The organism is Bacillus sp. D386, assembly GCF_006346415.1.
Map to the genome: position 1 here is coordinate 461,373 of NZ_VEMV01000002.1, position 57,671 is coordinate 519,043.

The 57,671-nt window shown below is 39.1% G+C and carries 54 protein-coding genes and 1 other annotated feature (2 of these 55 cut by a window edge); of the genes, 2 read left to right on the plus strand and 52 right to left on the minus strand.

The features are described 5' to 3' along the window. From priA to FHY45_RS07265, 7 genes are all read right to left on the minus strand, one after another. Positions 1 to 519: the beginning of a primosomal protein N' gene (priA, locus tag FHY45_RS07235; protein ID WP_139891272.1), read on the minus strand. It extends 1,896 nt beyond the left edge of the window; only the first 519 of its 2,415 coding nucleotides appear in the window; its start codon is at positions 517 to 519; its stop codon lies off the left edge, out of view. Continuing rightward, positions 516 to 1,730: a bifunctional phosphopantothenoylcysteine decarboxylase/phosphopantothenate--cysteine ligase CoaBC gene (gene coaBC / locus FHY45_RS07240; protein ID WP_139891273.1), complete on the minus strand. Its 1,215-nt coding sequence runs from the start codon at positions 1,728 to 1,730 to the stop codon at positions 516 to 518. Before coaBC ends, priA begins: the two co-directional genes overlap by 4 nt. A gap of 178 nt (positions 1,731 to 1,908) precedes the next feature. Beyond that, positions 1,909 to 2,127 (minus strand): DNA-directed RNA polymerase subunit omega, encoded by a 219-nt coding sequence (gene rpoZ, locus FHY45_RS07245; RefSeq protein ID WP_066100606.1) that lies wholly within the window; start codon positions 2,125 to 2,127, stop codon positions 1,909 to 1,911. A 1-nt stretch (position 2,128) separates the two neighbouring features. Further along, on the minus strand, positions 2,129 to 2,746 hold the full coding sequence (gmk, locus tag FHY45_RS07250) for a guanylate kinase (RefSeq protein WP_066102291.1): 618 nt from the start codon (positions 2,744 to 2,746) through the stop codon (positions 2,129 to 2,131). Between the two features lie 9 nt (positions 2,747 to 2,755). Beyond that, on the minus strand, positions 2,756 to 3,019 hold the full coding sequence (gene remA, locus FHY45_RS07255; RefSeq protein ID WP_066100607.1) for an extracellular matrix/biofilm regulator RemA: 264 nt from the start codon (positions 3,017 to 3,019) through the stop codon (positions 2,756 to 2,758). Between the two features lie 59 nt (positions 3,020 to 3,078). Beyond that, positions 3,079 to 3,954, minus strand: coding sequence for a YicC/YloC family endoribonuclease (locus FHY45_RS07260; RefSeq protein ID WP_139891274.1), 876 nt, complete (start codon positions 3,952 to 3,954; stop codon positions 3,079 to 3,081). A 94-nt stretch (positions 3,955 to 4,048) separates the two neighbouring features. After that, on the minus strand, positions 4,049 to 6,718 hold the full coding sequence (locus tag FHY45_RS07265; RefSeq protein WP_139891275.1) for a calcium-translocating P-type ATPase, SERCA-type: 2,670 nt from the start codon (positions 6,716 to 6,718) through the stop codon (positions 4,049 to 4,051). 136 nt (positions 6,719 to 6,854) lie between these two features. Here FHY45_RS07265 and FHY45_RS07270 point away from each other — a divergent pair, with 136 nt between their 5' ends. After that, positions 6,855 to 8,558 carry an Rqc2 family fibronectin-binding protein gene (locus FHY45_RS07270; protein ID WP_139891276.1) on the plus strand — a complete coding sequence of 568 codons (1,704 nt, stop codon included), beginning with the start codon at positions 6,855 to 6,857 and terminating at the stop codon, positions 8,556 to 8,558. Between the two features lie 347 nt (positions 8,559 to 8,905). Here the strand turns inward: FHY45_RS07270 and FHY45_RS07275 are convergent, their stop codons facing one another. The 41 genes from FHY45_RS07275 to FHY45_RS07475 all read right to left on the minus strand — a co-directional run bounded on the left by FHY45_RS07275 (position 8,906) and on the right by FHY45_RS07475 (position 54,753). After that, on the minus strand, positions 8,906 to 9,652 hold the full coding sequence (locus FHY45_RS07275) for an SDR family NAD(P)-dependent oxidoreductase (RefSeq protein ID WP_139891277.1): 747 nt from the start codon (positions 9,650 to 9,652) through the stop codon (positions 8,906 to 8,908). Between the two features lie 138 nt (positions 9,653 to 9,790). Continuing rightward, positions 9,791 to 10,627 carry an Fpg/Nei family DNA glycosylase gene (locus tag FHY45_RS07280; protein WP_139891278.1) on the minus strand — a complete coding sequence of 279 codons (837 nt, stop codon included), beginning with the start codon at positions 10,625 to 10,627 and terminating at the stop codon, positions 9,791 to 9,793. A 258-nt stretch (positions 10,628 to 10,885) separates the two neighbouring features. Next, positions 10,886 to 11,515, minus strand: a complete 630-nt coding sequence (gene pyrE / locus FHY45_RS07285; protein ID WP_139891279.1) for an orotate phosphoribosyltransferase — start codon at positions 11,513 to 11,515, stop codon at positions 10,886 to 10,888. Continuing rightward, a complete protein-coding gene (gene pyrF, locus FHY45_RS07290) occupies positions 11,512 to 12,225 on the minus strand; it encodes an orotidine-5'-phosphate decarboxylase (RefSeq protein ID WP_139891280.1) in 714 nt (237 codons plus the stop codon). Before pyrF ends, pyrE begins: the two co-directional genes overlap by 4 nt. Next, positions 12,197 to 13,141: a dihydroorotate dehydrogenase gene (locus tag FHY45_RS07295; RefSeq protein ID WP_139891281.1), complete on the minus strand. Its 945-nt coding sequence runs from the start codon at positions 13,139 to 13,141 to the stop codon at positions 12,197 to 12,199. The genes pyrF and FHY45_RS07295 overlap by 29 nt, the downstream gene beginning before the upstream one ends. Next, the gene (locus FHY45_RS07300) at positions 13,138 to 13,899 is read right to left on the minus strand and encodes a dihydroorotate dehydrogenase electron transfer subunit (protein WP_139891282.1); all 762 of its coding nucleotides are present in this window, start codon (positions 13,897 to 13,899) and stop codon (positions 13,138 to 13,140) included. The genes FHY45_RS07295 and FHY45_RS07300 overlap by 4 nt, the downstream gene beginning before the upstream one ends. Beyond that, positions 13,896 to 17,108 (minus strand): carbamoyl-phosphate synthase large subunit, encoded by a 3,213-nt coding sequence (gene carB / locus FHY45_RS07305; protein WP_139891283.1) that lies wholly within the window; start codon positions 17,106 to 17,108, stop codon positions 13,896 to 13,898. Before carB ends, FHY45_RS07300 begins: the two co-directional genes overlap by 4 nt. Next, positions 17,105 to 18,193, minus strand: a complete 1,089-nt coding sequence (locus FHY45_RS07310; protein ID WP_139891284.1) for a carbamoyl phosphate synthase small subunit — start codon at positions 18,191 to 18,193, stop codon at positions 17,105 to 17,107. The genes carB and FHY45_RS07310 overlap by 4 nt, the downstream gene beginning before the upstream one ends. Beyond that, the gene (locus FHY45_RS07315) at positions 18,190 to 19,476 is read right to left on the minus strand and encodes a dihydroorotase (protein WP_139891285.1); all 1,287 of its coding nucleotides are present in this window, start codon (positions 19,474 to 19,476) and stop codon (positions 18,190 to 18,192) included. Before FHY45_RS07315 ends, FHY45_RS07310 begins: the two co-directional genes overlap by 4 nt. Then, entirely contained in the window at positions 19,439 to 20,377 is a 939-nt protein-coding gene (locus tag FHY45_RS07320) for an aspartate carbamoyltransferase catalytic subunit (RefSeq protein ID WP_139891286.1), read from the minus strand. Before FHY45_RS07320 ends, FHY45_RS07315 begins: the two co-directional genes overlap by 38 nt. 149 nt (positions 20,378 to 20,526) lie before the next feature. After that, positions 20,527 to 21,831, minus strand: a complete 1,305-nt coding sequence (gene uraA / locus FHY45_RS07325) for a uracil permease (protein ID WP_139891287.1) — start codon at positions 21,829 to 21,831, stop codon at positions 20,527 to 20,529. A gap of 114 nt (positions 21,832 to 21,945) precedes the next feature. Then, positions 21,946 to 22,485: a bifunctional pyr operon transcriptional regulator/uracil phosphoribosyltransferase PyrR gene (pyrR, locus tag FHY45_RS07330; RefSeq protein WP_066100653.1), complete on the minus strand. Its 540-nt coding sequence runs from the start codon at positions 22,483 to 22,485 to the stop codon at positions 21,946 to 21,948. Positions 22,486 to 22,668: 183 nt separating this feature from the next. Continuing rightward, positions 22,669 to 23,583, minus strand: a complete 915-nt coding sequence (locus tag FHY45_RS07335) for an RluA family pseudouridine synthase (protein ID WP_066100655.1) — start codon at positions 23,581 to 23,583, stop codon at positions 22,669 to 22,671. After that, positions 23,576 to 24,049, minus strand: a complete 474-nt coding sequence (gene lspA, locus FHY45_RS07340) for a signal peptidase II (protein ID WP_066100658.1) — start codon at positions 24,047 to 24,049, stop codon at positions 23,576 to 23,578. The genes FHY45_RS07335 and lspA overlap by 8 nt, the downstream gene beginning before the upstream one ends. Positions 24,050 to 24,327: 278 nt before the next feature. Then, positions 24,328 to 27,102, minus strand: a complete 2,775-nt coding sequence (gene ileS, locus FHY45_RS07345) for an isoleucine--tRNA ligase (protein ID WP_139891288.1) — start codon at positions 27,100 to 27,102, stop codon at positions 24,328 to 24,330. Positions 27,103 to 27,159: 57 nt separating this feature from the next. After that, positions 27,160 to 27,394 (minus strand) — a binding site (T-box leader). Between the two features lie 59 nt (positions 27,395 to 27,453). Beyond that, positions 27,454 to 27,966 carry a DivIVA domain-containing protein gene (locus tag FHY45_RS07350; protein WP_139891289.1) on the minus strand — a complete coding sequence of 171 codons (513 nt, stop codon included), beginning with the start codon at positions 27,964 to 27,966 and terminating at the stop codon, positions 27,454 to 27,456. An 86-nt stretch (positions 27,967 to 28,052) separates the two neighbouring features. Beyond that, positions 28,053 to 28,826, minus strand: coding sequence for a YlmH family RNA-binding protein (locus FHY45_RS07355; RefSeq protein ID WP_139891290.1), 774 nt, complete (start codon positions 28,824 to 28,826; stop codon positions 28,053 to 28,055). 59 nt (positions 28,827 to 28,885) lie between these two features. After that, on the minus strand, positions 28,886 to 29,146 hold the full coding sequence (locus FHY45_RS07360) for a YggT family protein (protein ID WP_139891291.1): 261 nt from the start codon (positions 29,144 to 29,146) through the stop codon (positions 28,886 to 28,888). Positions 29,147 to 29,153: 7 nt separating this feature from the next. Then, on the minus strand, positions 29,154 to 29,597 hold the full coding sequence (locus FHY45_RS07365) for a cell division protein SepF (RefSeq protein WP_066100673.1): 444 nt from the start codon (positions 29,595 to 29,597) through the stop codon (positions 29,154 to 29,156). Positions 29,598 to 29,613: 16 nt separating this feature from the next. Further along, positions 29,614 to 30,288 carry a YggS family pyridoxal phosphate-dependent enzyme gene (locus FHY45_RS07370; protein ID WP_139891292.1) on the minus strand — a complete coding sequence of 225 codons (675 nt, stop codon included), beginning with the start codon at positions 30,286 to 30,288 and terminating at the stop codon, positions 29,614 to 29,616. 4 nt (positions 30,289 to 30,292) lie between these two features. Continuing rightward, the gene (pgeF, locus tag FHY45_RS07375; RefSeq protein WP_139891293.1) at positions 30,293 to 31,141 is read right to left on the minus strand and encodes a peptidoglycan editing factor PgeF; all 849 of its coding nucleotides are present in this window, start codon (positions 31,139 to 31,141) and stop codon (positions 30,293 to 30,295) included. Positions 31,142 to 31,171: 30 nt separating this feature from the next. Then, positions 31,172 to 31,423 (minus strand): YlmC/YmxH family sporulation protein, encoded by a 252-nt coding sequence (locus FHY45_RS07380; protein WP_139891294.1) that lies wholly within the window; start codon positions 31,421 to 31,423, stop codon positions 31,172 to 31,174. A 320-nt stretch (positions 31,424 to 31,743) separates the two neighbouring features. Further along, positions 31,744 to 32,520 carry an RNA polymerase sporulation sigma factor SigG gene (gene sigG / locus FHY45_RS07385; protein WP_066100680.1) on the minus strand — a complete coding sequence of 259 codons (777 nt, stop codon included), beginning with the start codon at positions 32,518 to 32,520 and terminating at the stop codon, positions 31,744 to 31,746. A 153-nt stretch (positions 32,521 to 32,673) separates the two neighbouring features. Then, a complete protein-coding gene (gene sigE, locus FHY45_RS07390; protein WP_066100683.1) occupies positions 32,674 to 33,393 on the minus strand; it encodes an RNA polymerase sporulation sigma factor SigE in 720 nt (239 codons plus the stop codon). A gap of 67 nt (positions 33,394 to 33,460) precedes the next feature. Further along, positions 33,461 to 34,390, minus strand: a complete 930-nt coding sequence (gene spoIIGA / locus FHY45_RS07395; RefSeq protein ID WP_180349913.1) for a sigma-E processing peptidase SpoIIGA — start codon at positions 34,388 to 34,390, stop codon at positions 33,461 to 33,463. A gap of 356 nt (positions 34,391 to 34,746) precedes the next feature. Beyond that, a complete protein-coding gene (gene ftsZ, locus FHY45_RS07400) occupies positions 34,747 to 35,898 on the minus strand; it encodes a cell division protein FtsZ (RefSeq protein WP_066100689.1) in 1,152 nt (383 codons plus the stop codon). A 37-nt stretch (positions 35,899 to 35,935) separates the two neighbouring features. Next, positions 35,936 to 37,225, minus strand: a complete 1,290-nt coding sequence (gene ftsA, locus FHY45_RS07405; RefSeq protein WP_139891296.1) for a cell division protein FtsA — start codon at positions 37,223 to 37,225, stop codon at positions 35,936 to 35,938. Positions 37,226 to 37,669: 444 nt separating this feature from the next. Next, a complete protein-coding gene (locus tag FHY45_RS07410) occupies positions 37,670 to 38,416 on the minus strand; it encodes a cell division protein FtsQ/DivIB (protein ID WP_257468950.1) in 747 nt (248 codons plus the stop codon). Between the two features lie 472 nt (positions 38,417 to 38,888). Then, positions 38,889 to 39,977 (minus strand): undecaprenyldiphospho-muramoylpentapeptide beta-N-acetylglucosaminyltransferase, encoded by a 1,089-nt coding sequence (murG, locus tag FHY45_RS07415; protein WP_139891298.1) that lies wholly within the window; start codon positions 39,975 to 39,977, stop codon positions 38,889 to 38,891. A 182-nt stretch (positions 39,978 to 40,159) separates the two neighbouring features. Then, entirely contained in the window at positions 40,160 to 41,260 is a 1,101-nt protein-coding gene (gene spoVE / locus FHY45_RS07420) for a stage V sporulation protein E (RefSeq protein WP_066102297.1), read from the minus strand. Positions 41,261 to 41,400: 140 nt separating this feature from the next. Further along, positions 41,401 to 42,753 carry a UDP-N-acetylmuramoyl-L-alanine--D-glutamate ligase gene (murD, locus tag FHY45_RS07425; protein ID WP_139891299.1) on the minus strand — a complete coding sequence of 451 codons (1,353 nt, stop codon included), beginning with the start codon at positions 42,751 to 42,753 and terminating at the stop codon, positions 41,401 to 41,403. Position 42,754: 1 nt separating this feature from the next. Then, positions 42,755 to 43,729 carry a phospho-N-acetylmuramoyl-pentapeptide-transferase gene (gene mraY, locus FHY45_RS07430; RefSeq protein ID WP_066100706.1) on the minus strand — a complete coding sequence of 325 codons (975 nt, stop codon included), beginning with the start codon at positions 43,727 to 43,729 and terminating at the stop codon, positions 42,755 to 42,757. Between the two features lie 4 nt (positions 43,730 to 43,733). Next, on the minus strand, positions 43,734 to 45,224 hold the full coding sequence (locus FHY45_RS07435) for a UDP-N-acetylmuramoyl-L-alanyl-D-glutamate--2,6-diaminopimelate ligase (RefSeq protein ID WP_139891300.1): 1,491 nt from the start codon (positions 45,222 to 45,224) through the stop codon (positions 43,734 to 43,736). A 216-nt stretch (positions 45,225 to 45,440) separates the two neighbouring features. Beyond that, a complete protein-coding gene (locus FHY45_RS07440) occupies positions 45,441 to 47,369 on the minus strand; it encodes a stage V sporulation protein D (protein WP_066100713.1) in 1,929 nt (642 codons plus the stop codon). Between the two features lie 124 nt (positions 47,370 to 47,493). Then, on the minus strand, positions 47,494 to 49,698 hold the full coding sequence (locus tag FHY45_RS07445) for a penicillin-binding protein (protein WP_139891301.1): 2,205 nt from the start codon (positions 49,696 to 49,698) through the stop codon (positions 47,494 to 47,496). Beyond that, positions 49,698 to 50,048, minus strand: a complete 351-nt coding sequence (gene ftsL / locus FHY45_RS07450; RefSeq protein WP_066100720.1) for a cell division protein FtsL — start codon at positions 50,046 to 50,048, stop codon at positions 49,698 to 49,700. The genes FHY45_RS07445 and ftsL overlap by 1 nt, the downstream gene beginning before the upstream one ends. A gap of 38 nt (positions 50,049 to 50,086) precedes the next feature. Next, positions 50,087 to 51,019, minus strand: a complete 933-nt coding sequence (gene rsmH, locus FHY45_RS07455; RefSeq protein ID WP_066102300.1) for a 16S rRNA (cytosine(1402)-N(4))-methyltransferase RsmH — start codon at positions 51,017 to 51,019, stop codon at positions 50,087 to 50,089. Between the two features lie 31 nt (positions 51,020 to 51,050). Continuing rightward, positions 51,051 to 51,482, minus strand: a complete 432-nt coding sequence (mraZ, locus tag FHY45_RS07460) for a division/cell wall cluster transcriptional repressor MraZ (protein WP_066102303.1) — start codon at positions 51,480 to 51,482, stop codon at positions 51,051 to 51,053. Between the two features lie 275 nt (positions 51,483 to 51,757). Then, positions 51,758 to 53,383, minus strand: coding sequence for a bacillithiol biosynthesis cysteine-adding enzyme BshC (bshC, locus tag FHY45_RS07465; protein WP_175354214.1), 1,626 nt, complete (start codon positions 53,381 to 53,383; stop codon positions 51,758 to 51,760). 80 nt (positions 53,384 to 53,463) lie between these two features. Further along, a complete protein-coding gene (locus FHY45_RS07470; RefSeq protein ID WP_077247941.1) occupies positions 53,464 to 53,853 on the minus strand; it encodes a DUF3397 domain-containing protein in 390 nt (129 codons plus the stop codon). After that, the gene (locus FHY45_RS07475) at positions 53,854 to 54,753 is read right to left on the minus strand and encodes a 2-dehydropantoate 2-reductase (RefSeq protein WP_139891302.1); all 900 of its coding nucleotides are present in this window, start codon (positions 54,751 to 54,753) and stop codon (positions 53,854 to 53,856) included. Between the two features lie 417 nt (positions 54,754 to 55,170). Between FHY45_RS07475 and FHY45_RS07480 the strand changes: the two genes are divergently transcribed. Beyond that, complete coding sequence (locus FHY45_RS07480) at positions 55,171 to 55,632, plus strand: N-acetyltransferase (protein WP_139891303.1); 462 nt, start codon at positions 55,171 to 55,173, stop codon at positions 55,630 to 55,632. A 94-nt stretch (positions 55,633 to 55,726) separates the two neighbouring features. Here FHY45_RS07480 and FHY45_RS21115 read toward each other — a convergent pair whose 3' ends face one another. From FHY45_RS21115 to FHY45_RS07500, 4 genes are all read right to left on the minus strand, one after another. After that, positions 55,727 to 56,281: an RsfA family transcriptional regulator gene (locus FHY45_RS21115; RefSeq protein WP_139891304.1), complete on the minus strand. Its 555-nt coding sequence runs from the start codon at positions 56,279 to 56,281 to the stop codon at positions 55,727 to 55,729. Between the two features lie 97 nt (positions 56,282 to 56,378). Next, the gene (locus FHY45_RS07490) at positions 56,379 to 57,137 is read right to left on the minus strand and encodes an enoyl-CoA hydratase/isomerase family protein (protein WP_139891305.1); all 759 of its coding nucleotides are present in this window, start codon (positions 57,135 to 57,137) and stop codon (positions 56,379 to 56,381) included. Positions 57,138 to 57,196: 59 nt separating this feature from the next. Then, entirely contained in the window at positions 57,197 to 57,370 is a 174-nt protein-coding gene (gene rpmF, locus FHY45_RS07495; RefSeq protein ID WP_066100735.1) for a 50S ribosomal protein L32, read from the minus strand. 52 nt (positions 57,371 to 57,422) lie between these two features. Next, positions 57,423 to 57,671, minus strand: partial view of a YceD family protein gene (locus FHY45_RS07500; protein ID WP_066100738.1) — the 3' portion only. It continues 285 nt past the right edge of the window; only the last 249 of its 534 coding nucleotides appear in the window; the start codon falls outside the window, past its right edge; it ends in the stop codon at positions 57,423 to 57,425.

The window sequence follows — 57,671 nt, forward strand, 5'->3', positions numbered from 1 at the left end:
TATTTTTGTTTTATCAGATACCTGAACAGTAATTTCAAGATTTCCATTGTCAATTTCAGTCTTTATACAGGACAAAAGCTCGTCATTTTGAATCTTAATCCAGCTGACGGCTTCCGCTTTACTGAACAAATACTGGATTTGTTTTGGGAGATCATTTGTCTGCTTACCTGGAGCAAGCCGGATTTGTTTTTCATACTTTGCTTTCAATGCTGCCGGAAGCATTGCCTGGAATGCTGATATTTTAAAACACATCGTCTCATCCGCGAGCCAATGTCCTACATCCAACAATTCGTTATTTAGCGCTGGTTCAATATCCAATAAACTGCTGATTGATTTTAAGCCCTTTACTTCTGTATGCTCCTTTAGTCTTACGACGAAGCCAAGCAATTTCCTTGGGCCAAAAGGAACTGTCACTCGCATTCCCTCACGAATAATGCCGGCCCATTTTTCCGGGATTTTATAATCGAATGGACGGTCCGTTTGCTGGGCCGGTACATCTACGATTACTTCTGCTATCATAAAGAGTGATCCTCATTTACTTGAAGGGATTCTATTTCTTTCAATATTTCTTTGGCAACTTCAGCTTTACTTAGTAAAGGAAGTTCTCTGAAACTGCCATCCTTTTTATATAAGGTAACAATATTGGTATCCGTTCCGAACCCGGCACCTTCATGGGTCACATTATTAGCGACAATCATATCAGCATTTTTCTTAACCAGCTTTTTCTTTGCATACTCATCCAAATCATTCGTTTCAGCTGCAAAGCCTATCAAGATTTGGTTTGTTTTTCTCTTACCAACCTCTCGGAGAATATCCTTTGTACGAGTCAGTTCAAGCGTACTGTCGCCTGCTTGTTTCTTCACCTTTTGATTCTCATAAACAGCTGGTTTATAATCAGCTACAGCAGCTGTACCAATAATAATATGCTGCTCATCCATTACATCCATTACCGCTTCATACATTTCGGAAGCACTTTCTACTTTAATTACTTTGACACCTGCAGGAGCGTCCAATGACACCGGGCCTGACACCAATGTAACCTCAGCTCCCATGCTTCTTGCCACCTCCGCTAAAGCATATCCCATTTTACCGCTCGAAAAATTGGATATATAACGTACCGGGTCGATTCGTTCACGGGTTGGACCAGCTGTAATCAGGACTTTTCTGCCACTTAATGATTTCTTTTCTTCAGCAAAATAATCTTCTAAATTATCAACAATTGTTTCGGGTTCCTCCAGCCTTCCCTTTCCAACATACCCACAGGCTAAATAGCCTTCTGAAGGCTCCATAAATAAATAGCCATCTTCTCGTAGCTGCGCCATATTTCGCTGCACAGCTTTATGGTGATACATATGGACATTCATAGCCGGAGCAATCATAACAGGCGCCGTTGCTGCCAGCAAGGTAGTTGAAATCATATCATCGGCAATTCCATTTGCCAATTTCCCTATAATATTGGCTGTAGCAGGTGCAACCAGAATGACATCCGCCCAGTCAGCAAGCTCAATATGTGCGATTTTACCAGGGATTTTCTCGTCGAATGTATCTATATAAACATCGTTTTTGGATAAAGCCTGAAAAGTTAGCGGCATCACGAATTTAGTTGCTGATTCACTCATTATTACCTTTACTTGTGCACCCGCCTGAACAAGTTTGCTTGTTAAGGCGGCCGATTTGTATACAGCAATACCTCCTGTTACACAAACAAGTATCTTCTTATTATCAAGCATCTAATCACTCCATAACTGGTATTCTTGAGAATTCCTTTATATACATCTTTTATATCATATATTATCTATTAAATTTGCACTAATATGTTTTACTATAATTCGAAAACATATCATCAGCCAGCAAAAAAAAACAACCTTATTATCAATCGTAAGGTTGTTTTTTCGAAAGCATTGCCTATTAAAAGTCTTGACGACCTTCAGTTACCACTCGATACGTTAAGTCACCAGAATGGATTTCCTCAAGCGCTTTTCCAACATATTTATGAGATACCGGCTTTGCAATTTTTGTGCTTTCTCCAGATTCCTGCATATAACGTGCACGTTTAGCTGCAACGGATACCAAAGAATATTTAGAATCAATTTTTGTTAATAGTGAGTCAATAGATGGGTATAACATATTATTTATCATCCTCCAATAATTTTTTGTATCTTTTTTCTACTCGTTCACGGCGTAGATGTTCAGCCACCACGATTGCATTGATGCGCTCGCACGCATGCTCTACACGATCATTTTCAACTACATAATCGTAAAGATTCATCATTTCGATTTCTTCCCGAGCCGCTTTCATTCGGTTACGGATTAACTCATCTGTTTCCGTGCCTCTTGTTACGATTCGATTTTCAAGCTCCTTAAGGCTTGGCGGAGCAAGGAAAATAAATAAACCGTCAGGAAACTTCTCACGAACCTGACGCGCTCCTTGTACTTCTATTTCAAGAAATACATCCTTGCCCTCATTTAACGTTTGGCGAACGTATTCAATTGGTGTTCCATAATAATTTCCCACATATTCAGCATGCTCCAAAAGTTCATCATTGGCAATCATATCTTCAAATTGTTCCTTTGATTTAAAGAAATAATCCACCCCATCAACTTCTCCCTCACGAGGTTTTCTGGAAGTTGCTGAAATTGAATATTGAAAATCAACATCCGGCTGAGAAAAAATCGCCTTTCTGACTGTACCTTTCCCCACTCCAGATGGACCTGATAAAACTATTAATAACCCTTTTTCCTCCAAAACAATCACCTATCCTTCCAACACGCTCTCATCACGGTCATGTAACCTCGCAGCCACGGTCTCCGGCTGTACCGCTGAAAGAACCACATGGTCACTATCGGTTATAATCACTGCGCGTGTTCTTCTTCCATATGTAGCATCTATAAGCGAACCCTTGTCCCTGGCATCCTGAATAATCCTTTTAATAGGTGCAGATTCAGGACTTACAATGGTAACAATGCGATTAGCAGAAACTATATTCCCAAATCCAATATTAATCAACTTTATGGACATTGAAGCAGCCTCCATCCCTCTTACCTAGTGTATGCTTGTATGTACTGTCATAAACTGTATTATTCTACATTTTGAACCTGTTCCTTCATTTTCTCAAGAATTGTTTTCATCTCGACAACTTTTCTTGCAATTATTGCATCGTTTGCTTTAGAGCCGATTGTATTTGTTTCCCGATTCATCTCCTGGATGAGAAAATCAAGCTTTCTGCCAATCGGACCGCTTGCCTCCAATGATTCTAGAAATTGTGCAATATGGCTTTTCAACCTTGAAACTTCTTCATGTATATCTGCTTTATCTGTAAATAAAGCTATTTCTGTTAACAGCCTGTTTGGATCAAAGATATCTCCAACTGCTTCTTCAAGCTTTTGTTTGAGCCGGCTGCTATATTGCTTAACAACTTCCGGTGCACGCTCCCTGACATCCTCAACCTCTGCATCAAATTTTTTAATATGCTCAGTTAAATCGCTCTTTAGGAACTCACCTTCTGTTTCCCGCATATTTGACAAGCGAGAAGCAGCTTTTTCTACCGTACCAAGCAGCATTTTCTCAAGATCGGCATTAACTTCTTCCTTCTCATCAATAGAGATAATATGTTCGAGATGAAGCAAATCAGTCATCTCCGGTTCTGCAAACGCACTGTACTTATTATTGAATTCAGTAGATATATTCATGAATTGGTCAATTAAATCCCAATTAGGTGTCATCGTTCTTTTAACGGTTCCTTCACCCTGAAGGCTGATAAATACTTCTATTCTACCTCTATGCAGCTTTTGCTGAATAATCTTTTTAATCCTGTCTTCATACATGAGCAGTTGACGAGGTGATCGGATACTGCATTCAAAAAAACGATGATTCACACTTTTCATCTCAATGGTTATGGATAAAGAATCGTTTTCTGTCTTCGCTCTTCCATACCCTGTCATGCTTAAAATCATCCGGCCCCAGCTCCAATCAGTAACATTATACACGCTAATATAAAATAAAAAGGTAATAGAGCTCACTCTACTACCTTAAAAATTATATCACAATTTATTTAGATTTACTTACATAAAATGTACCCGCCAATAAAAAAGTTGGAATAGACGCCATTCCGACAATTAATAGCCAATCACGAGGGGCAATCGGCACCGTATGGAAAACGGTTTGTAAAGGTGGATAGTACAAGGCAATCAGCATAAGAATTAAAGAAGATACGACTGCCCATACAAGATACATATTGCCAAATGGGTTTCTTGAAAAGATTGATTTTTCACTTCTGCAGTCAAATACATGGATTAATTGTGCAAGAACCAAAGTTACAAAGGCTACGGTCTGAGCATATTGTAAATTATCAGGGTTTGATTTATATACAGTTATAAACGCAAGCAATGTGGCGATACCAATCAAGAATCCTCTTGATATGATTTTCCACCCCAATCCCCTAGCGAATACGCCTTCTTTTGGATGACGCGGACCCCGCTTCATCACATTTTCTTCAGGTTGATCGAGTCCCAGTGCCATAGCCGGCAATCCATCGGTAACCAGGTTTACCCATAAAATCTGGATTGGCAATAAAGGCAAGGGCAATCCCATGACCATCGCAAATAGCATAACTAAAATCTCTCCTACATTTGATGCTAATAAATAGCGTACGAATTTACGAATATTTTCGTAAATATTTCTGCCTTCTCTTATGGCCGATTTTATGGTTGCAAAATTATCGTCCAATAAAATTAAAGAAGATGTTTCTTTGGCCACATCTGTACCGGATATACCCATCGCTATTCCAATATCTGCAGCCTTTATAGCAGGTGCATCATTCACTCCGTCTCCTGTCATAGCCACTATATGTCCTACTCGTTGAAAGGCACTGACTATTTTTAATTTATGCTCTGGTGAAACACGGGCAAAAACAGTCGTCTCATCAACGATATTTTCCAAATCATCCACAGACATCGCATCTAAATCTTTACCGGTCAGCACACGGTCTCCTTCGCAGAATATCTCCAATTGTTTACCGATAGCCTTTGCTGTTATTAAGTGATCGCCGGTTATCATCACCGTTTTAATACCGGCATCGCGACATTCCAGCACCGCTTTCCTTACTTCTGGACGCGGTGGATCCATCATTCCTTCAAGGCCAAGGAATATCAATTCATTTTCAGCATCCGTTTGGTCAAGAATTGCTTGATTGGCTGGTACACTTTTGTAGGCAACCGCAATTGTCCTTAATGCTTGTTCAGCCATATGTTCAGTTGTATTCCCTATGGACTCACGAAGTTGCTCATCCATATGCTTCACTCTTCCATTGGACATAACCGTTGTACATTTCCCAAGTAAAACATCAGGTGCCCCTTTAGTAATGACAAATTGCCTTCCGTTATGATCCTTTACCAATACACTCATTAATTTACGTTCTGATTCAAAAGGAAACTCCTTTAAAATCTTATACTTTTCGAATAAAAGCTGGCGGTCAATTCCCTTCTTCATAGCGGCAACAAGCATAGCTCCTTCAGTCGGATCCCCATCTATATAATACTTTTTCTTTTTAAGCTTAAGCTCAGAGTTGTTACAGAGGATACCATAGGTTAGCAATTGCTTCAGCTCTGTATCATCCTGATGACCGCTCACACATTCAAACTTACCGGTTGGATCAAACCCCTTCCCAGACACTGACCACTGCTGCCCTGAAACCCAAACCTTAGTCACCATCATCTTATTCTCAGTCATCGTCCCTGTTTTATCAGAACAAATGACTGATGCACAGCCCAATGTTTCTACAGCAGGCAGTTTCCTTACGATTGCTTTCTGTCGAATCATTCGCTGGACTCCCAGGGATAAGGCTACCGTAACAATAGCCGGTAAACCTTCCGGAATAGCAGCCACGGCTAAAGATACTCCCGCAAGAACCATGGTGTATAAGTTATTTCCTTGTAAAACACCAATTCCTACAACCAATAAAGTCAGCAGTAATGCAACAACAATGAGTATCTTTCCCAGTTGTTCCAGGCGAAGCTGCAAAGGCGTCTGTTGCGTATTGGCATTTTGCAGCAGATCTGCAATTTGGCCCATTGCCGTTTTCATTCCTGTCGCAACAACTATACCCTCACCTGACCCACGTGTTACCATCGTTCCCATAAATGCCATATTAACCTGATCGCCGATTCCGTCTTGCCCATCTCTTTTTGGTTCTTCCGTTTTAGCAACAGGGAGCGATTCACCTGTCAATGCAGATTCTTCTATTTCAAGATTATACTGCTGGAAAATCCTCACATCTGCACCAATACGGTCGCCACTTGAAAACTTTACTATATCTCCCGGAACACATTCTTTAGCCGGAATTTTCGACCATAACCCATCACGTAATACAATCATTTGAGGTGCAGCCATTTCCTTTAAAGCCGACAGCGATTTTTCTGCTTTCCTTTCCTGAAAGAACCCTAATAAACCATTAATCAATACGATCATGATAATGGCAATTGCATCAATATACTCTCCCAGCAAACCTGAAACGAGAGTAGCCGCAAGCAGGATAAGGACCATAAAATCTTTAAACTGCTGAAAAAACAGAATTAAAGCAGATTGCTTTTCTCCTTCTGCTAATTCATTTTCTCCGTATTGGTTTAACCTTTTTTTTGCTTCCTGATGACTTAACCCTTTTTTTGTATGTACTCCAAAAGCGGATTGTAGCTTTTCTTTGTCCATTTCTGCAAGTTTCATGTGACGGATACAACCTCCTTAACAATCCGAATAACTTTCTTTGATACATGTTTATTCAGAGTTGTCCTAAAAAATGCTATACTTGTTTGAATGGAGATTTATAATTCGAATACTTACTAAAGAAGGTGTCACATATATGTCCTTTGACGGTTTTTTTACAAGAGCAATGACCGAAGAATTATCAGAGACGTTAACTGGTGGACGAATAACAAAAATTCATCAGCCCTATAGAAATGAATTACTGCTAGTCATTCGCGCAGGCAGAACCAATCATAAGCTTCTGTTGTCTGCACATCCCAGCTATGCTCGTGTACAACTAACAGAAGAAAACACGGATAACCCTTCAGAAGCACCCATGTTTTGCATGCTGCTTCGTAAACATTTGGAAGGCTATTTTATAGAGAAAATCGAACAGCCTGAATTGGAAAGAATCATTAAATTTGAGATTAGAGGGCGCAATGAAATCGGCGACATAACTCAAAAATTATTAATCATAGAGATAATGGGCAAACACAGCAATATTATTCTTGTTGATAAAGAAAGAAATATGATTATAGACTGTATCAAGCATGTACCGTCTGCTTTAAACAGCTACAGGACATTATTGCCAGGTCATTCCTACGTTTTGCCGCCAGCTCAGAATAAAATCAATCCGCTATCAGATATAGATAAAGGCTTGACACATATTGATTATTTTGCTGGCAAAATTGATAAACAATTGGTCACACAGTTTGCTGGTATCTCTCCTCTTCTTGCGAAAGAAATAACCTACAGGGCTGGACTTGTAAACAGGGAGACCGTTCCAGAGAGCTTCAATACAATAATGGAGCAATTAAAATCACATAATTATCAGCCAACATTGGTTACAGGAGATAAGGAAGCTTTTTACCTCATCCCACTTCAGCATTTGAAAGGTGATAAGAAGGAATTTCCTTCGCTAAGCTTATTGTTAGATCGCTTTTATTATCAAAAAGCGGATCGGGATCGTGTCAAGCAGCAAGCGCATGACCTGGAGAGAATTCTCTCAAATGAAAAAGAAAAAAATGAAAAGAAACTAATAAAATTAGAAGAGACTCTGCAGGATTCAGAGAAGGCAGAAATATTCAAGAAATACGGGGAACTGATAACTGGTCATATTTACGCTTTGAACAAAGGAATGAAGAGTGCTGAAGTAATTGATTATTATGATGAAAATCAACCTACTCTTTTGATTGAGCTCGATGTCCGAAAAACCCCTTCTGAAAATGCTCAATGGTATTTTTCTAAATACCAAAAGGCAAAGAACGCCAAATCCTTTGTAATCGATCAAATCGAAAAAACAAATGACGAAATTCAATATCTCGATAATTTAATCCACCAAATGAACACTGCCTCACCAAGAGATTTGCAGGAAATCCGTGAAGAGCTTGAAGAAGGCGGATATGTGAAAAAAAGATATACCAAAAAGCAAGGTAAGAAAAAAGATTTAAAACCTGTCCTTGATTCCTATTTGTCCAGTGATGGCATGGAAATTTTGGTAGGTAAAAACAATAAGCAGAATGAATATTTAACCAATCGCTTAGCGGCTAAAAATCAGCTTTGGTTCCATACGAAGGATATTCCGGGATCCCATGTTGTCATCCGCGATGCAAACCCTACCGAACAAACGATAAAAGAAGCCGCCATTCTGGCTGCCTATTTCAGTAAAGCCAGGCAGTCGAGCCAAGTTCCGGTAGACTCTACACTAATCAGGCATGTCAAAAAACCAGCTGGAGCAAAACCAGGCTTTGTAACCTATGATAATCAAACAACCTACTATGTTACCCCGGATGAAGAAGTGGTTTTATCCTTAAAAGCATAGATAAACGCAGCGGTTTTAATTTTCCGCTGCGTTTTTATTATATTATTATTCTTTTGTTATTACTCTAAATAGGAAATAAGATACTTCATCATTGCTGAGTGTCCAGGGCGTTCGTATCCCAACAAAAAAATCAGTTCCCGCTCGCTGCATATTACGAACAGTATCAAAGTATATCCACAGTTATATTAACCTGTTTTGTTATCTTCTTAAATTTCCTCCTTATACACACTTGCTAAAGTGGGGGGAGAAAAAGACTGCCAATAAAAAAATATCAGGGATCTTCCCTGATATTTTTTTGAGCCTCTGAAGACGGCCAGTCGGTTGATTTTCACCTGTCCCCGATTGAGCTATCTAGCTAATAGTCCCCCATCCACGACATATTCCGCTCCCGTTATATAGGAGGCGTCGTCAGAGGCTAAAAACAAGACTGGTTTAGAGATTTCTTGTGGGTCTGATAATCGTCCTATCGGAGATGTAGCATACATATCCAGTTGTTCTTGCGTATAGGTTTCTTTTAGCAGTGGGGTTAATACACCCCCTGGACATATCACATTGATTCGAATATTCTTGTCGGCGTATTCTACGGCTGCTGCTTTCGTCAACCCGTTAACCGCATGTTTGGCTGCCGTATACGCCACATTGGGGGTCCCATTGACATGTCTTAATCCTGCGGTAGATGAAATATTCACAATTGAGCCTCCCCCCGCCTCAATCATATGCGGAATTAACGCTTTCATCCCATAGAATGTTCCATGTTGGTCTATACTTATGATTTTGAGGTAGTCTTCATCTGCCAAATCGGTCAGCAAAGACACAGGACCAGCATATCCAGCATTATTCACCAAAACCGTAACAGGGCCAAAGGCTTCAACCGCTTGGTTTATGACATGTTTCCAATCGTCTGGATTGGTAACATCGTGTTTCACAAATAGTGTGTTCTCCCCGAGCTCTTTCGATAACGTCCTTCCTTCCGCTTCGAGTATATCCGTAATCACTACTTTAGCTCCTTCTTTGACAAACTCTCTAACGTGTTCAGAACCCATTCCTCGTGATGCACCCGTGATAATTGCCACTTTTCCATCCAGTCTCCCCATAATCTTTCCTCCTTTTTATTCACATTCACACTCACACCCTTACCCAATTTTTGGTATTTCCAAGCATTTTTAAGTGGGATTGTCTAACTAAAACGGATGTTCCCTGGATGAATACGATCAAGAAAAAGACAGAATATTTCATTCCGTCTTTGATAACCGCTGACACGCAGGGCAAATGTATGAAGTGGTGCTTCCTGTTTTGATTGATTGAATGGTCTCCCCGCATCTAGGGCAAGGTTCCCCTTTTTTATACGCAATTTGAAAATCACTCGTCAAGTACTCACCGTTATGTCCGTAAAAATCCTTTTCAAGAGAAAAACTCCCCTTGGATAAAGAATGGTGCAATTGTTTCTGCATATTGTTATAGAGGTTTTTGACCTCTTCTTCCGATAGGTCGGATACTTTCTTCTGAGGATGGATTCCGCTTTCAAACAAGATATCGTGAATATACATATTGCCGATTCCGCCGACGTTTTTTTGATTCAACAAGAAGGATTTAATTCCCGCTTTTTTCCCGTTAACCAACTGTCTGAAATAGTCATAGGTAAATTCCTTATCGAATGGGGTGAAGGCAATAGCTTTGATTATTTTTTCTTCTTTGATTTCTTGATCATTGGCGATATACACTTTTCCAAACCACCAAAATCGGATGGAAAACCCTGTCCCATCTTGAAATTGGATGAGGAATTGATATTTTTCCTGAACGGGATTGGATGAAATAGGTTCAAAATAAAGCAAATCCCCTCCCATCCCGAGCGAAATTAACATGTTTTCTCCATTCGATAGGGAAACGATGATCCATTTCCCTTTATTTTGAACCGCTTTAACCGTTGATCCTATTACTCGTGATGAAAATACCAACCCCGAAACATTGCAGCACTTTTCCTGCTTTATTTCCACCCGTTCGATTTGTTTGCCCGAGAGAGAGTCATTCATCTGGGTACTTAATTGATAGATTTCGGGTAACTCTGCCATTCTCCATTCCCCCTTTTATGCAAATTTACCTCATCGGAGACTATTCCGAAGAACCGAACGAACAAAAAGGCTGAATATAACCACTCAGTCTTTTTCATTATGATATTTCTTGTTGGCAGCTTGCTGCATACTCTTTCTCTAATTCTAGCAATCGGTCAATCAGATTATATATTTATCAACATCTAAGTTTAACAGACACAAATAAAAAGAGATAAAATCCAACTATTTCAGATTTTATCCCACTGATTCTTTATGTTTTTAGTTAACCCAGCTCTCATCATAAGGGTTTTGCTTCCATTTGCGGAGCTTATTCAGCTCCTCCTTTGTCACGTACTGATGTTCTTCCGCAACTTCGATAAGAGTTGAATAATCGCTTAAGGAGTAGTATGGAACCTCGCTATCAGCAAATGCAATTCTTGCTTTATCCATTTCATATGTAAAGATTGATACAACCCCTAGTACATCACAACCGACTTCACGTAATGCCTTGGCACATGTGATCGAACTTCCTCCTGTTGAAATCAAATCCTCCACGATGACTACTTTATCATTCTTTTCCGCTTTCCCTTCAATTTGATTTCCTTTTCCATGCCCTTTTGAACTGGAACGAACATAAATCATCGGCAAATCTAGCTGTTCACTTACCCAGGCAGCATGCGGAATGCCTGCTGTAGCTGTTCCTGCAATAATCTCAGCTTCAGGAAATTTTTCTTTTATTAATTGAGCTAGGCCTCTCGCTACATCCCGCCGTACCTCCGGGTAAGACATCGTTAATCGATTATCACAATAAATCGGGGATTTGATACCTGATGACCAAGTAAATGGATTGCTTGGCTGTAAGGCTACAGCTTGAATAGATAATAAATGCTCTGCTATTTTTCTTTTCATATCGGTCTCTCCCATTCTTCAACTATCTTATAATAGGCCTCTATTGGATTCTCTGCCGTTGTAATACTTCTTCCCACAACGATAAAATCACTGCCCTGCCTACTAGCCATAAACGGTGTAGCCACCCTTTGTTGGTCTCCTGCTGCATCACTGGCCAGACGAATTCCCGGAGTAACTGTTACGAAATTTCGACCAACCTGATTTTTAATTTGCTGTACTTCATGTACGGAGCAAACTACTCCATCAAGACCTGATTCTTTTGCTAATTGACTATAATGAATGACACTTTCAGCCAGGGTTGTCTGAATGAATTGCTCTCTTTGCATCTGCTCTTCACTTGTGCTTGTCAATTGCGTAACCGCTATACATAGCGGTCTTTTTTCTCCAGGAGGGGTACCCTTTTCAAGACCATCAAGCGCATATTCCATCATCTTTCTTCCGCCTGCTGCATGAACATTAACCATATCGACTCCCAGTCTTGCCACTGTCTCCATTGCTTTTCCAACCGTATTAGGAATATCGTGCAATTTCAAGTCCAAAAAAATGTCATGTCCCAATCCTTTAATTGCAGTGATGATAGAAGGACCTTCTCCGTAATAAAGCTCCATACCTACTTTAACAGCCAATTTTTCCTCATTAAATTTATGTAAAAATCGCAAGGTTAGCTCTCTATTAGGAAAATCAAGTGCGATGACCGGTGTATTCCGCATTCCTATTCCAGCTCCTTCCAACACATTCTGATATATGATCAAACCCGAGTGATAAAATTAGGTCTGGCAGAGCGTCAATAATCTCAGGCATAACAAACGGATTAATAAAATTGGCTGTTCCAACCGCAACCGCACTCGCACCTGCATAAAGGAATTCAATAACATCCTCTGCTGTTTCAATGCCGCCCATGCCAATGATAGGAATCGAAACCTGCGAGCTAACATCATGAATCATTCGAATCGCAACCGGTTTAATGGCCGGCCCTGATAAACCGCCTGTCCGATTAGCTAAAATCGGCTGGGCTGTTTTGAGATCAATACGCATTCCTATTAGTGTATTAATCATCGTCAGTCCATCAGCACCACCATCTTCAACTGCCTTCGCAATGGATACTATATCGCTGACATTCGGAGACAATTTAACATAGACTGGCACTGAAGATACTTCTTTTACCGCTTTAGTTAATTCTTTAGCCACAGACGGATCGGTACCAAATTGAATACCTCCGCATTTTACATTCGGACAGGAAATATTCAGTTCAAGAGCATGCACATTCGGAGCTGTACTGATCCGTTTCGCCGTCTCCACGTAATCCTCCATCATGGTTCCTGCCACATTAGCAATAATCGGTACATCGTACGTATCAAGCCATGGAAGCTCCTCATTCATCACATGCTCCAAGCCAGGGTTTTGAAGTCCAATGGCATTTAGCATCCCTGCATTTGTTTCCGCAACCCTTGGGGTCGGATTTCCAATACGCGGTTCAAGTGTCGTTGATTTAATGATGACGGCACCCAGCTTATCGAGATCATAAAACTGACTGTATTCCATGCCAAAGCCGAAACAACCAGACGCCGGCATAATCGGATTTTTCAACGCTAATCCAGGCAGCTGCATGCTTAATGGATTATTCATATGACGACCTCCTCTGAACGAAATACCGGGCCATCGATACATATCTTCCGGTATCCATTTCCCGGGGTACGGCACACACAGGCAAAGCACGCACCTATTCCGCAGCCCATTCTCTCTTCAAGCGAAATAAACACCTTTTTCCCTTTATATTTATCCTTAACGGCCTTTAGCATTGGTGTTGGCCCACATGTATAGACCACATCAATGTCCATTGGAACTGAAGCATTTGTTACATAGCCTTTTATTCCGTAAGTCCCGTCTTCAGTTGTGATAATGGTCTCCCCAAGCTCAGCAAATTCGTTTTCATAAAAAATATCTGCTGCGGTACGGAGGCCCAAAATATGAATCACAGATACACCTTTAGCCGTTAAATCTCTTGATAGCTGCAATAAAGGTGGTATTCCAATTCCTCCGCCTATCAAAAGCGCTTTTCCTCCCGGGTTCACATCCTCAACCGTAAACCCGTTGCCAAGCGGCCCAAGCACATCGACTTTTTCCCCTGTTTTTTTTTCAGAAAGAATCCTGGTTCCTTTCCCTTCCGCTCTGTAAACGATTGTAAAACGAGATTGCTCAGGGTCAATTTTACATATACTGATTGGCCTGCGCAGCAAAGGATCTATTCCGTTCGATACTTTGATATGTACAAATTGCCCAGGCATTGCCATGGAGGAGACAAGTGTCCCCTCCATAGTCATTTCAAATATATTCGGTGCAATCATTCGATGGCTGACGACGGTCATCATCTCTTTTTGAATCATAAACTGATTGCCTCCTTGGCCGTTTGCATATGGTTCATTTTAGTTGTCGAAAACGTTAGCGATTCCAGTACTGTTAAAATTGCATTGGCCGTATCCAAGGAAGTCATACAAGGAATCCCATTTTCAACCGATTCACGGCGAATTCTAAAACCATCACGTTCAGGCTGTTTTCCTTTGGTTAACGTATTAATCACCAGCTGTGCTTTTCCATTATGAATCATATCCAATAAATTCGGCTCTTCACTGCCAATTTTGCCAACAATTTGGCATGGAATATTCGCTTGATCTAACGCTTGAGCCGTACCCTCGGTAGCGATGATTTGATAACCAATTTCATTGAAACGTTCTGCAAGTAAAACGGCTTCTTCTTTGTCCTTATCCGCAACAGTCAAGAGGACAGTTCCATATTGCTTAATTTGAATTCCTGAAGCAATCAACCCTTTATACAAAGCCTTTTGCAATGTATCGTCTTTTCCCAGTACTTCACCCGTTGATTTCATTTCTGGTCCGAGCGTAATTTCAACCTGGCGAAGCTTTGCAAATGAAAATACTGGTACTTTTACGAACACACCCGCCTTTTCAGGGACAAGGCCATTTTCAAGACCATAATCCTTAAGCTTTTGTCCCAAAATGACCTTAGTGGCCAAATTCGCCATTGGAACATTAGTGATTTTGCTTAAGAACGGTACCGTCCTGCTTGAACGGGGATTAACTTCAATTACAAACACTTCATTATTAGAGACTACATATTGGATATTAAACAGACCAATTATATTCAAACCCTTTGCTAGTTTAATCGTATAATCTATAATTTTTTCTTTCGTATTTTCTGACAGATTCTGTGGAGGGTAGACTGCTATAGAATCACCAGAATGGACTCCAGCACGTTCAATATGCTCCATGATACCCGGAATAACAACTGTTTCACCATCAGAAATTGCATCTACTTCAATTTCTTTCCCTGTTAAATAACGATCGATTAATACAGGATGCTTCGGATTTATCTTCACGGCATTTTTCATATAATGAAGCAAATCCTCCTGATCATCCACGATCTCCATTGCCCTTCCACCAAGAACATAGGACGGTCTTACCAAAATAGGGTATCCAATCTCATCAGCCACTTCGACTGCTTCCTCCACTGACAAGGCTGTTTTCCCTTTAGGCTGCGGGATATTCAATTCTGTTAAGGCTTGCTCAAACATATCGCGATTTTCAGATCGATCCACATCCTCTAAAGACGTACCCAGTATCTTAACTCCTCTTTCTACAAGGGCTGAGGCAAGATTAATGGCTGTCTGACCGCCAAATTGTACAATAACCCCTTCTGGTTTTTCTAAATCAATGACATTCATCACATCTTCAATCGTTAAGGGCTCAAAATATAGTTTGTCTGAAATGCTAAAATCTGTTGAGACCGTTTCCGGATTGCTGTTTATAATAATCGCTTCATAGCCGGCTTCTTTAATCGCCCAGACAGAATGAACAGTTGCGTAATCAAACTCAACTCCCTGCCCGATTCGAATGGGTCCGGAACCAAGTACAACGACACTCCTCTTTGGCGTTACGATTGATTCATTCTCATCCTCATAAGTGGAGTAAAAATATGGTGTTTCAGATTCAAACTCCGCAGCACAGGTATCGACCATTTTAAATACCGGTTTGATTTGATTGTCCATGCGCCACTGATACACTTCCAATTCAGAGCTTTTCCAAAGCTTTGCTAAGATATAATCAGAGAAACCAAGTTTTTTGGCTATTAATGTATATCTCGGATGGAAGGGGGCTTCTAACAGTTTAGCTTCCATCTCAACAATCTTTGCAAATTTATGCAGAAAGAATAAATCAATCCGAGACCATTCATGGATTAACTGAATCGTTAATCCGCGCTTTAACCCTTCAGCAATATAAAATAGTCGTTCGTCTGTTGCTATTTTAATTTGTTTTTCTATCTCTTCATCTGTGATCATCTCAGCCTTAGGCAGTTCAAAGTGCAAGATTCCAACCTCTAGGGAGCGAATTGCTTTTAATAGAGATTCCTCGAACGTTCTGCCGATTGCCATAACCTCACCAGTTGCTTTCATTTGCGTTCCGAGGGTTCTGTTCCCTTCCTCAAATTTATCAAAAGGCCAGCGTGGTATTTTGGTTACGACATAATCAAGTGCCGGTTCAAAGCTCGCATAAGTTTTTCCAGTTACGGGATTGATCATCTCATCGAGTGTCAAACCAACTGCAATTTTAGCTGCAAGCTTTGCGATAGGATAACCGGTTGCTTTAGAAGCAAGGGCAGACGAACGGCTCACCCTTGGGTTAACCTCGATAATGTAGTAATTGAAGCTATCTGGATCAAGAGCAAGCTGAACATTGCAGCCTCCTTCTATTTTTAAAGAACGTATAATTTTCAACGACGCATTGCGCAATAATTGGTATTCCCGGTCACTCAATGTTTGGCTCGGTGCCACTACAATCGAATCTCCCGTATGTATTCCGACAGGATCGATATTTTCCATGTTACAAACTACGATTGCATTATCATTCGAATCTCTCATGACCTCATATTCAATTTCCTTGAACCCTGCAATGCTTTTTTCCAGCAAGCATTGGGTGACAGGACTGCTCTTGAGACCACCGGCTACAATCTCGCGTAATTCCTCTTCGTTTGAACAGATTCCGCCGCCTGTCCCTCCAAGTGTATAAGCCGGTCGTACAATTACAGGGTATCCTACAGTCTGAATAAAAGCCTCGGCTTCTTCCAGATTATGAATGATCGCACTGTCAGGAACCGGTTCACTCAATTCGTTCATTAAGCTTCGGAATAGATCACGGTCCTCAGCCTGCTCAATTGCCGATAGCTTTGTTCCCAGAATTTCAACACCGCATTCCTCGAGCACTCCAGATTTGGACAGTTCTACAGCCAGATTTAATCCAGTCTGCCCTCCAAGAGTCGGCAATAGAGCATCAGGGCGTTCTTTACGGATAATTTTACTGACAAACTCTAACGTTAATGGCTCAATATAAACCGCATCTGCAATTTCCGTGTCTGTCATAATTGTAGCCGGGTTGGAATTAACCAAGACAACACGATACCCTTCTTCTTTTAATGCCAGACAAGCTTGTGTACCCGCATAATCAAATTCTGCTGCCTGGCCGATTACAATCGGTCCGGATCCAATAACCAGGATGGATTTAATATCTGTACGTTTACTCATTTTACTGCCTCCTTCAGTTTGGATCTCTCAATCATGCTAATGAATTGATCAAATAAATAATTTGCGTCCTCCGGGCCAGGCGATGATTCCGGGTGATATTGGACGGTGAAAGCATCGTAGTATTTATGTCTTAATCCCTCAATCGTTCCGTCATTTAATGCAATATGCGTAACTTCCAAGTCTGTTTGTTCAATAGAGTCATATTTCACTGTGTATCCATGGTTTTGCGAGGTCAGTGCAATTTTGCCTGTTTTTAAATCTTTAACTGGGTGATTGGAACCGCGATGCCCAAATTTCATTTTTTCAGTTTCTGCATTACATGCTAGAGCAAACAACTGGTGCCCAAGACAAATGCCGAACATTGGCACTTTTCCGATAATTTTTCTTATCATTTCAATCGCTTCCGGTACATTTTCAGGGTCTCCCGGTCCATTTGTCAGCATGATACCATCTGGACGAAGTGTCATAATTTCTTCAAAGGTAGTATTATAAGGCACAACGATTACATCACAGCCTCGATTGTTTAATTCTCTTAATATTCCATGCTTCATTCCAAAATCTACTACAACTACCCGATAACCGCGTCCTGGACTCGGATATGCTTTTTTTGTAGATACCTTTTGAACCTGATTACGAGGCAGCACAGTTGCTTTCACTTGATGGAGCATCGTTTCAGCATCTTTAGTTATTGAACAAATCACACCTTTTACTGTACCTCTTTCACGAATCATTCTTGTCAACTTCCGAGTATCAATCCCTGCAATGCCAGGGATATTCTTTATTTTCATATATTCATCAAGAGAAAAATCACTTCTCCAATTCGAAGGAAAATCAGCCACTTCTTTTACAATTAGGCCACTTAGGCTCGGAGCGATTGACTCAAAATCATCCCTATTGATTCCATAGTTACCGATTAAAGGATAAGTCATCGTAATAATTTGACCGCAATAAGAAGGGTCAGATAAAATCTCCTGATAACCGGTCATCCCCGTATTAAATACAACCTCACCAATTTTATCGCTTTCTCCTCCAAATGCTTCGCCAATAAAAATTGTTCCATCTTCTAAAATCAATTGTCTCTTCATTCAGTTAGACTTCCTTTCTGCCAAACTACTTTTCCTTCCACAATCGTCATGACCGGCCATCCTTGACAGCTCAGGCCAGCAAATGGCGTGTTTTTTCCTTTGGAAAGGAAGGTATCAGGATTAATCACTTGTTCTTCTTCTAAATCAAGCAGGACGAGATCCGCAGGCATCCCTATTTCTATTTTTCCGTAGTTAAGTTCAAATGCTTGCGCTGGTTTAATCGTCAAGAAATCAATTAATTGTTTCAGGGTCATCGCTCCCTTTTTTACCAAATATGTATACAACAGCGGAAAGGCTGTTTCTAATCCAACTATGCCAAACGGCGCAAGTCTGATATTTTGTGATTTTTCCTCTACTGAATGGGGAGCATGATCTGTAGCGATAAAATCAATCGTCCCGTCTAACAGGCCTTCTAGCAATGCTTTTTTGTCATCCTCACCTCTTAAAGGCGGATTCATTTTAAAATTAGTATCCAGCTCCTTAATGTCCATTTCGGACAGTAACAAATGATGGGGGGTTACCTCTGCTGTTACATGAATGCCTGCTTTCTTGGCATCACGAACCGTTCTTACAGACTCCTTCGTGCTGATATGACAAACATGATAATGGCAACCTGCTGTCTCAGCCAGTAATACATCCCTAGCAATATGGACCGCTTCACATACTGAAGGGATACCAGGTAATTCATGTTTTCTCGAATAGATTCCTTCATGCACACATCCACTTTGAATTAATGTATTATCCTCACAGTGAGCGACAATGGCCATATTCAGTTTTGCAGCTTTTTTCATAGCTTCAAGCATCATACCAGCTGACTGGATGCCGACGCCGTCATCTGTAAAGGCAAATGCTCCGGATTTTTTCAGAGATTCAAAATCAGTTAATTCCTTTCCAAGCTCCCTGATAGTAATTGAGGCATAGGGCAATACCCTTGTGCTCGCCTTTTCTCTAATTCTATTATTTAACGAACGTAATTGTTCGGCAGTATCCGGAACAGGTCGTGTATTCGGCATAGCAGCTACAGTAGTAAATCCACCTTTTGCAGCAGCCTGTGTCCCTGTTTCAATCGTTTCTTTATGCTCGCCGCCGGGCTCTCTTAAGTGAACATGCAAATCTATAAAACCAGGCGCCAGCAAAAATCCTTTAGCATGAATGATGTTTGCCTGCTGATTGGGCAATTCATCTTGGATATCGGAGATTACTCCGCTCTGAATTAAGATATCTTTGGTGGCCAGTGTTCCATCATCAGTTAAAAATTGCGCACTTTTTATAATTGTATTCATGATTTGCCGCTCCTCCCCTTTGCTCGATACTATTTTTTAAAGCAGCCATTCTCACATATACTCCGTTGGCCATTTGTTTAAATATTCGCGAACGAGCGCATTCAACTAATGAATCATCAATTTCCACACCTCTATTTACTGGCGCAGGATGCATAATTATACAATTACTCCTAAGACGTCTCTCCCTTTCAATCGTCAATCCATAACTGTTCAAATATTCCATTTTTCTCATTGGCATTTCCACTGAATGACGTTCATGCTGGATTCGAAGCAACATAACTACATCTGCGTTTTCGATGGCGTCATCAATTGGTTCATAGGCCACATTGCTTCCCGAGAGATTCGCCCAAGCTTGTGGGCCAGAGAATACAACCTTTGCACCTAATCTGGTCAGTGTTTCCGCATTTGATCGCGCTACGCGGCTATGCCTGATATCTCCTATGATTGCCACTTTTAAACCTCGAAACGTTTGAAATTCCTGTTTAATGGTCATCAAGTCCAATAAACATTGCGTAGGATGATGCCCGCATCCATCACCAGCATTCATTATGGATAAATATACACCACTTTGTATTAAATTTGCAAAATAATTATCTTCTGTATGACGAATTACTACGGTTTCCACTCCAATCGCTTCTAATGTCTTCACTGTATCGGATAGGGTTTCACCTTTTAATACACTTGATGCTTGCACTTCAAAAGGGATTACATCCAACCCAAGCTTTCGCTGTGCCATTTCAAAGCTGATTTTAGTACGCGTGCTCGCTTCAAAAAATAAATTTGCTACAAAGTGTCTTTTTGCAGGCATCCAGGTTTCCCCATTGGCAAATGCCTCAGCATCTGATAGCAAGCCTGTAATTTCCTCAATCGATAAATCTGTCATCGTAAGCAAATGTTTCACGATCAATCAGCCTCCCATATTCTAAAAAAAACCCTAATTCGTTTTTTACGAATCAGGGTTTTAGTTTATTTAGTCGATTCATCCCAATATCGCATACTGGAATTATCGCACTTAATCTAACCCCTGTATTTTACTTGTTGGATCTACTTTCAACCCTGACTTTCACTGGTTTCCTTACCGGGAAGTACAAGATTTAAGATGACACCTACAATGGCGGCCAATGCCATTCCAGAAATGGAGGCATGATCGGTAATTTTGAGCATTGCACCACCAACACCAATGATTAAAATAACAGAGGATATGACTAAGTTTCTATTTTTAGATAAATCGATTTTGCTGTCGATCAACATCCGTAAACCGCTTGAAGCTATGATGCCGAACAGAAGAATGGACACCCCACCCATCACAGCTGATGGAATGGATTGAATAAGGGCTGAAATTTTTCCAATAAATCCGAACAAGATTGCGAATACCGCTGCTCCGCCTATTACATAAACACTGAATACTCTTGTAAGACCCATAACACCAATATTTTCTCCATAGGTTGTATTCGGAGGACCACCCAGGCAAGATGCAATCATAATGGAAACTCCATCGCCAAATAACGAACGATGTAGACCCGGTTTCTCAACAAAATTGCGTCCAGCAAGTTTACCAAGAACTAATTGATCGCCAATATGTTCTGATATTGGAACGATGGCAATTGGAATCATGATCAGAATAATTTCCCATGTTAAAGCCGGTGTATAATCTACGAATGGCACCGTGAAATTTGGAAGCTGGAACCAGGCTGCTTCTTTTACCGGAGTGAAATCTACAATTCCAAAGAAGCAGGCGGTAATATAACCACCAATAATACCGATTAATACTGGAATCAGTGAAAAAAAGTTTTTAAAGACAACACTGCATGTGATTGTGATGGCAAGTGTAATTAAGGCAACCGTAATATGTTTTGTGCTGTAAACAAGCACTTCTGCATTCGGATTTTCATACATGGCCATATTGACTGCTGTTGAGGCAAGACCAAGACCAATTACCATAATGATAGGACCTACGACTACAGGCGGTAAAAAGTTTAGGATGGTTTTAGTGCCTAGTTTTTTAACTAATAAAGCAACGAGTGCATAAACAAGTCCAATCAAAAAGCCGCCTACTAAAGCAGAACCAACACCGCTGCTTTCATTTAGTAAAGTAATCGGATAGATAAAGGCAAAGGATGAACCAAGATAAGCAGGTATTTGCCCTTTGGTGATCAGAATGTAAACCAGTGTACCTATACCGCTTGTCAATAGGGCAATTCCAGGATCCAGCCCTGTTAGAATCGGTACAAGAATGGTTGAACCAAACATCGCAAATAAATGCTGCAGGCTTAATATAAACCATTGCTTCGGAGTAGGTTTTTCATTGACATCGTACCTTATTTGAGGATTGTTTGCTATTTCTATAGAAGTCATAATTATTGCCTCCCTGATGAAATTAATAGGTTTCGAAGGGAGATGATTATTTGCATAAGCAAATATCGCATGCTCCCCTTTTCAGCCTCACAGGACTGAATTAAAAAGGTTTTTTTATTCAAAAATGGAGACTTGTTCACCATCATCCATTTCTTTTAATTTGACGACAATCTTTTCATTTTTTGCAGTAGGTATATTCTTGCCTACATAATCAGCTCGGATTGGAAGCTCTCTGTGCCCTCTGTCGATCAGGACAGCTAATTGGATTTGAGCCGGTCTGCCAATATCTATAAGAGCATCAAGAGCTGCTCTCGCCGTTCTGCCAGTATATAAAACATCATCAACCAGAATGACTTTCTTATCTTTTAAGCTAAATGATACATCTGATCCATTTACCTGTGGATCCCCGCTTTTTGTCTTTGTGCTTAAATCATCCCGGTACAAGGTAATATCCAGTTCACCAACAGGAATTTCCGCTCCTTCAATTTCGTGAATTCTTTCTCCCAGACGTTTAGCAAGAAAAATACCACGGGTACGAATACCGATCAACACACAATCACTCACACCCTTATTTTTCTCGATAATTTCATGAGAAATCCTTGTTAACGCTCTTGAGATTGCCTTTTCATCAAGCAAGATTGCTTTCTCTAACATATCATCGTCCCTTTCCTAAAAAACGTAAAAAATCCTTTTGCCGTGTAGGCAAAAGGATATAATAAACCATAGAAAAAGACACACATCTTCCATTAGTTTTCACGTACCTTTTCAGCCTCACGGGACTGTATTTAAAGGACCCTATTCAGTTGTATCTATATTACTTTAGGATTGTTATCCTTGTCAACAGTCAATTCTTAAAGTTTCCAAATAATCGACAAAATATGCTGGTAATGGAGCTTCAAATTCCAAATATTCCTCTGTTCTAGGATGGACAAATCCCAGAACTGCTGCATGTAAAGCCTGTCCATTTAAATCAGGAGTTTTTCTTGGTCCATACTTAGGGTCACCAGCAAGAGGATAACCAATATATTTCATATGGACACGAATTTGATGAGTGCGTCCTGTTTCAAGCTGACATTCAATAAAAGTAAAGTCTTTAAATCTTTCCAGTACATGAAAATGTGTAACTGCATGCCTAGAATTATCGTCTGTTACTGTCATGCTTTGACGATCTCGTTTATCACGGCCTATCGGCGCATCTACCGTTCCTGCATCATGTGGAATGATACCGTGGACAAGTGCCTTATACTTCCGGGTAACTGTTTTTTCAGTTAATTGCTTTACAAGTCTCTCATGCGCATAATCATTTTTAGCGACCATGAGCAATCCTGAAGTATCCTTATCGATACGATGGACGATACCTGGACGCATCACACCATTGATCCCTGATAAATCCTTGCAATGGTACATTAAAGCATTTACAAGTGTACCTGATCCATGTCCTGCTGCCGGATGTACAACCATGCCTTTTGGTTTATTGACAACAATGACATCCGCATCCTCATAATAAATATCAAGAGGAATGTTCTCAGCTACAACATCAAGTTCCTCTGGCTCTGATGGTGTGATTTCAATAGAGTCACCAGGCTGACATTTATAATTTGCCTTTATCTGTTTGTCATTCACCAGAATATTCCCTTCTTTTATCCACTGCTGGACTTGAGAACGTGACCATTCTTCATTTAAAACGGAAAGGACTTTATCAAGCCTTTCACCTTTTTGTTCTTCTGTTACTATCAGTCTTTGACTATCCATTCTTTAGCTCCTTAGCTCTTTTTTCCTCCATAAACATAGCAATAACCAATAATCCAACTCCTATACAAAGAGCAGAATCTGCCACATTAAAGACAGGAAAACTGTATGAGAATATATACGTATGCACAAAATCAACCACTTCATTGCGGAAAATCCGATCAATAAAATTACCAATCGCTCCCCCAAGAATAAGTCCAAGGGATATCCCCGTCAACTTATCGGTACTGAATTTTCTTATGTAAAAGACAATTCCAATAATAACCACGGTTGTTACGATGTAAAAAAACCACATTTGTCCCTGAAGAATTCCCCATGCCGCCCCTCGGTTTCTGTGCGAGGTGATGTATAGAAAGTTTTCAATGATTGGTATACTCTCCCCTAAGGTCATATACTTAACGACCAACCATTTTGTAAATTGGTCAATCATGATAATGAGCAACGCAATCAAATAATACATATATAACATAAGCTTGCCCCCTGCCTGCTTAAAATGTACACACTGCTTAACAAATTGTAGCATATCTATCTAACAAATGTTTTAGAACTTTAACAAAAATACAGGCCCTTTCGAATAAATGAAAGGGCCTATAGAAGGAATAGCATCCCAGTATTTTGGACAGGTTGGTCTATCACCTCTACTGCCCACACATAAAACTTATCTAACACTTCAAATGAGAGTATGCCTCACTTTTCGCTGATTGCTTAAGCACTCAGGAAATCGGTTCTCTATCATTTTAAATAACCTTATCCGAGTTCTGGATATTCGTTATCTACCACTGTAGAGCAGCGTTCACATAAAGTTGGATGTTTCTCAATTGTACCAACCTCTTCACTAATATTCCAGCAACGTTCACAAGTTTCTCCATTTGCTTTTGTGACTAAAATTGCCGCATGCTCTAACTTAATAGCTTCTTCCGGTGCATCGTAAATGTATCCGGCAACTTCCACTGAAGAAACGATAAATAATTGTTCAAGGCTTTCTTCAATGCTTTCAAGCAAATCTTTTGTTTCTTCACTTACATACAATGCTACTTTCGCATTTAATGATTTACCAATTACTTTTGCATTTCTTGCTTCTTCAAGCGCTTTAAGGACATCATCACGCAAATTCATGAACAGATCCCATTTAGCTTTAACAGCTGTACTATTTGGATAATTTTCAACCGACGGCATATCTGTTAATTGTACGCTCTCTGCATCAGCATCATCGATAAAAGTCCAAACTTCATCAGCTGTATGCGGCAGAATAGGAGCAATCAATTTAACTAGCTTCATAACGCATTCATGCAGTACAGTTTGAATTGCACGGCGGCCATCACTGTTTTCCGCATCGCAGTATAGAATATCCTTTGCATAATCCAGATAGAAGGAACTTAAATCCTGTGTACAGAAATTATTGATACCATTATAGATATCAGCAAATTCATAATTGTCATAGGATTGTTTTACCTGATCAACCAAATCATTTAACTTAATGAGCATATATTGATCCACTTCACGAAGATTCTCGTAAGAAACAGCATCATGCTCTGCGTTAAATCCGCTCAGGTTTCCAAGCAGGAATCTGAATGTGTTACGAATTTTACGATATACTTCGGATACTTGTTTCAGGATATTATCAGAAACACGTACATCAGCCTGGTAATCGACACTCGCAACCCAAAGACGCAGAATATCTGCACCCATTTGATTGATAACTTTTAATGGGTCAATTGTGTTTCCTAGGGATTTACTCATTTTACGGCCTTCTCCATCAAGTGTAAATCCGTGGCTTAATACTTCCTTGTAAGGAGCTTTACCAGTAACAGCAACTGACGTGATCAAAGAGGAGTTAAACCATCCACGATATTGGTCTGAACCCTCGAGGTAAAGGTCAGCTGGTCTTCTCAAATCTTCTCTTGCTTCAAGAACTGATTGATGGGAGGAACCAGAATCAAACCATACGTCCATAATATCTGTTTCTTTCGTAAATAAGCCATTCGGGCTGCCTTCATGTGTAAAGCCTTCTGGGAGAAGATCTTTTGCGTCTTTCTCAAACCAAACAGTGGAACCGTATTGTCGGAATAAATCAGATACATGCTTAATCGTTTCATCTGTAATGATTGCTTCACCATTTTCTGCATAAAACACCGGAATCGGTACGCCCCATGCACGCTGACGGGAAATACACCAGTCTCCACGATCACGAATCATGTTAAATAATCTCGTTTCACCCCATGCAGGTACCCATTTAGTTTCTTTGATCTGCTGCAATAGGTCTTCACGGATATCATCAACAGAAGCAAACCATTGATCGGTTGCACGGAAAATTGTTGGCTTTTTCGTTCTCCAATCATGCGGATAAGAGTGTGTAATGAAATCAAGTTTTAACAGAGCACCGACTTCCTCGAGTTTATCCGTGATTTCTTTGTTTGCTTTATCATAGAATAATCCTTCAAATCCAGGAGCATCAGAAGTCATATGGCCTTTTCCATCCACTGGGCAGAGTACTCCAAGATTATATTTCTGACCTACGATAAAGTCATCTTCACCATGTCCTGGCGCAGTATGAACACAGCCTGTACCTGCATCAGTGGTTACATGCTCTCCTAAAATAACAAGTGAGTCACGGTCATACAATGGATGTTTAGTGACTACATATTCCAGTTCAGCACCTTTAACAGTCTTCTCAACTTCAGCATTCTCCCATCCAAGTGTTTCTTTAACGGAAGGCAATAGTGTTTCAGCCACAATATATTTTGTACCATCAACATTCACAAGTACATAATCAAGGCGTGGGTGAACAGCAATTCCAAGGTTAGCTGGAATAGTCCAAGGTGTCGTTGTCCAAATAATGAACTTCGCTCCCTCTTCCACTACTCCTTTGCCGTCCTTCACATCAAATGCAACAAAGATAGATGCTGATTTCTTGTCGTGGTATTCGATTTCCGCTTCAGCTAGTGCAGATTCACTGGAAGGAGACCAATAAACCGGTTTTAATCCTTTATAGATATAGCCTTTTTTCGCCATATCACCGAAAACTTTGATTTGCTCAGCTTCATATTCAGGTTTCAGTGTGATGTAAGGATTTTCCCAGTCCCCTCTTACACCTAAACGTTTAAATTGAGTGCGCTGCTGATCAATTTGTGTATAAGCATATTCCTCACAAAGTTTACGGAAGTCAGCGATTGTCATTTCCTTACGATTTACTTTTTTGTTTTTAGTTAGCGCTGTTTCAATTGGTAAACCATGAGTATCCCAACCTGGTACATATGGCGCATTATAACCATTCATTGATTTAAAGCGAACAATAAAATCCTTTAAGATTTTATTCATCGCATGCCCGATATGAATGTTTCCATTCGCATAAGGAGGTCCGTCATGCAGCACAAATTTAGGAAGGTCCTTTGTACGCTCCTGTACTAATTTGTAAATATTTTTTTCTTCCCAACCTGCTTGAACTTCCGGTTCTCTTTTTGGTAAATTCCCACGCATTGGAAATTCTGTTTTAGGCATCAATAATGTGTCTTTAAATTCCATTCCATTCACTCCTTAAACTTCCTCATAAATAAATACAAAAAAGCCTTTTCATCCCGGTAAAGGGACGAAAAGGCTATATTTCCGCGGTACCACCCTTTTAGAATATTGCCTGACAATATTCCTCTTGGTATTCGTAACGTGAATGACTCGCCGCTATTTACTGCCAGCCAAGCTGGGTTCAAAAGCAGACTCAGGGATGATCTTCCATCCAGATTCTTTTACCGGACTCCCACCTTCCCCGGCTCGCTACAAAAAGTATGATCTGATGTACTGTTCCCGTCTTCGTTTTAACATTTTTTGAATAGATTTGTTAAAATATTATATTCAATAACTTACGATAAAGTCAAGACCTTACATTTCTTCTTCATTCAGGTCGATATCAAATTCAGTGGCATCCACGTCATATTTAAGAAGTTTATCCCAATCTTCACTGTTTAATAAATCAAGCTGGGCTTCAACAAGCATTTTAAAACGCATTCTGAATACTTTAGATTGCTTTTTAAGGTCTTCAATTTCAATAGCAATTTTTCTTGCTTTAGATAATGCCTCATTGACAATTCGGTCAGCATTTTTTTCTGCTTCCTTCATAATCAATTTAGCCTCTTTTTGAGAATTTCGTTTGACATCTTCTCCGGCTTCCTGAGCAATGACGATTGATTTATTCAACGTTTCCTCAATGCTGGAGAAATGCTCAAGGCGTTGTTCCAACTCTTCCACTTTGGCTTCAAGATCTTTCTTATCTCGAAGGACCAACTCGTAATCTTTAATTATTTGGTCAAGAAACTCATTTACTTCATCTTCATCGTAACCGCGGAATCCTCTGCCGAATTCCTTGTTATGTATGTCTAGCGGTGATAATGGCATAGACTGCACCTCCGAATACTGATTCTTCTCTTAATTATTATACTATGCTTTCGACAGTAATGGTGATATTCCTTCTAAATTCCTGATTATTTTTGTATACCACACTTTATTTTCCATTTATCTTTCTTTGTTTTTCCTTCAATGGAAAATATCTTCATTCTTCCTATCCCACGAGTGGATAACACATCACTTTCTCTGATTTCATATGATGGATTATCGACTTGTTTCCAGTTTACCTTAACACGCCCCTGCTGTACGAGTGTTTGGCTCTTTTGCCTCGAAATATTGGCGATAGCCGACAATATCGTATCAATTCTCATGGAGGAAACTGTCACTTGGCATTCCTTCCATTGTTCCGTAACAGTCATAGCCTGATCAGCAGGTATTTCCTGAAACTTTACACCCGCATTGCCCATTTTAGATATATTCATCTCCAGATAGGATGCTACATCTTTTGCAACAACGAATTGTACTCGCTCGCCTTCAATCCATATATCACCAAATTTTTCTCTCTTTAAGCCAACAGACATTAACGTGCCAAGAATCTGCCTATGTTTCAGTGTCGTAAATTTTGCAGAATAAAATAATTCATAAATGGTCAGTTCGTAATCCTCGATTTGCGGTTCATAATAGTCCGGATAGAGGAGCGCTCTTTGCCGCTCGGCCGCTTCGCTTCCTCCAAAAAAGGAAACATGTACATCTCCATTTGTACCAATTAGCATCCTTACAATCTCTGATTCTCTGGGGTCAAGAAAATCTGTCAGTTTAGGGGCATATTGCTCCTGCACTTGATCAATCCATCCAAGCACCTGATCGATAAATTCTCTTTCTTCCTGACGAAAATGCTGATAAATATCCATTTACATCCTCCAGCTAAAATATAAAAGCTCCCTGTTTTGAAAGGGAGCTAACATTCTTCTTAAAAAATGCCTGCCAACGCGGAGATTCCTACTCGTGCCATATTTAACACAAGAATCGCTATAATTGGAGAAATATCAATCATGCCGAGCGAAGGTACAATTCTCCTGAATGGTTCCAAAAACGGCTCACATATGCGTGCTAAAAACATTCCAATTCCTGTATCCCTTGCATTTGGAAACCACGACATTAATATGTAAATAATTAAGGCCCAGGAATATATATCTACTGCTTTATAAAGTATATAAAAAAATATATCCATTATTTACTTACCACCTTATATCCTCCAGTTCATCTTCTTGAGCATATCCAGAGATGGAACCTGAAACATCAACATTATCAGGGGTACATAAGAATATATTTGACCCGATACGCTGAATATCCCCACCGATTGCATAGACTGTCCCACTTAAAAAGTCAACAATTCTTCTAGCCTGGTCTGGTGAAATCCTTTGTAAATTCACAACAACCCCACGGCGATTTTTTAAATGGTCGGCAATCTCCTGAGCATCTGCATACGCTCTTGGTTCCAGCAATACTAACTTAGAAGATTTCTGTATGCTTTGAAGACTCACTATATTTTGTTGTTTTTGCTGCTGATCATGTTTATTCACTTTTGCCGGAACTTTTTCTTCTTCAACATATTGTTCCTCATACTCATATTCTTCATCCTCGAGTGCAAAGAACGTTTTCATTTTTGATACGATTGACATCATTTACACCTCTCTTTTATTCATTCCCTACCAAGGCAGTTCCGATTCTAACCATGGTTGCACCCTCTTCAATGGCGATTTCATAGTCATTAGACATGCCCATTGAGAGTTCTGTGCATGGGGCATTGGGCAACTTCATATTTTGTATCACTACTTGCAATTCTTTGAGTTTACGGAAACAAGTACGTATTTCTTCTTCATCATCTGTGAAAGGAGCCATCGTCATAAGTCCCATTACCCTAATTTTTTCAAATTCAGCAAGCTGTTGTACAAACTCAATTGCAATCTGAGGCTGTATTCCATGTTTAGTATCTTCTCCGCTTACATTTATCTGAACAAAACAGTCAATCGGGCGCGTGGCTCTCTTTTCTATTTCTTCAGCCAATGATAAGCGATCAAGAGAATGTAGAACGTCCACACGATTTATGATCGTTTTTACCTTTCTCGTTTGAAGCGAACCGATAAAATGCCAAACTGGTCGTTCTTTTATACCCTCTTGCTTGGCTATTAATCCTTCCGAGCGGTTTTCACCAAAGTTTTTAATTCCGGCTTTATAGGCTTCTAGAGCACGTTTTGTTGAAACATATTTTGTAACAGCAATTATTTGTATATCTTGTGGATTACGACCTGCACGTTTTGCAGCACTCTCGATTTTTTCATGAATGATTTGCAGGTTTTCCGTCACTTCCAATATCCTACTCCTCCTTCCAGCCGATTAACCCCAACATTCGACCAGTTTTCCCCTCATCACGTCGGTGAGAAAAAAAGTAAGAATCATCACAACTTGTACAAAAACCAGTTGTCATAATATTCTCTGGTAAAATACCGGCTTTCTGAAGAATTAAAGCATTCGCCAGCTTTAAATCAAGCTGATATTGATTCTCCGTAATTTGATTATAAGCGGTTTTTGTCTGTTCTTCTAGTATAACCTCTAAATAGTTAATTACTTTTTTGTCGACCGTATAACAGTTTTGGCAAATAGATGGCCCTATTGCAGCATATATCTCTTCAGGCTGAACACCTTCATCCTGTCTCCAGATATCAATCATAGATGAACCTATGCCAGCAACCGTCCCCTTCCAGCCTGCATGTACAATCCCAATCAAATGATGGTTAGGCGCCATAAAATATACGGGTACACAATCTGCAAAACAAAGCGTCAATAATATTCCGCTTTCTTTTGTATATAAACCATCCGTTGCTTTTAATGCTGTTTTATAATCTATAGCACCAAGCCCGGCATGACTTTTGTCAATTTTCAAAATAGACGCTTCATGCGTCTGCTCAGCTCCAACCCATCTTTCAACAGGAAAATGGAGCTGGTCAGCTAGAATACGCCTGTTTTCTATTACTTTTCCATCTAAATCAAAGACGTGAAAAGCTGTATTCATCGACTGAAACGGAAAATCGCTGATGCCTCCGTTCTTCGTAGTAAATCCCGCCAATAAATTCGGATGCCAATCCTTCCAACCTTTTATCGACATAAATGATTCGGAAAACTGAACAAATGGTTCCAAGCTAATACCCCTCGATTTTTCTTTCATTTTATCACAATCCCGCATAATTTTCTTCTTCTAATCATTAAAACTTCCGTATCCCTTGTATTCCACAAGAATCACATCTTCTCCAATCATTTTAATTTTATACCACGGAATGACAGTGTCTTCCTCTTTATTTAAAAACGAAAGCATTTTACTGTTTGCTACCGTTATACTTTCTATTTTCCCAGTACTTAGATTAATTTCAATATCTTCAACATTTCCCAATCGTTTTCCGTCGAATGTATTTACGATATCTTTGACTTGTAACTCAGAAATTTTAATCATACTCTATCTCCTCCACTCGGGATCTGTAGTTACAGGCATTATATGAATGGAAAGAACAATAAAGAACTTCTCTCTGGAACGCCCTCCTATCCATCAAATCTTGAACGTTATAAGAAAAGGATTTAGTTTCTTTCATATCTGGCTATCTACAAAACCATAAAAAACAGATGCTGGTGATGCAAGAATTTTGAGTTCCCCTCTTTTAAATAGGAATGAAGACTCTGCTATAATAAATTGGCCTAATATAAATAAAAACTATCCTGCAAATGAGGATAGCTTAAGGGCAATACATATTTAATTATAAGTTCATTAATCAGCAGCTAGATATTTTTATTCATTTGGCGAATAGCCGCTTTTTCCAAGCGGGATACCTGTGCCTGTGAAATTCCGATTTCCTCAGCAACTTCCATTTGCGTTTTCCCTTGGAAGAAACGTTTCTTAAGGATCATTTTCTCACGCTCATTTAACCTGCGCATGCCATCTTTTAATGCAATCTCATTAATCCATGTGCTATCTTTACTCTTCTCATCACTGAGCTGATCCATTACAAAAATTGGATCGCCTCCATCATTGTAGATAGGTTCAAATAATGACACTGGGTCCTGGATTGCATCTAGTGCGAATACTACCTCTTCATACGTAACATCAAGAGCTTTTGCAATTTCTTCAGATGTCGGTTCTCTCGATGTTTCACTCATCAGTCTCTCTCTGACCTGTAAAGCCTTGTATGCAATATCTCTCAACGATCTGGAAACCCTAATCGGGTTATTATCCCGTAAATAACGGCGAATTTCCCCAATAATCATTGGAACAGCATACGTAGAAAATTTTACATTCTGACTTAAGTCAAAGTTGTCAATCGATTTCATTAAACCAATGCATCCAACCTGGAAGAGGTCATCAACATACTCACCTCTGTTATTAAAGCGCTGAATGACACTTAGGACAAGTCTAAGATTACCGTTAACCAACTTCTCCCGTGCTGATGATGATTCTCCAGATTGCATCTGTTTAAACAACTCTCGCATTTCATCATTTTTTAAAACAGGTAATTTTGATGTATCCACACCACATATTTCTACTTTGTTTCGTGTCAATCCATTCCCTCCTAGCAGGAGCTGCTGTACAAAGTAAAGTATCTCCGCGGGAGGGAATTATATGCATATGAAAATTATTTCCGTATAGTGACTAAATGAAAAATCCCTGATTTCATAAAGCTTTTATACGACTAAATATTTTTTACACCTTCCTTAAACCATTTTATTAAATTCTTTTCTAAGCCTTTTTATAATTCGCTTCTCAAGACGGGAGATATAGGATTGCGATATCCCCAGTAAATCAGCAACATCCTTTTGTGTTTTTTCCTCCCCTCCAACCAAGCCAAATCTTAGTTCCATAATCTGCTTTTCCCGATCATTCAATTGTTCCAGTGCTTTAGCCAAAAGTTTTTTATCAATACTTGTCTCTAAGTTTTTTGTGATGATATCATCATCTGTGCCCAATACATCTGATAAAAGCAATTCATTCCCATCCCAATCAATATTCAGCGGTTCATCGAATGAGACTTCGGAACGTGTTTTACTATTCCGTCGTAAATACATTAAAATTTCGTTTTCTATACATCTTGATGCATATGTTGCCAGCTTTATTTTCTTTTCAGGATTAAAGGTATTTACTGCTTTAATAAGGCCGATTGTGCCAATACTGATTAAATCTTCAATGTTAATACCTGTATTCTCAAATTTACGTGCTATGTATACAACTAAACGAAGATTTCGTTCAATTAGCATAGATCTTGCTGTTTCATCTCCAGCAGGCAGTTTATGAATTAATATTTCTTCCTCTTCCTTACTGAGTGGCGGTGGAAGAGCCTCACTGCCGCCAATATAATACACTTCATCTGACTTAAGCTTTAATTTAACTAAAACTTTTGTCCAATAATAGGATAGTCTAAAGCGGAAATTTCTCAATTGTTTAACCCCTTTCCTAATCCTCAACGTCTATTTTCTTCCTGAAATGAGTATAGTGATTATTACATTAAGAGGCAGATGCTGAATCACCGGCCGGTACCATTTTTGGATGAACAATGGAATCGAAAAGCCCTTCTCCTGATAATTGCTGCATGGTAAAAGAAATTAAACATTTTTGAACCTCACGACATTCATTGGCTACTTTAATGAATAGGACATCTGGTTTAAATGCAATTAACAATTGACTGTCATTCCCAACAACCTTACACGGAATAATTCTCATTTTTTCTTGCCACTCATCAGGGAAATCAGCAAAATCGCCATGCAAATTCTGGATCCCTTTGTCAATTAACTTGGATACAGACGCAGGTATCATTGTTTCCCTTCCATAGAGTGAAATAATTGCTACAGGAGAACCGGATAATGGATCGAGTAATTGATTCCCTGTGTCAACAAGCCCTTCTGATTCAAATGAAACGCCATTAATTTCAACAATCATGGTAACCCTCTGCTCTTTATTCCACTTGGCTAGATCAAGGATGTTAATGTGTTTTTTTGAAAAATGCCATGCCAATGGAAATCCAATCATGACAAAAATCCAACTGACCGGGTCACCGAAGCTGCCTGCTCCACTTGTGAATCCGTTGAAATATTCAGTCACTTCAAAGCTAAAAAAATAGTGACTGCCTAAGAGGATTCCACCAATTGTAAAGGTTACAGCATATAAAGTTACAACTCTTTTAAAAAATGCTCGGATACTTCTAAAACCAAATGCGGTTAAAACCATCAAAATAGAAACCATGCTTTTCAGCCAAATTTGATCAGCTAAATAGGAAAAGGGAGTGATATATAGCCAAACAACCATAGATCCCACTAATCCTCCAGCTAGCATTCTAATCCATTTTATTTGGTTTTTTAGTAAAACCGCAGTCCACACTAATATACTTGTATCAAAGACCCAATTGAGAAACCAAATGGCATCAATATAAATAGTCATATTGTTTCCCCATACTTTTTTTAATAGAACATATGAGAAATTATAACCTGACATAATCCAAAAGGTTGTCACTTCATGTAAAGAGTGCAACCGTTTTTTATTTATATTTTCATCAGTATTTGTCGATGGTTTACTGCAAAATTTCCCCAATCATATTTAATTTGAACTATTAGAACTATCGGGGTGAAAAAAGGAATTGAGATAATCAATCAGATTCTTAATTAAAATGTTTGAAATAGAACTATCGGACTAAATCCATAGAATGAGCTATAAACCCTGCAGCGGGAATCTACAAAAACAAAAAAAGATGATGATGTAATTTACTATTACATCATCATCTTCCTCTATGAAATATATTATCTACGACGATTACGATTTCTTAAGAATGTTGGAATATCAAGTGTATCATCAGTATTGCTGCTCACTTGATTATTTCTGCTAGGTTCTGAAGTATAAGATTCCTCACGCTTAGGTACTTCGCGCTTGATTGGATTCGTTTGAGGAGCAGGGCGTGATTGGCCAAAGTTCGGTCTTGCCGCCGGACGTTGTTGTTCAATTTCATTGAAGCCAGTCGCAATCACAGTTACTACAATTTCATCTTTCAGATTCTCATTAATAACAGAACCAAAAATCATATTTACTTCCTGATCGGAGGCTGATGCTACAATATCGGCAGCTTCCTGAACTTCGAATAAGCTTAAGTTCGTTCCTCCAGTGATGTTCATTAACACACCTTGAGCACCGTCAATGGATGTTTCAAGCAATGGACTGGAGATAGCTTTTTTAGCCGCTTCAGCAGCACGGCTTTCACCTGATGCAACCCCGATTCCCATTAAAGCGGATCCTTTATTGGACATAATTGTTTTCACATCTGCAAAGTCCAGGTTAATTAATCCTGGCACTGCGATTAAATCAGAAATACCTTGTACACCTTGTCTTAAAACATTATCTGCTTCACGGAAAGCTTCAAGCATTGGTGTACTTTTATCAACGATTTCCAATAATCGATCATTTGGAATAACAATTAATGTATCAACAGATTCTTTCATAGCCGCAATTCCACCCTGAGCCTGCGTGGAACGCTTACGGCCTTCGAATGTAAATGGTCTTGTCACTACACCAACAGTCAGGGCACCCAACTCACGGGCAATCTGAGCTACAACTGGAGCAGCTCCTGTTCCGGTACCACCGCCCATACCAGCTGTAACAAATACCATATCTGCTCCTTGAAGGGCTTGCTCAATTTGTTCTTTACTTTCTTCAGCAGCTTTTTTTCCAACATCCGGATTGGCGCCTGCACCAAGTCCTCGTGTCAATTTACCGCCTATTTGCATTTTTATTTCAGCTTTTGATAGATTCAAAGCTTGGGCATCTGTGTTAACCGCAATAAATTCTACCCCTTGTAAGCCATGTTCAATCATTCGGTTAACGGCGTTATTTCCGCCGCCCCCTACTCCGATTACTTTTATCGTTGCTAACGAATCAATATTTGTATCAAATTCTAGCATGGAAAGTCCTCCTATTATTTTCGGTAAAGTGTTTCCCTTATTCGAAAAATACTCCGAAGAATTTTTTCATTTTTGTACTCACTTTATCTTCTGGATTTTTTGGTGCTTTTTCTTTTGGAGCTGGTTTTTGAGCCGGACGCTTTTCTGTTGTTTCTCTGGTAGCAGCAACAGTATGCGCTCCTAACTTCAAGCCTTGCGATCTGGCTTTGTTACATGCATATGTGATAAGACCAACAGAAGTTGTGTACTGAGGTTCTCTGACACCTATGTAATTTGGTTCCGCTCCACGAACGCGATTTTGCAAGATATTCTGTGCTAAATCCAGTATACCAGGGGTTTTTACTACTCCACCAGTGAGAACATACCCCCCAAGCAAATCAGTTACACCCATATTCACTATAGCATCTTCTACCATTTCAAAGATTTCTGTTAATCTATCTTCCATAATATCAGATACGATAAATTGATTGCAGGTCTGTTGTTTTTCGCTGCCAATCACCGGTACTGTGAATGTTTCTTCTTCCGCATCATCATCAATAAATGCATGACCATGTCTAACTTTAATTTGTTCGGAAACATCAGTTGGTGTTTTTAACACAATGCTGATATCTTTTGTAATATTATTTCCGCCAAGCGGGATAACTGTAGCTCCTTTTAACTCCCCATCTTCAAATACAGCGACTTGTGTAGAACCGCCACCTATATCAACTAGGGCTATTCCAAGATTACGCTCATCCTTGGATAAAACAAGTGAGCCGGCCGCCATAGGCTGCAATGCAATATCAGTTATTTCTAAACCTGCACGTTCTACAGCGCGAAGGGTATTATGTAAAATGGTTCTGAGTCCGGTAATTAATACGCCCCTCATTTCAAGGCGAACTCCAGTCATACCTTTTGGGTCGCTGATTTCATCTATTTCATCCACTTTGTAATGAACAGGAATAACATCAATAATTTCTCGATCAGAAGGAATTGTAACTAATTCCGCCTGTTCTCTAACACGAGTTTTATCCTCTTCTGTAATCTCTCGATTGTCATTGGATACAGCGACTACCCCATGGCATGGCTGAAGCATAATATGATTGGCGCTGATTCCGACAATCACTTTACGAATCTCCATACCTACCATTCTTTCAGCTTGTTCAACTGCTTTTCGAATGGATTTGACAGTTTCATCTATATCAACAATCTGACCTTTTTTCAAGCCTTCAGATGCTGCATTCCCCACACCGATTATGTTCAAGGAGTCATTTTCCATTTCTCCTATTATCACTTTCACAGTGGATGTACCGATGTCAAGGCTAACATAAATTTCATTGTTGTGCACCCTTTGGCACCTCCTTTAATAGCTATCTATATTATGTTTGAGCTTTTTGAAACCCTACAAAACAACTATTCGCCAAAACCCTTTATTATCCTGTTATTTCCTGTAAAATATCAGAATGTATAAAGAATGTCTGTTTTTTAATGATAAGAAATATTTTAGAAAAACAATTTGTTATTTCATATTACCTTATTAACTACAAGTCTACACCAATATGAACGCCTAGAAAAGTCAAATTTGTAGCATATATCATATAAAAAAAGAATTTTCTCACATCTAACCAATTCATTCTGTTTTATTTCAGAAAATTAAGCTACTAAAATAATACGCTATGTCCTAAAAATTCATTTTCTATATCAGTTGACTTAAAATTACGTTCAAAGATTCTTTTTATGTTCCTAAATACAATTTTTGGAATTACCTTCATTTTTCACTCCTTGAATCTGACTAATAAGAATGAAAATATGAACCAACTTCGAGATCGATAACCCCTTTGCTGCCTTCCTCCAATTGACTCACAATTGCAGCATAATGCACCAGCTTCTCAGCAAGAGTTTCTCCACTCGCAGTTACTTCAAAACCGTCATTCATGTAAAGAGTGACTTTCGTTTTATCAGTCTTAGATGGATTGTGGTGAATCTCAGATATTGAGTTCATCACATCCTCGGACATTTCTTCAAGCTGACCAATAACGATTGACAATGGTTTCCCCTCTTTAAATGAAACAAGTAAAGGCCCTGAATCAGGAATATGGCTTAACTTCTTGTCCAATATCTTACCATTCGATAATATTGGATAATATTCCTTTCCCTTTTGTACATAGGCGGTGTATTTATATTCACTGACTTCCAATGTTATATGGTTGGGAAATCCTTTTTTTAATTTAACATCCTCAATCTCGGGATGTTTTTTAATCATCGTTTCAATTTTGTCACCTTTAATCTCCCAAATATTATCCTCTACTTCCAAACCGCTTTGCTCAATGATTTCTTTATCTGTCAAATACGCATTGCCTTCGACCTGTATAGATTGGATTCGACTCAATGGAGATTGCAAATAGATAATACTGAATATAAGTAAAAAGAAAATCGTCAACAGCCCAATTAGGCGCCTATTTGCTTTCTTTTTTCTCATCTGTTTCAATTTAGGAATTCGATCTTCAAGAGATACCAAATTCTTATCCAATACAAACACCTCATTTAACCAACAACTAAGAATCTGCATACCCTCGTCGTTTTACATATACATAATAAAATATTCTCACCATGATATATAGGTATTATTGCAAAATTATATCGATGGGTGAAGATTTTATTTTTAAATTTCAAAGAACTCATTTACCAAAAATTGATAGATAACGCATCAATTATGAGAAAATTATAACATATAATCTCTTATTTTTTTCTGCTTTTTTAAAGGAATGAATCAAGAAATCCACTTCCGATCCCAACGGTTAAAAAACAGGAGGATTGGATTATCATGAATCGGAAGGGACGAGGTATTCATTTTTCATAGCAGGCCATCAGAAGGTAAAACCAACATATCTAATGAGTCCTTTAATCACAATAGAAAAGAACATAAGTATAAGTCATTAACCGTAAGTCCTGCTTGATATCTTTAGAATCAAGATTTTTATTCCTCTTTGATTTCATTTAGTCCTATTTATTTACTGCAGATCCTGCATCATTTTTAATAAACGCTCAGCCGAATCAGGTATACCCATTTGCTTCGCTGACTTCTTCATAGATTCAATCCTGTCTGTATCGAGCATTATTTCATCAATCGCTTTAATTAAGGTGCTACCATTCAATTCACTTTCTTTTATCATGGTTGCTGCCCCTTTTTGTACTAAAGCCTGTGCATTCTTTTCCTGATGATTATTCGTTACATAAGGACTTGGAATCAAGATACTGGCTATTCCCAATGCTGTTAATTCAGCCAAAGTGGTCGCTCCCGCTCGCGATACAACCAAATCAACCGAAGGCAATATTTCCGGCATATTGTGTATAAATGGTTTTACAATGACATTATCTGGAGTTCCAACTAAATCAAGCTCTTCTTTTACAGATTGATAATGAACGTCACCAGTTATATATATCACTTGGTATGGTTTATCCTTTAATACTTCAACATTTTTTAAAACAGCTTCATTAATTGCTTTTGCTCCGCGGCTTCCTCCGAATATGAGCACAGAAGGAATGCCTTTCTTAATGCCCAATTGCTGAATTGCATTTGAGCCAATATGTGATACAACCTCTGAGCCCCTCGGATTTCCAGTAAAGACCACTTTTTCCTTCGGGAAATATTGCCGAGCCTCTTCAAAGCTTATAGCCACTTTATTAACATATCGACTTAAAAATTTATTTGTTAAACCTGGCACACTATTTTGTTCATGTATAATCGTTGGAATCTTCATTTTGGACGCTGCATAAACAACCGGTCCACATACATATCCACCGGTCCCGATGACGACATCCGGCTTAAACTCTTTTAATAGTTTTTTGCTGTTTGAAACACCTTTTAAGAAGCGCCATATTGTTTTAACATTTTCTAAGCTTAAAGATCGTTTAAATCCTGTAATCTCAATAGCTTTAAAATCAAGACCTTCTCGACTAACGAGGTCTTTTTCTAATCCTTTTTCGGTACCTATATATAAAAAAGATGCCTCCGGATTTAACTTCTTAATTTCTCTTGCCATGGCCAGTGCAGGGTATATATGTCCTCCTGTACCTCCACCACTTAATACTATTTTCATGATTGATTCACCTTTCACTTAACATACATGTTACTAACTATATGATTTACCCATATTCTACTACACTCTAAACCAGGTTTACATAGGTTCTTCATTATATATATTACTTAAAAATACCATTATACTTAAATAATGATAATCTGTAAAAAAAAAGAAGCTAAATGGATCAGCTTCATTTCACTCTAATAATTAGAATACCTGCTTATATTGAGCAATACACCAACCGCCATTAACATCAAGGTCAATGAAGAACCTCCATAGCTTAAAAACGGCAATGTAATCCCAGTAACCGGCATAAGTCCTGTCACAACACCAATATTAATCATCACCTGTATGGCAATCATAATGATGATTCCAACTGCTAAAAAGGCTCCAAATAAATCAGGTGCTCCAAGGGCGATTCTGATACCTCTCCATAACAGGAGAGAGAATAAAAGTATTACAAGTGAACCACCTATAAAACCCAGTTCTTCGGAGAGAATCGCAAAGATGAAATCTGTTTGCGGTTCAGGCAAATAGAAGAACTTTTGTCTGCTTTGGCCCAGTCCGAGCCCAAACAACCCGCCAGGTCCAATAGCATAGAGTGACTGAATGATTTGAAATCCGCTCCCGAGAGGGTCCTGCCAAGGGTCAAGAAATGATGTGATTCTCTTCATCCGGTAAGGTGCAGATATAACAAGTGCGACAAAGCCTGCCACCCCAAGCATTCCAAGACCGACGAAGTGACTTATCCTGGCACCTGCAATAAAAATCATCGCTATACATGTTCCTACCATTACAGTTCCTGTTCCAAGATCAGGCTGCATCATAATTAACCCAAATGCTAAAAAGACAAGACCTAACGAGGGTGCTAAACCTTTCTTAAAAGAAGTTATGTACTTTTGTCTTTCAGATAAGAATTTAGCGAGGAAGACGATCATTGCCAGCTTCATAAATTCAGAAGGCTGAATGGAAAAAGCTCCTACTCCAATCCAACTCCTCGAACCATTTCTTAATGTTCCTATTCCCGGGATGAGCACCACCAACAATAAAATAAAACAAATGATGATTAAAGGTTTTGCCCATCTTCTCCAATTCCAATAATCAATATTCATAATAACCAGCATAGCTACAATTCCTACACCTGCAAATAATAATTGTCTCTTTGCAAAGAAAAAGGTGTCATCAAATTTATAGGTAGCCCATATTGCACTGGCGCTGTATACCATGATTAGCCCTATTGAAAGCAAGGAAAACATTGCGATGATCAAAATAAAGTCAGGAGTGGTTTTTTTTGCAGGCACTTCCATGCACCTCTTTGTTTTAAATTAGGGAAGTATTCCTGGGCGTGATAAATGCTAACAAAAAGAGACGACTTCAAAATCGTCTCTATTGCATTTAGGCAGTGCCTTTCATGAGAAATACTGACTCTTGAACAAGCTCCCTATTTTAACTTATGCACGGCATCCATAAACATGTCTCCCCGGGCTTCAAAAGTTTTATATTGATCCCAACTTGCACATGCCGGTGAAAGTAAAATAGTATCGCCACTTTCTGAAAGTTTATATGCTTCATTGGCGGCTATAGCTACATTATCGACATGTTTGATTATAGATATCCCTGCTTCCTGTGCAGTTTTCGTTAATTTTTCAGCTGTTTCTCCAAAAACAATCATTGCCTTAACATGAGTGAGAAGCGGAATTAATTCATCAAATTCATTTCCTCGATCCAAGCCTCCAGCTAACAGGATTAATGGACTTTTAAACGAGGATATAGCGGCTGACGCAGCCAAAATATTTGTTGCTTTGGAATCGTTATAAAATTTTCGTCCATTTATTTCTGCAACAAATTGAGTACGATGTTTAACACCGCTGAATGTTTTTAGTACATATTGAATCGCTTCATTTGCTACACCATATAATTTAACAGCAGCAACAGCGGACAAAATATTTTCGAGATTATGCTTACCAGGCAATACTACCTCATCTATAGCAATAATCTTTTCATCTCTGAACCAAATAAATCCGTCATTCGTGTAAGCACCTGTTTCATCCACGGATTCAGTGCTGAACGGAACTGAAATAGCAGCTGAACGCTCTGCCGCCTCTTTGGTAGGCGCCTGACTGGCATTATACACTATGAAATCAGTATCCTTTTGGTTTTTGGTTATTTGTGCTTTAGCGAATGCATATTCTTCTTTCGTCCCATGATAATCCAAATGGGCATCAAATAGATTTAAATAGACTGAAATATAAGGTCTGAACGTTTGAATACCCATCAACTGAAACGAGGACAATTCAATTACTATAACATTCTCCGCCGTTGCTTCCTGAGCCACTCCGCTTGCTACCGTTCCTATATTCCCGGCTATAAGCGGCTTTTTCCCTCCGCGTTCAAGCATCTCATAGATCAATGTAGTCGTAGTTGTTTTTCCATTCGTACCTGTTATTCCAATAAAAGGAGCCTCAGATATTCGATAAGCAAGCTCTACTTCAGTAATAATTTCTATATTCTTTTTCAGCGCTTCCTGTATCATCGGATTTGTATACGGAATCCCGGGGTTTTTTACGATTAACTCGAACCCTTCATCCAATAATTCAATCGGGTGGCTACCGCAAACGACCTTAATACCTTCTTCCAGTAAACCTTGAGCTTCTGGGTTTTCATTCAAAGGCTTAAAATCATTTACAGTTACAAAAGCACCAAGTTTATGCAAAAGTGAAGCCGCACTTACCCCGCTCTTTGCCAGCCCGAGGACAAGCACTTTTTTTCTTAAATAATCATTTATTTGCTTCATATTATAACCACACCTCTAAGTAGATTCCTAAAATAGCGAAAAGTAAGCCAACCGTCCAAAACGTTACAACTACACGCCACTCTGACCATCCGCTTAATTCATAATGATGGTGTAATGGACTCATTTTAAATACACGCTTACCTGTCGTTTTAAAAGAAGCTACCTGAATAATAACGGATAAAGTCTCAATAACAAAAACACCGCCAATAATAACAAGAAGTAATTCTAATTTTAGCAATATCGCCACTGTCGCAATAGCTCCACCTAAGGCAAGTGATCCCGTATCACCCATAAACACCTTCGCAGGATGAGCGTTAAAAACTAGGAATCCCAACACAGCCCCGACAACAGCTACACAGAATAAAGCAATATCATATTCTTTTAAATCCCAGGCTAATACAGCAAATGCTCCAAACGCGATAGCAGAAGCCCCAGATACCAACCCATCAAGACCATCAGTTAAATTGACAGCATTCGAAAAACCGACTAACCAGAAAATAATAATAAAGATGTAAAACCATCCAAAATCAATGCTGTAATCAGTCAATGGAATACTAATTTCAGTAGACATATTGCTCTGTCTCATAATGAAATAAAAGATACAAGATATAACTATTTGCCCAAGCAATTTTTGTCTAGATGTTAATCCAAGATTTCTCTTCATGACGATTTTAATAAAATCATCCAGGAAACCAAGTAAACCAAAACCGATGGTTACAAATAGCAGTAAATAGGTTTCAGTACCCGGATCTCTAAATTTACCAGTCATTACAAGGGTTGTAACAAGGATTGACAGTAAGAATACAACCCCTCCCATCGTAGGTGTACCTGTTTTTTTCTGATGGGATTTCGGTCCTTCTTCTCTAATACTCTGACCAAATTTCAAACGTCTTAGGAACGGTATAAAAATAGGGGAGAGAAGAACCGTAATTAAGAATGATACGAGTATAGTAAAAAATAAAACTTGCTCCAGCATGGTTCTACTCCCTTTCGTCTCTTCGGTTCAAATTTAATTTCTGTTCAATTGCTTCTAATGCGACTTCTTTATCGTCAAAATGAAGAACTTCCTTACCAATGATTTGATAATTTTCATGACCTTTTCCTGCAATCAGGACTACATCACCAGGTTCAGCACTAAACACGGCATCATAAATTGCTTCCTTACGATCAGCAATAACTTTGTAATCATAGCCGGCGACACCATTTTCCATATCAGAAAGAATGGATAAAGCATCTTCACTCCTCGGATTATCAGAGGTGAATATGGCATTTGAACTATATTCACATGCTACCCGAGCCATAATTGGACGTTTTGTACGATCACGATCACCACCGCAGCCAACGATCGTATATACTTTTTTAGAAGCAAACTCATTGATTGTCTTCAGAACATTTTCCAAGCTATCAGGTGTATGTGCATAATCTACTATAACTGTAAATTCCTGTCCTCCGAAGACCGGCTCAAAACGCCCCGTCACTCCTTTAATATTCTGTAAAGACGATAAGATCTGTTTGATATGAAGACCTGAAACAAGTCCAACAGCAATGGCAGCAAGACAATTGTATACGTTGAATTTTCCAATCATCGGGATTGTTATTGGACAGCTATGGTCTGGCGTTGTCAAAGTAAATTTTGTTCCTTCTGAAGTAATAATAATATCAGTTGCCCTAACATCTGCTTTTTGAATAATTCCATATGTTACCACACTAGCAGAAGTTGATTTTTCAAACATGATGGATGCTGAATCATCAGCGTTTAAAATGGCATACTTCGGCTTATTATCCTGATAAGTATTTCCTAAACGTGAGAATAATAAGCTTTTTGCATAACGGTAATTATCCATTGTTCCATGATAATCAAGATGGTCCTGTGTTAAGTTTGAAAAAACAGCAATATCGTAATCACAGCCAAATACACGCCCCATATCGAGTGCATGCGAAGATACTTCCATAACTGCAGTATGTACACGATTGTTCACCATATCTGCAAATGTTTTTTGTAAGGTTAGGCTATCAGGTGTTGTATTTTTTGTTTCGAACTTTTCAGATCCAATCTTCGTATACATGGTTCCGATTAAACCTGTTGTATAGTTTGCATCCTGAAATATTCTTTCTACCAGATGACTAATTGTTGTTTTTCCATTTGTTCCGGTAATTCCGATTAGATTAAGCTTTTGTGTAGGGTGGCCATAAAAGAAATCAGCCAGTAAAGCCATTAACTTTTGTGTGCTTTTAACAATTACGACAGGTACAGAGAGTGATAGAGGCTTCTCTGCAACAATAGCGACTGCTCCATTTCTAACCGCCTCTTCTGCAAGATCATGGCCGTCGACAGTATATCCCTTAATACAGATAAACAAGCTGCCTTCCTTTACCTTGCGGTGGTCATTCTCAATGGATGAAATAAGAGGGTTGCCATCTCCCTGTTTCTGTTTAAACGGTATTCTAGAGATTAATTCATCGAGTTTCATAAAACTGTTCCTTTCTTTTTAAAGCAATCTTCACTATTGTATCGTAATTTAAGCCGTTTAGAAATAATAAAGTATATAATCTTCTAGTCAGGTAAAAGAATAACCGCTTACACTTTTTTTAGATTACGAAGAGGCAGCTGAAAAGAACTTTTATCAGCTGCCAATTTGTTATTCTATGCAGAAATATCCTGAAAGCAGCACCACTTTTATAACCTATTATTCCTCTGTATCATCCTCTTCCAGATATATTCGGATGGAAGAACCCTCTTTCAATTTGACACCTGCTTGCGGTGATTGCTGCACAATCCGATTTCCGCTCCCAGACTTTTCTACTTTGAAGGTAGAATATTGCTCACCCAAATCCTTTAGTGTCATTCCAATCAAATCAGGAACTTCTTCCATTCTCGGATCTAAATAGTTTTTTTCTTTCTCTACTTGATTTTTACGCTGCTCAATACCAAGTGCTGGCAAACTATCCTTCATGATCCTTCCAACAATAGGAGCTGCTACGACCCCTCCAAATTGAACCGTTCCTTTTGGATTATCAATCGCTAAATAGACAACCAATTGCGGATCATCAGCTGGTGCAAACCCGATAAATGAGACAATGAAATTATTTTCTAGGTATCTGCCGTTTTGAGCCTTCTGAGCTGTACCGGTTTTCCCGCCAACTCGATAACCATCAACAAATGCACCTTTCCCTGAACCTTGTGCCACTACTGTTTCAAGAGCTTCACGAATTTCCTTTGAAGTTTCCTTTGAGATAACATTCCTTTTCGCCTTTGGAGTTTTCTTAATGATGGTATCACCTGTGACAGGATTTACAATTTCTTTTGCGATATAGGGGGTATAAAGTGTTCCGCCGTTAATCGCCGCCGACACAGCCATCACCTGTTGGATTGGTGTAACTGAGACTCCTTGGCCAAAAGCAGTTGTTGCCTGTTCAACCGGGCCAACTCGATTTATATTAAATAAAATCCCTTTCCCCTCTCCCTGTAAATCAATACCCGTTTTTTCTCCAAATCCAAAGTCATGAATATAATTAAATAATTTTTCTTTTCCGAGTCTTTGACCAAGCTCAACGAACCCAGGGTTACAGGAGTTCTGTACTACCTCAAGGAATGTTTCAGATCCATGTCCCCCCCGTTTCCAGCATCTTAAACTAGCTCCGCCTACCTTTGTATAGCCTGGATCATAAAAATGATCATTTTTCAAATCCACTTTTCCTTCTTCAAGCGCTGCGGCCAACGTAATAATCTTAAATGTAGAACCTGGCTCATAGGTACTCCATACAGGTAAGTTCCGATTATAAACCTCAGGTGCCACATTTCTAAAATTCGACGGATCAAATGTAGGCCTGCTCGACATTGCTAGTATTTCTCCTGTATTAGGATTAACGGCAATAGCAACAATACCATCGGGGTTATATGTTTCTTCGGCAATTTCCAGTTCTCTATCAATAATCGTTTGAATTCTGCTGTCAACTGTTAGCTTTAAATCATACCCATTTGCTGGAGCTTTATAGTCATCAGCCATATTCTCCATCCGTTTTCCTTTTGCATCAGCATAAAACTTAACATACCCTTTTTGTCCCTTCAGCTCATCATCATAGGCCAATTCAAGGCCCATCAATCCTTGATTATCGATACCCGCAAATCCAAGAACATGTGCCAGTGTAGATCCTTTAGGATAATAACGAATTGAGTCCTCAGCAATATAGACTCCTTTTAAATCTAAGTTTCTAATTTCTTTTGCTTTATTGTGGCTGATTTTTCGGCCTTCAGGTATCTTTACGATAGACGTATTTGAGGTTATGAGTTTAAAAGCTTTATCCGTCCTCATATTCAGTACTGAGGCTATTTGTTTAGCTGTATCCGCTGGATTCACCACCTGGCGAGGGACAATATAAACAGTAGGGGCGGATTTATTAGTAGCATAAACCACTCCATTACGGTCCTTGATCTCTCCCCGTTTTGGCTCAAATGGAACATTTCTGCTCCACGAATCTTTAGCTAAGCCCGTCAAAAAATCTCCTAAATAAAACTGAACATATCCTAGTCTGATGATGATTACCAGAAATACGAACAATCCGATCAACAATGCTGCGATTAATCGTTTTCTGACAGTAATATTTGATGCTCTCATGCCCATCCCTCCAATGCACGACTCTTTTTCACTGTATGCTTGTACCCTTTGGTTTATGTATGCACATTATGAAAAGAAAAAAAGAGCCTGATAGCTTTAAAAGCTATCAGGCTCTGAAATAAATCTAATCGGATTCTACATCCTCTTCCTTGGTTTTTGAACTATTCTCTTTTGATTTTTCATATATGGTTTTAGGATTCTCAAATTGAACAACTAGGAAAGTATCATCCTTCAATTTTGTTCCTGCTTTTGGTTTTTGAGTAACAGCATACCCGGAGCCTGAAGTATTTAACTCCACCTCCATTAAGGAAGCCGCCTTCATAACATCCCTAATTGACCATCCTGAAAAATTAGGTACTGTTAAGTCGCCATCGGTCAGAAGAAGAACCTTCTCTCCTTGAATAATCTGAGATCCTGCACTCGGCGATTGTTTAGAAACACTCATCCCTTTCCCTATAACAATAGGTGTCAGGCCAAGCTCTTCAACCTTCGCCTTAGCAGTCTCAACATTCGTTTCTTTTAATTCAGGAACTTCACTAGTGGATTTTTTCTTTGTATTATCTGATTTAATATTTAGGTACTTTAATGTATTTTCCATTACTGAGTTAAATACTTGGGAAACTGGGGCTGAACCAGACTCACTAGCGCTGATTTTCGGCTGTTGAATAGCCACATATACTACAACCTCAGGATTATCCTTCGGTGCCATTCCTAAGAAAGAAAATAAATAATTTTCATGACCAGTAGCGTAACCCGCGCCAGTTTGACTGCGAATCTGAGCCGTTCCCGTTTTACCTATAACATCATAGCCATCCAATTTATATGGCTTACCGGTTCCATGTTTAGAGGTTACGACCGTTTCCAATATATCACGCACCTCAGCTGCCGTTTCCTTGGAAATCGGTTTGCCTGCTACAGTAGGTTTCGTTTCCTTCAATACTTTTTTCGTGTTGGAGTCCACAATTTTTTCAACTACATAGGGCTTCATCATTTTTCCGTCATTTGCGACGGCAGTTGCTGCCTGAATCATTTGGATCGGTGTAACAGTTGAACCCTGCCCAAAGGCAGTCGTGATTTGTTCAGATTTATATTTATAAACAAATTTACCGGTCGTTTCACTCGGGAGATCAATACCTGTTTTTTTACCAAAACCAAAGCTTTCAAAGTATGTTAAAAGTTTTTCAGTTCCGATTTTTTCATCAGCCAATTTAGCAAAAGCAACATTTGAAGAACGTTGAACCCCTTCTAGATAGCTAATCGTCCCCCACCCTGCTCCACCATTATGGTCTCTTATCGGTCTAGAACCTTTAATCTTAAACATGCCTGATTTATATTTTTCATTAGGATTAAATACTCCTTCTTCAACAGCAGCAGCCAACGTAAAAATCTTCATGGTAGAACCTGGCTCAAAAGATTCTTCAACCGCTAGATTCTGCCAGGTATCTGCAAGTCCATCCCTTGTGTTTAAATCAAAAGTAGGGCGCTGTGACATAGCCAATATTTTCCCTGTCTTTGGATCTGCTACGACACCAATCATTTTAGTTGGGTTATATTTCTTATTGACTTCCGACATTGCGTCTTCTAAAAAGATTTGAATTTTTTTATCGAGCGTCAGCTGAACAGAAGCTCCATTCGAAGGTTCGTTCACTACCGTCTCTTTATTAGGAAGAATATTTCGCCATAGGTCACCCTCAAACTTGATAGATCCATCCTCTTCCTGTAAATACTTATCCAATTCTTTTTCTAGCCCTAACGCTCCAGTTGTTTTCCCTGTTTCTTCATTATTCTCAACAAACCCTATTACATGTGAGGAGAAGATTCCATTCGGATAAAATCTCTTCGTATCCTTTACAAACGTAATACCTGGTAAATTTAATCCTTCGATATCATTTTTTTGTTGATGGGTTAAATCACGTCCAGCAGCACCAAATTCAGTTTGATAAAGTCCCTTTTTGTTCAAACGACTTAATATTTCGCTTTCATCCATATCAATGTGCTCAGCCAATACTCTTGCTGTTTCTTCCTTATCTACAACATGTTTTGGCTTTTTCGGATTTTCAGTTACAGATGAATTAAGGAGGGCAATTAGCTTATAGGTTGACGTATCCCTTGCCAGCACCTCACCATTTTTGTCAACAATCGTTCCTCTTTGTGCCGACAAGGTACGGGTGACTTCATACTTATCCTGCGCTTTAGCAGCAAGCTCCTGTCCACCGGCAACACCAGTATACTGAATATACAAAAAGCGAAAAAATACTACACAAAAAAGCAGCCCAAATATTACAAATAAGAGTGCTGCTCCCCTATTGCGGCTTTTTCGATTACTCATTAATCTTGCACTACCTTAACATTTTTATCTTTTAGTGTTAATCCCAATTCTTTTGCTTTTTGCCAGATTCGGTCATATGTACTTAACTCCGCCACTTGATCTGCATAATCTTTATTAAGCTTTTCCTGATTCTCTATCTTGCTTTCAAGAGCAATAATTTCATTATTCGTTGAGTATATATTCGCTTGTGCGGAAATGATTTTTACAGCAAAGAAAGCGATAAACAATGAGAACGTTAAATATAGAATCTTCTCACCAATCGTAATGCCGCCTTTTACTTTAACCTTCTTTGTTGTTGTTCCTACATGACGTTGCTGTTCTTGCTGAAGTTTTCTTGCTAAACTACTCAAGTTTATCCCCTCCCATTAAATAATTTTTCATAATCTATTCATTTCTTTTCTGCTATTCTTAATTTAGCTGAACGCGCTCTTTTATTCGCTTCCACTTCTTCTTCACTCGGTAAAATCGGTTTTCTGGTTATCAACTTTAAATCCGGCTCGAATTCTTTTGGAATAATCGGCAATCCATGTGGCATTGGCGGTAATTCCGAATGTTCTTTAAAGAAGCTTTTGCAAATCCGATCTTCCAACGAATGGAACGTAATCACTGAAATTCTGCCGCCTTTATTGAGCATAGGAAGCACTTTTTCTAAAGATACTTCAAAAACTCTCAGTTCATCATTCACGGCTATTCGTATGGCTTGAAAGATTCGCTTAGCGGGATGTCCGCCTTTTCGCCTTGCTGGAGCAGGGATAGCTTCCTTAATAATATCTACCAAATCAAAGGTTGTACGAATTGGCCCAATCTCTCTGGCTTGTTCGATTTTGCGGGCAATTTGTTTCGAAAACTTTTCCTCACCGTACCTAAAGAAAATCCGGACCAACTCTTCGTATGTCCAGCTATTCACTACATCATAAGCTGTTAAAGGAGATGATAGATCCATTCGCATATCAAGTAATGCGTCATGGTTATAGCTGAATCCTCTTTCCGGGGTATCAAATTGAGGAGATGAAACACCCAGATCGTATAGAATACCGTCTATCTTTGTAATACCTAATTCAGTGAGTTTTTCATCAAAATAAACAAAATTACTATTAATTAATGTTACCTTGTCCATATAAGGCTCTAGCTTCTTCTCTGCATGCTTTAATGCAGTCTCATCCTGGTCAAACGATATTAATCTTCCTTGTCCGGATAAAGACTTCGCAATTAATTCACTGTGTCCTGCGCCCCCAAGGGTACAATCAACATAGATACCGTCAGGTTTTATATTCAGTCCATCCACAGCTTCTTTTAATAGTACAGTCGTATGATTAAACATTTCTTCACCTTCCTGAAAGGAAGTATGCGCATTAAATATCAAAACCAATCATATTTTCAGCAATCTCTGAGAAAGATTCTTCTGATTCCGAGAAATATTCTTCCCATATTGATTTACTCCATATTTCTATCCGGTTAGATACTCCTAAAACTACGCATTCTTTTTCCAATTTTCCATAGTTTAAAAGTGGTCCCGGGATGTTCACACGTCCCTGTTTATCCAGTTCACATTCAGTCGCACCTGAAAAAAAGAAACGGGTAAATGCTCTTGCATCCTTCTTCGTAAGTGGAAGGCCTTTTAGTTTTTCTTCAAGTTGAGACCATTCATCCAGTGGATATCCAAACAGGCATTGATCAAGGCCGCGTGTAATTACAAACATATCGCCTAAACTTTCCCGAAATTTAGAAGGTATGATTATGCGTCCTTTTGAATCAATTGAATGATGGTATTCACCCATGAACATGTCCTTCACCCCACTTCTCCACCTTAGAGTACCACATCGCCCCACTTTTCTCCACAATTTATATAAAAAAACTTTAATATTTGAATAAAATTTCAGACTATGATTCATTGATTTCAGCCAAGCCTAGAAAAACAAAAAAAACTGCCTTTCTAAGACAGTTTTTTCTAGATATTATTATCTGTTTTTTTATGTTCTATTTGGACAAAAGCTTCCATAATTCACTCTTTATTTATTGTCAAACGAAGCAAATCTCCACTTAAGTTCTTACAGCATCTTTATATGGTTACGACATAATGCGACCCATCAAATTCGAGCGATTCCGCCAAGAGGCAATCGACCCATAATGTCCCATATTGATTGAAAAAGTAAAACGGATTGAGAATTCTTTCCTGCAGGCCGCCTGCCGGATGGAGACTATTTTCGACACGATTGTATTTTGCAATCGTTTCTTCATTTTTTCTCTCTAAATGGCTCTCCACCTTTTTCTGCATAAAAAGGAGCTGTTCTTTAATCAAGTGGCGATTTTTTTCGAAAAGAGGTTCCAATCCTTTATCGAATTCAACCGCTTTTTGTTGCCACGTAAGATGAGCAGATTCCAGATTTTTAATTATACTGCTATATGTATCCGGAGCCTGTTTACGCAATTCTTCCAGATAGAACTCCCTATCCTCTGAACAACCTTTTCTCAAAACTTTTTCCAAGGGAAGATTAAGTTCCTCTAATAATCTTTCAATATTTCCTTCCAATAACGTAAAGGAAAGTCGAGGCCATATCGGTGGCATCTTTTCTCCAGTCATGGCAAACGCAGGTTTAATTTCACTCCAATAGGCAATCTCGCCGGGTCCAGCTATAAATCCTAAGACAGGAAACAGTTTTTCCTGTAAAAGTGGACGAGATACAACATTTGTACTGAAATACTCTGGATGTTTAGATAGTAAACGATCCAGCTCTATTTGTGATAATTTAATTCCGCTTCCCTTCCCAATTAAGTCACTTGAACCTTCTTCACGTTCCAACAGCAGCCGGTTAAGAGTTGAAGGCTCGTAGTAAAATAAGTTCGTACATTGTTCATCAAGATCAATAATCGGATTATATCCGTTTTTTTTCAAAAGATTTTGCTGTTCAATTACGGCTTTGCTAATTCCTGCTTCATAAGCAATTTGCTGATAGACAGGCCCAGCCAGCTTCCTAAAGCCTGGGTCACCTGAATCCACCATTAAGAGACCATGCATTTTAAAGAGATCATTTATAAGAATAGCGAAAAAATCGGTGATGGTTTCGGATTGATCAATTGCTTTTTCCGCCCAATCCAGCAATTCGTTCGTACGCTCTGTCTCTCCCCATAAGGAAAATACATCCTGCAGCCAATCTTTCGCTATATCCGGATTCATATTAATATCAGATATCATTTTTTTCGATAAAGGTTTTTCCGGGTACACGATTTTTTTAGTTTCATGCCCCTCTTCAGCGTAAACATGATTAATCTCTTGGTAATCATGATCCTCACCAGCAATCCAGAAGATTGGGACTACCCTTTTATTTAATCTTTCACTTTGTTCCTTTGCCAATTTTATAATCGAGATAACTTTATGAATAGAATACAGCGGTCCAGTCAATAATCCTGCTTGCTGGCCCCCAACGATTACTAAAGCATCCTCACGCAAGGCATCGATATTTTCCTTTACTTGCTCTGATATTCCATATTTACTCATGAAGGATTCAATATAGGTTGCCATTTCATCTCGTGGATAAGTTCGACCATCAAGCCAATCCGCCCGATCTTGAATATGCTTCTCATTCTTCCAATCATACTCTGCAAAAGATTTATTTATACTTCCCTTGATATAGTCAGATGCAAAACTATTCATAGCTGGAAGATTCATTTTTATGTATTCCATCATCAATGGTTGTCTCCTTTTGAACAAATTCATATAACAGTATATCATTCCCTTTGAAAGCTTTAAAAGGTATTGCTACTCGCCTATGTAAATACTTTTACTATTCTCTCAAGAATCCCAATTGCGGCCAATAAAAAATAGGCGGCAGAGAATAACAGGAATGAAGCTCTCCAAAAACCAGTGAAAACTCTTTTCAAGTCAACCTCTTCCCTTACTTTGTAATGCATAAACAACACAGCGGAAGCGATTATAATCAAGACAATTAAAATAATCCATAAGTATGAATGTTCAAAAAGAGCGATGATTGCATAATGAACTGCCATAATCAAAAAAACCGTCGTAGCGTCGGCAGAAAGCCTGACTGCCTTTTTGTTATTTTTAAGCATCTGTCGGGAAATTGTATATACGGTCAAATAAACAATAATTGGCATGATTACGCAAATAGCGATAAGGCCTGCTAATAAGCTGTCCACTCACATCTCCTCACTTTCTTCCATACCACGCACCATATTAAACAGCATTTTACATTGAGGTGCTGGGATATCATTCTTATCTGCTTCGCGAATACAATATCCAAGGATTGCCTCTATTTCAGTTTTTTTACCCAACTGAAGATCCCTTAACATAGAAGAGGTATTCTTAGCTGTTCGACCACATATTGTAATAACTCTCTCTAAATAAATCTGATGCTCAGTTTCCGGAATTAATAACGAATGACAAACCTCCTGACAGATGGATTTCAACAGCTTAATGTAATATGTATTTTTTATTAATTCACCGTTGCGAACCCCTAATATACTGGTCAACGGGTTTATAACAGAATTAATAATCAATTTTTCAGTATGAATTGATTTGATATCAGGGAGCAATTGCACCGGAAAACCATCCGTATCCAAATATTCCATACCCGGCAGCTTCCTTCCTCTATATAAGCCCATTTTTATCATTCCAATTCCTGTATGGTGAACCGTATGATTATTTTCCCGAATGGCACCATGCTCAACAATCCCAGTATAGATTGTGGAAACCAGCAATTCAGGTAAATGAGCGAAATGGCTCATACCGTTTTGTAAAAAGACAACTGCAGATGCATTCTCTTCTAGTAGAGACCATAGATTTATGAGAGCGGTCTGCTTTACGGTTAGAATGATGATTTCTTGTCTTTGAATTAATTCTTCCGAATCATTAATACATACCGCATTAATATTTTTATAATTATGCTCACCCTGCATGTCAATCAGGGTGATTCCTTTTTTATTGATTTCGTCCGCTTGTAATGATGTGTGCGTGAATAGCGTAATTTGATGGTTATCACTCAGCTTGGAAGCTGCCAATAATCCAATTGCCCCTCCTCCTATTATCCCAATCCTCATGTTCTCCTCCAAGTGATCTTTTGCAATAATTGTAACATTTGCTATGTATGATGAAAAGATAACTCATCCTGTTTTGAGTCAATCGTCATTTAGCTGAATTATCGATGGCTTCCGCTCTATTTCCTTGTAGTTTGGAGGAATAGCATAACTTATACGGCTGGATTACCCATCGCTTATCAACCACTTCATTCTTGTGGCTGGATTAATCATGAACTCCGCTCTATTTCTTTGTCGATTGGCCAGATTACCTACTTATTCGGCTGAATTTCACACTTATTCACACTTATTCGGCCGATCCTCATTCAACAAGTGTTTCAGTAGCCGTCCTGACGACTAAAAATTATGATTTTTCTATATATTTAGCTATAATGGAAATATAAGTATAAACTTTTCACATACATTTAAGGGGGCTATGAAGTGAGTGTAAAGGTTGAAAAATTACGCGTTAACTACCGCACGCTTGAAGAATTCAAGAAATTTAAGGAATATGGTTTGCAGGAATTATCCATGCTAGAAGATCTGCAGGCAAATCTTATTGAAGATAATAGCGAATCACCTTTTTACGGCATCTATTTTGGGGATAAATTAGTGGCCAGGATGAGTCTTTATAAAATCGATGCCAGGTTTGATAAATATTTTGACCCTCCACAGGATTACTACGAAATATGGAAGCTTGAAGTTTTACCGGATTATCAAAAAAAGGGATACGGCTCCATGCTCGTCCAATTCTCCAAAGACCTTGGCCTGCCGATCAAAACAAACCCAAGAGTCCATTCGCGTACTTTTTGGGAAAAACAGGGCTTCGAACCTGTAGAGTATGATATGGAAAGAGATTTAGGAGAGAACCCACTGATTTGGCAGCCTAATAATGATAAATAGATTGACTTTAAGCTTTCCAGCGAGAAAGCTTTTTCTTTTCATCAAACATTAATAGAAGCACACCTTTTAAAAAGGCATGCTCCTGTAGCAATCATCATTTTTCCTCCGATAATTGACGTGCCCGATTCAGTAAATCAAGCAATCCACGGTAATCCTTCTCCATCTGCTTAAATCGTATTTCTACTGTATCTCTCTCTTGAACTAAATAATCTGCGTGCTTTTTTAACTCTGAGTATTCCAGCAGTAATTCTTCAGGCGAGCGGAATGATCGTTCTTCCAACCTACTCTTTAAGTTGGTTAAATAGGCAATAACCGTATCTAGAGAAAGATTGAGCTCAGCATCCCCGACTATTCCGACCGAGATTTTTTGTTCCTCACACTGCGGCTGCTCCACCTCCAATTCCGCAGTCCCTAGCGATTTTTTAAGATCTTTACGTACTTTTTTAGCCAGCTCTATCCCTTCCGAATATTGCTTACGGACATAAGAATTCCATCTAAAGCCACATGCAGCCGGAGTTCTCGACAACCCTTTACCAACCTCTTCAAATGCTTTTAATTGTGTGCTTCCCTCACGGATATGACGTAATACCACCTCCGCCAAATATACATCCTCATCCTGCGACCATCCATCCTGCCTTGAACCTGTCATCCACTCTTCCCCCCAATAAGCATTCATAATATTCAATCATATGCGTCTAGTAGGAAAGATAGAATAAACAAGATTCTATTAACATGATAATCGCTTCTTATTGAGACTTTTTCTGAAATCGTTCCACAGTCTCCATATGGAATGGTAATACCCATAACTCTGAACATCGTTTAATCTCTTCTTGCATCCGTTTATACAAATCAGATGCTTTCTTTTTGCGGATAGTCATACTTTTATACGCCATCAACGCATTAATATCATTTTTAATAATAGGCTCAATAATCCCTACTATGGTTTTCTCATCTATATTTGACACAACGCCATTTGCAAATCCATACAAGCTTGCCTCTTCTTCAGTAAATTTTCTCCCCGACATCAGCCATTCCAGTCCCTTGGATTCTGCCACCCTCTCAAGTAAAAGAGCTCCACCGCCCCAACCGGAGGTAATTCCCTGCTGAATTTGAATAAAGCCCATAAAAGATCCTTTTTTTACATATCGAAAATCACATGCTGTAGCCAGTTCCAATCCACCGCCGACAGCCGGTCCATTTAAAAAAGCAAAAACAGGCTTCGGCAAAGTAGCTATTTTATATAAAATTTCTCCCATACGCGATAACATTTGGTAAGCATCTTTTTGATTATCAAGAAGATGAAAGACTTTTAAATCACCACCCGAACAAAAAACATTACCAGTTCCTGTGATCACCATGGCCTTACAATTTCCATCCGTTTTCACTTGTTCGATGGACTCTTCCAATAAATCCATAACCTCAAAATTTATGGCGTTCCTAACATGCGGCCGGTTTAGCGTAACAAGCAAATATCCTTCTTTTTTCTCCACAATCACTTCTTTCACCGTGAATCCCCCTTAAAAACAAAAAAGAACACAGGTTTCCCTGTGTTCTCTCGAGTTGATTATTTATTTACAACTTCTTTTCCTTTGTATGTTCCACATGCTTTACAGATACGGTGAGATAATTTCATTTCACCGCAGTTTGGGCATTCAACCATACCAGGGACTTGAAGTTTGAAATGCGTACGACGCAATCTCTTTCTAGTTTTCGAAGTTCTTCTGAAAGGTACAGCCATGTTTTACACCTCCTTAAAAAACGATGGTTCTATGGAAGACTTATGTAGTCTTTCATTTTTCACTGTTATCATCATTGTTGTCAAAAAAATGGGCCAACTTTGCCAGTCTTGGGTCAACTTTTTTAACTTGTTGGTCCTCTAAGATTAATTCCCAGTCATCTCCAGCTAGCGGAGCAGCACCTACAGGATGATCCGTATCACAGAATACCTGCAATGGAATCTCCGTGAGAATTATTTCTTTGATTACCGGCGTAAGATCCACTACATCACCCTCAGCCACATGATATTCTCCATCCTCAGT

Bases quoted from the DNA above. Each gene is read 5' to 3' on its own strand.
- FHY45_RS07355 (WP_139891290.1), bottom strand. From the start codon at position 28,826: ATGGATATTTATCAGCATTTTCGTCAGGAAGAAAGAGAATTTATCGAT.
- carB (WP_139891283.1), bottom strand. From the start codon at position 17,108: ATGAGTAAACGTACAGATATTAAATCCATCCTGGTTATTGGATCCGGA.
- FHY45_RS07315 (WP_139891285.1), bottom strand. From the start codon at position 19,476: ATGAATACAATTATAAAAAGTGCGCAATTTTTAACTGATGATGGAACA.
- FHY45_RS07265 (WP_139891275.1), bottom strand. From the start codon at position 6,718: ATGAAACTTGCAGAAATGGACAAAGAAAAGCTACAATCCGCTTTTGGA.
- FHY45_RS07280 (WP_139891278.1), bottom strand. From the start codon at position 10,627: ATGGCAGAGTTACCCGAAATCTATCAATTAAGTACCCAGATGAATGAC.
- FHY45_RS07300 (WP_139891282.1), bottom strand. From the start codon at position 13,899: ATGATTCAAAAAGAGATGATGACCGTCGTCAGCCATCGAATGATTGCA.
- FHY45_RS07440 (WP_066100713.1), bottom strand. From the start codon at position 47,369: ATGAGAGCATCAAATATTACTGTCAGAAAACGATTAATCGCAGCATTG.
- remA (WP_066100607.1), bottom strand. From the start codon at position 3,019: ATGTCCATAAAGTTGATTAATATTGGATTTGGGAATATAGTTTCTGCT.
- bshC (WP_175354214.1), bottom strand. From the start codon at position 53,383: ATGATGGAATACATAAAAATGAATCTTCCAGCTATGAATAGTTTTGCA.
- FHY45_RS07310 (WP_139891284.1), bottom strand. From the start codon at position 18,193: ATGAAGAGACAATTGATTTTAGAAGATGGAACAATTTTTATTGGCGAA.
- pyrF (WP_139891280.1), bottom strand. From the start codon at position 12,225: ATGCGGAATACACCGGTCATCGCACTTGATTTTCCTAATAGAGAGCTA.
- murD (WP_139891299.1), bottom strand. From the start codon at position 42,753: ATGAAGCAAATAAATGATTATTTAAGAAAAAAAGTGCTTGTCCTCGGG.
- coaBC (WP_139891273.1), bottom strand. From the start codon at position 1,730: ATGCTTGATAATAAGAAGATACTTGTTTGTGTAACAGGAGGTATTGCT.
- FHY45_RS07350 (WP_139891289.1), bottom strand. From the start codon at position 27,966: ATGCCATTATCACCGCTAGACATACATAACAAGGAATTCGGCAGAGGA.
- rpoZ (WP_066100606.1), bottom strand. From the start codon at position 2,127: ATGTTATACCCATCTATTGACTCACTATTAACAAAAATTGATTCTAAA.
- FHY45_RS21115 (WP_139891304.1), bottom strand. From the start codon at position 56,281: ATGACAGGTTCAAGGCAGGATGGATGGTCGCAGGATGAGGATGTATAT.
- FHY45_RS07260 (WP_139891274.1), bottom strand. From the start codon at position 3,954: ATGATTTTAAGCATGACAGGGTATGGAAGAGCGAAGACAGAAAACGAT.
- uraA (WP_139891287.1), bottom strand. From the start codon at position 21,831: ATGACTTCTATAGAAATAGCAAACAATCCTCAAATAAGGTACGATGTC.
- pgeF (WP_139891293.1), bottom strand. From the start codon at position 31,141: ATGAAAGAAAAATCGAGGGGTATTAGCTTGGAACCATTTGTTCAGTTT.
- rsmH (WP_066102300.1), bottom strand. From the start codon at position 51,019: ATGTTTAATCATACGACTGTACTATTAAAAGAAGCTGTGGATGGACTG.
- ftsZ (WP_066100689.1), bottom strand. From the start codon at position 35,898: ATGCTAGAATTTGATACAAATATTGATTCGTTAGCAACGATAAAAGTA.
- spoIIGA (WP_180349913.1), bottom strand. From the start codon at position 34,390: ATGACTATTTATATTGATGCCATTTGGTTTCTCAATTGGGTCTTTGAT.
- mraY (WP_066100706.1), bottom strand. From the start codon at position 43,729: ATGCTGGAGCAAGTTTTATTTTTTACTATACTCGTATCATTCTTAATT.
- murG (WP_139891298.1), bottom strand. From the start codon at position 39,977: ATGAAAATAGTATTAAGTGGTGGAGGTACAGGAGGACATATATACCCT.
- FHY45_RS07445 (WP_139891301.1), bottom strand. From the start codon at position 49,698: ATGAGTAATCGAAAAAGCCGCAATAGGGGAGCAGCACTCTTATTTGTA.
- ileS (WP_139891288.1), bottom strand. From the start codon at position 27,102: ATGGAATTTAAAGACACATTATTGATGCCTAAAACAGAATTTCCAATG.
- FHY45_RS07365 (WP_066100673.1), bottom strand. From the start codon at position 29,597: ATGTCAATCGTATCAAAAATGAAAACGTTCTTTGCACTCGAGGATGAA.
- FHY45_RS07475 (WP_139891302.1), bottom strand. From the start codon at position 54,753: ATGAGGATTGGGATAATAGGAGGAGGGGCAATTGGATTATTGGCAGCT.
- pyrE (WP_139891279.1), bottom strand. From the start codon at position 11,515: ATGAAAAGAAAAATAGCAGAGCATTTATTATCTATTCAAGCTGTAGCC.
- mraZ (WP_066102303.1), bottom strand. From the start codon at position 51,482: ATGTTCATGGGTGAATACCATCATTCAATTGATTCAAAAGGACGCATA.
- rpmF (WP_066100735.1), bottom strand. From the start codon at position 57,370: ATGGCTGTACCTTTCAGAAGAACTTCGAAAACTAGAAAGAGATTGCGT.
- FHY45_RS07295 (WP_139891281.1), bottom strand. From the start codon at position 13,141: ATGAATAATCCATTAAGCATGCAGCTGCCTGGATTAGCGTTGAAAAAT.
- FHY45_RS07335 (WP_066100655.1), bottom strand. From the start codon at position 23,583: ATGGATAGTCAAAGACTGATAGTAACAGAAGAACAAAAAGGTGAAAGG.
- pyrR (WP_066100653.1), bottom strand. From the start codon at position 22,485: ATGTTAGAGAAAGCAATCTTGCTTGATGAAAAGGCAATCTCAAGAGCG.
- FHY45_RS07435 (WP_139891300.1), bottom strand. From the start codon at position 45,224: ATGAAACTCGATGAATTAATCTCTAGAATACCGTTTAAACAGAAACAG.
- lspA (WP_066100658.1), bottom strand. From the start codon at position 24,049: ATGTTATATATGTATTATTTGATTGCGTTGCTCATTATCATGATTGAC.
- FHY45_RS07380 (WP_139891294.1), bottom strand. From the start codon at position 31,423: ATGATTAAAATTTCTGAGTTACAAGTCAAAGATATCGTAAATACATTC.
- FHY45_RS07275 (WP_139891277.1), bottom strand. From the start codon at position 9,652: ATGGGGAGACTGGATGGAAAAGTGGCAATTATCACGGGTGCATCACGA.
- FHY45_RS07360 (WP_139891291.1), bottom strand. From the start codon at position 29,146: ATGGATATATTTTTTTATATACTTTATAAAGCAGTAGATATATATTCC.
- FHY45_RS07270 (WP_139891276.1), top strand. From the start codon at position 6,855: ATGTCCTTTGACGGTTTTTTTACAAGAGCAATGACCGAAGAATTATCA.